The following is a 50,666-nucleotide window of genomic DNA, read 5'->3' as shown; positions in this document are numbered from 1 at the left end:
TCTGCCCACGTACAAAGCGAGTCAGATCGACCAGCTCCTGCCGCACAACTGGCAACCCGCTACGGCCTGATCAACAACGCCTGCATCAGCAGGAGTCAAGGTGTGTTCGCCGGAACCTTACGTTGTACAGACAAACAGTGTTCGCCAGATGAAGGGATTCTCGGGCACGCGCAGCAAACAAAGGCGAGCGTAGTATTAAATTATTGATTTTGGCAGAACGCCTTGATCTCTTCGTAGAGCCTGCGATTTACAAGCACACCGCGCACCTTGCTTTCTGCACGTGCTCGCCAACGCCCCTCGCCTGGCAATCGTGCTCGCGGCTCCCTTCGCACTTGGTCACACACCTCGTCTATGCGATGACTGAACCCAGGCAGAAACGCATCGGGATGAATTGCGATAATCGTTTGCCCAATGCCGGGAGGGTCGCCCTCATCGTCAATCACTGAGCTTGCACGATGTGACGGATTGGCGCCCGTCAGCGCAGATGAAAGGGCCTCCACGATCCACGCGAGGTTTACGCCTTTGGGACCCGCCATGGGTAACATGGTTCCAGCGAGTGCGGCTTGTGGCTCCCGGGTAGGAATGCCGCGATCGTCCAACGCCCAACCCTCAGGCAGCAATTCGCCTGCCAAAGATTTGCGTACCACTTCGCCTCGCGCGGCCACTGTGCATGCCTGATCGATAACCAATGCCGGCCCATTTGGACCGGGAGCGGAAAACGCGATCGGATTTGTTCCAAATACTGGTTTTATCCCTCCCCAAGGCGCCACTGCAGCGGGCGCATTGGCAACGGCAATCCCTAACATCCCTTGTTCCGCAAGCCGCTCGACGTGATAACCCATGGCGCCCGCGTTATAAGAGTTGGTTACCCCCAGCATCGCAATCCCTAGCTTTCTGGCTGCGGCGATCAGACTTGGCAAACCAAGATCGATCGCCGGGTGAGCGAAGCCATGCGCCGCATCAACGAGCACGGCCCCTGGCATCGCCTGTTGCAGAACAGGTAGCGCGCACCCATTGACCTTGCCCGACAATACGTGACGGCAATATGCCGGCAAACGCATGAGGCCATGGCTGTGCATATCATCGGCTTCGGCGGCCCTGATAGATTCCGCGACGGATTTCGCGTTATCTTCCAGCACGCCACAGCCAAGCAGGGCGACCAAAGCCAACTGATAGACCTCATCAACGCTGAGCAGCGTAGCGTCGGACGTGTTCTGCATAGCAGTACTCCACATGCAAGGGGTTGCCTCAGCGCCTTGCCAGCGCGCCAGCGCTAGTGCACATCAAGGGCGCGACTGAGGCGGGCCAGATTGTCGGCTTGATCCAGATCGCTAATGGCATCGATAACTTCATCGGCTTGCGTAGTGGTCATAAAGTCTTCTACGCAGAATCGAAACTTTCCTTCGAGCTCTTCAAGCGTGAAAGGGTTGCGCGGATCGCCTTTTTGATAATCCACGCGTTTGGTCAACACCCGGCCGTCTTTCATGTTCATCGTCAGTATCGAAGGCATCGACATCGGACGAAGAGGAACCTTGTCGAGTTCTGGGTCCGCAAACGCGTCGACCTTATCGGCGATAGCATGGAGCTTCGGATCGTCGTAGGTTTGGGGGTCGAAATGATCGACCTTTAGCTTTCCCTGGTTCAGCACGCCAACAGCAATGCAGAACGGCAGACTCATTTGTGCATCCAGCTCATTTGCTGGCCGAAACTTGCGGGATCGATCGCCATGGTAGTCAATGCAATAGGGAATCAAGAACGACTTGATTCGATAATGCAGGGATTCAACATCCTCCATATCGATACGGTGTTCGCGCATCAATGCCAGCGTGGCTTCAAGTGGCGCTGCATTGCCGTCGCAAAAGGGATAATTCTTGAACGACGTTTCGAGAATGTCGTAGCGATCGCCAAGGTCGGCGAGCAAACGCTCTGGATGAGATTGCTCTGAATACACATTGAAGATGCCATACGCACCTTCAAACACGGTTCTGGGCCCGTTCACACCGGCCAATGCCAACCGTGCGCTCAATACCCCGCCTTGCGCGGCCTTGGCAACGTGAAAACGCTTGGTGTCCTTACCTTCTTTGAGAAACTCGATGGTGCCGCCCGCATAGCTGGCGGCAATTCCGAACGCATCGGCCAATTGACCCGACGTGAGTTTCAAGAGCCGTCCCGCCACCGCAGTCGCCGCGAACACACCGCAAACGGCGGTAGGCTGAAATCCTCTCATATAAAGTTGCTGGGCATTGATGGCATCGGCTACCCGCACCGCCACATCGTAGCCCAAGGCAATGGCGGCCAGCACTTCGCGTCCGGTAGCTCCCACGGACTCACCCACAGCCGCCGCGGTGGGAGGAATCAGACTGCCAACCTGAATGCCTGCATGATCATCGTTATAGTCCATGCTATGCGCGAACATGCCATTGACCAATGCAGCCGATGTATCGGGTACCCGATCACCGTAAAGCCAAATGCTCGCCTCCTCCACCCCTCCCTGCCTTCTGACTTCGCTCAAGACTGCTTGCGCCCAGACTTTGGCGCTGCCGGCAATCGCCACGCCAATCGAATCCATCAGACAACGCTTTGCCTGCTGGAGTACCTCAATTGGCATCCGTTGGCTGTCCTGCTCTACGACATACTGAGCCAATAGTTCTCCCATGGCTTTGCTCATTCCGTGATCTCCTGATTCTGCAATATTGATGGTGGGATGGCATACGAGCAGCATAATCATCTGCGGAACGTACAGATATACAGGTGCCGTCGCATTTGCAACCAGTGTTTCTAAACGTTCTTGCCTAATCTGGCCTGGCTATCGGTTTACCCCCTATTCCCCACTCGCTGCGTGGCACCTCGTTGATGACCACCCAGGTTGAATCGGGCTTGGAGCCGAGCGTATTGACGAGTGCAAGGGTGACAGCTTCTATCACCTTCTCTTTCTCTTCGTATGTACGACCTTTTCCGAGATATATGTGTGCAAGTGGCATAGTTCTTCCTCTTTCAGATTTAATTCTTTTCCAGCCCGATACTGGCGATGATTGATTGATACTTGGCAACTTCTGACTGAATAAACGCCTGAAACTCAGGTGGTGAAAGCGGGTTGATACTTCCCCCCTCCGTGCCAAGACGCTGCTTGACATCGTCCGTGGATACCGCAGCCCGAATCTCCTTGTACAGCCTGTCGATAATGGACTGAGGGGTGCCGGCAGGCGCGAATATTCCGAACCAGTTCGTAATATCAAATCCGTCGTAGCCCTGTTCGGCGACAGTGGGCACGTCCGGGATTGCTGGGGAGCGACTACTGGTTGAAATGGCGATTGCTTGCAACCTGCCCTCTCGAACATGCGGCATGGCGAGCGGCATGCCAGAGAAAACCATCGAAATACGGTTCCCTATGACCTCCGGGACTGCCTGAGACGCACTCTTGAACGGCACATGCAAGGCGCTGGTCGATGTCATGTGATTCAGCAATTCGGACGCCAGGTGGAGCGTGCTGCCAACGCCAGCAGATGCATAGGACAACGCTTTCGGATTTGCCTTTGCGAGGGCAACCAGGTCCTTTAAGTTGCTCACGCCCAGCTCAGGATTGACGACAAGGAGCATGGGCGTAGTACCCACAATGGTGATCGGTTCCAGGTCCCGTATCGCGTCATACCGCATGGTGCTGAACAGGCTCTGGTTGATCGCAATTTCGGCGTTGTAAGCCATTAATAATGTATAGCCATCCGGGGCGGCTTTGGCGACCGTTTCTGCGCCAATCATGCCGCTTGCGCCAGGCCTGTTTTCAACGATGACAGGCTGACCGAGCGACTGACTCAACTTCTCCGATACCATTCTTGCCAGGATATCGGCGGTTCCTCCGGGGGCAAGCGTTACGACCAGACGTATTGGTTTGACAGGGTACTTGGCATTAACACTACCCATCATAAATACTGTCAGCACTACTAAAAGAAAAGCTCTCGTGATGGCCATGATTCGTCCTTCTCCATTCTGGTTGGCATCGTCACCTGTAGTGAGCCGGCCAGCCGATGATTAGCTCGATTCAGCGCGGTGGTTGATACCAGAGTTGTGTTGTCTCCATTTTTTTTGACGCGTATGGCAGCTCATCAAACGAGCAAGTACTACTGCAGCAAACCGTAGGGTGTAAGCCCGACCATGTTGAAGTCACCTCGTTCAATATGGGGTGTCTTTTTGTGCTCGCTCATATGCTGTGAAAGAAGTCTATCGTATTTTATTACCGTCAACAAGTAATTAAATACACCAGCCCCAAACAGCTCTTGTTATGATTTCGACTTATGCATGCGCTACATACGCGATCTCATTCCACGCGAGATATCCGCCGCGACAACCGAAGCCTGGTCCTGACGCTTTTGCGCCGGCATACCCTGATGTCGAGGGTAGAGCTTGCGCGGCAGGCGGGGCTGACCGAAGCCGCCATTTCCCGCATCACCCGCGAGCTTGTCGACGCGGGCCTGATCGAGGAAAAACCCGTATTTCCTGATGGGCGTCGAGGCCGGCCGATGGTCAACCTCGCGCTGGCAGGCAATGGCCTCTATGCTTTGGGTGTCGACATCGGGGCCAACTCGCAGTCGCTTTGCCTGACCAACCTCACGGGCGAAACCATCATACGTGAGGATCTGGACTTACTTTCTTTCAAAACCGCAGACGCGGCACTAAAGTATTGCTGTAAAAAAGCGCTGAAGATGGTTCAATCTGCAAAGGTGCCGCCCCAGCGTCTGGTCGGCGTGGGCGTAGGCATCGGCATTCCTGGCGCAGCGGATCATCTCAATCGAAATCTACTACAGTCACCAACGCTGGGATGGGAAAACTTGCCCGTCGCAGACATATTTGAGGCGGCGCTATCGGTGCCTGCACGGGTAGAGGGCAGGCCCAGGGCAATTCTGTTTGCTGAGCACACCAGCGGTGTCGCGCAGCAAAAGGATAATGTTTTACTGATACATTTAGGTCTGGGCATTGGTGTAGCCGTCATGATCGACGGGCATGTTCTGCGCGGATCCAGAAACTCCGCAGGGCAGATAGGGCACCTGCACGTAGACCCCGCCGGAGTTGAATGCGTCTGCGGACAGCGTGGGTGCCTGGATACTATGGCGTCTGGCTACGCTATCGTGTCCAATTTGGGCATGACAGTCGCCCACGCGCCTGCCGACACGGCCCGAATTGAGAACGTGCGGTTGCTGAAGCATGCGGAAAAAATGGCTCACGCCCAGGATCCCGCGACAATCACGATATTTCGTTCGGCGGGTCAGTCTTTAGGCAAAGCCCTGACTCAGCTGGCACCGGTTTTTGACCCGCAGTTGGTCATTCTTGCCGGTGGCTTGACTCAGATACCAGGCTATATTGAGGGTGTCCGAGACACGCTGGCCTTACCCCCACACATTTCCTGGGAATGTTCGACCATGACGCTTGAACACGCAGCAGTCTGCCTGGCCTTGGATACTTTTGTGTTCGGCCCGCGCCTGGACCTGGCCAGGTTCGCATAACATGCTGGAGAGCAGACCCGTTTGGGGATCTCAGCGGTTATCGCGCCACTTTCCATCTTCAAGCTGAACAAGAGCAAAATTTCGAGTAGAATGACGCCTTCGCCGGTTTAGCTCAGTTGGTAGAGCAGCGCACTTGTAATGCGAAGGTCAGGAGTTCGACTCTTCTAACCGGCACCAGTATTTATGCGGGTTTCCGCAGAAAAGGGTCACTAGAAATAGTGGCCCTTTTTGTTGCCAGGACGACAGCAGGACAAAACTGGCACGGATTGTGCAAAAAAACAGAAATAATGACGCATATCTGCAACAGCGCTGCCCACTCATATAAGTAAGTGGCAGTATCAGATCCGCGACTGCCGTACTCAGCAGAGCGGATGCTATTGATCAGTCGACGTGCCGGAAGCGGCTGAGCGTGACGATAGTGATCCTTGGAAGTAGTTAGCAGTCAAACTACGGATAAAAAATCTCCTGCTACTTCTTAGCCAACCCGACGGCCTCATCGCCTATGCGTTACTGCTGCGTCCTCCATAATTCGTTGCGACCTGTCCTCAGACTCGTCGCACCGGCATTACCTTGTAAACAATAGCCGTCGGCAAGCACATCAGAACGTATATAAATGAATAAAAACATCTAAGACTGCGCCCCACTCTCATTATTTTAAGCATCGGAACACTAGTTGGATGCGCCACAACCTCTGTCAAACCAGCACGAGCAATGGACGATCGCTCTTCTTTGCTTAGTACTCAGCAACCTCGTCTTCAAATTATTGCGATACAAGAACGAGATAGTCACCGCGTTTTTTGGACTCCTCTCAATCCATAGCATGACATTCTCGGCACAAGTGCTGGTAGCTTTCTTAACCCTCGTATACGTGCGTAAAACCATTTAGACGCTCGAGTTGACCGACAAAGGTGCAATGCTTCTCGCCTAGTCCAGCACAAGCACAGACTACCCAGCCTGTAATAGTATGCATCATGCCGGCGCGACTGTTTCTTCTGGACGGATGTTGGCCGCGGCCGACTATTGCGCTTAACAGGACATTTCAGGAAAAAAGGACTGCGAAGTACGAATCAGATTATCGATTAACGACTCAGCGACTCGACTGAGATATCCTGGATGTCGATGGACGATACCAACAATACGACGAGACATCCAATCCTTAGGTTTGGCCATTTCAACATACCGTTTGTGGTCTAGGTCGCGCAAGAGTGAAGATGGCAGTAATGAGATTCCATCGATTTTTGAGGCAAACTCCAGTGCAGGGTAATAGCCACTCAGACTAACAATACATGATGGCGGAGCCAGTCGTCGACTTAGAAATTGTTTATCGAACCAGATGCGAGTTTCGGTGCCAACACATGGGACCAGCCAATTTTGATGCGCTAATTGAGTCCATTCAATGGACGAAGCGTTTGCGAGGGGATGATCGCGCGTAACAACGGGGATCATGGGGTCTCGAAAGAGCGGAATAAATTTCAGCGCTGGGCTTAGGGATGAAAGTCTGTTAGTTATCGCAAAATCTGTAGTTCCCAAAAGAACCTCTTTTGGAAGTGTGTTAGACATTCCTGTTGAAATCTGGATATCTAGTGTCTTCATTGAAAATAAGGGTTGGCACGCAGCAGCAATCAGCTCCTTGGATACGCTAATGCCAACCGCTAAGCGGATACTGCCTGCTTTGCCCTGACGTAAATCGCGAACAGCTGACACAGCGTCCATGATGTGCTGATCTGCACCGCGAGCATACGCATAAAAGGCACGTCCAGCCTCAGTCAGCCTAATGCCTCTTGCTAATCTTTCGATCAAAAGGCTTCCTACGGCTCGTTCCAATCTTGCCATGGATTTGGACAGCGTCGGCTGGCTTATACCCAGTTGTAAAGAAGCGGCCATCAGACTTTGGGCGTTGGCAACCGCTACAAAATTTCTTACGTCTTCGGTTCGCATATATATTCCAAAATGGAAAGTGAGCAATGAACGTCATTATTGCTGCATGTTCGCACCGCGTCTACTATGGGCTCACAAAATTTCAGGCTTAAAACAAGGAGGCAGTTATGGGATGTGATCAAAGAAATAAGCAAAGTCGGTCAGGTCTGCTGATGGTCGTTGGAGGCCTTTTTTTATCAGTCGGATGCATGGCTGGACAGGCCAAAGCAGCTGATGGCTGGCCACGGGATAAGCCTATTATGATAGTCGTTCCGTTTGGGGCCGGCTCGGGATCAGAGGTTAACGCGCGGTTCTACGCTAAGGCGCTCAAAGAAACGCTTAATGCAAATGCTGTAGTTCTCTCCAAGCCAGGTGCTGCCGGGATGATCGGTGCGGGATTTGTGGCGAAAGCGGCTCCCGACGGTTACACCGTACTGATGGGAAGTGGCACCGCTAATGCTGCTAACTACGCGATTTATAAGGACAGCATATCTTATAAGCCTGAGCAGCTATCGCCGGTGGCCATGCTTTACGTATCCCCTGTTGTCTTGTTCACGACCAAAGATCGGGAAGGCAAGTCAGTTAAGCAATTTTTAACTGGCAGCACAGGAAATGTAAATTGTGGCAGCGGAAACACCGTTACCGAAGTTGCCTGCGAAATGATTAAGCTACGCTCGAACGCTGATACTGTGACGGTGCAGTACAAAGGTACGGCCCAATCGCTACTTGATTTGGTAGCTGGACGGCTTTCGGTGTCATTTGCCGATATGGCCGCCGCCATGCCGTTCTTGTCAAATGGTTCGGTGCGTGCCGTGGCTATCTCAGGTAACGAGCATCTTCCCACACTTGAGGGCGTTAAAACTTTTGCTGAGCAAGGAATCCCGGACTTTGATTTCCGCTCTTGGAATGGGCTTTTTGTGCCTGCGGGAACACCGCCAGAAGCGATCAAGAAACTGAACAAAGCTGCCCAAGTCATGTTGGCCAGCCCTGAATGGGAGCAGCAACGAAAACAGAACTCTGGTCTTAAGGTTGATCCGAGTCTGGAATATGCTAGACAGTTTGTAGCTAATGAAATTGCTCTGTGGAACCGCTACGCAGAAGAAACCGGCATCAAGAAATAGTAGGAATGATTATGGACACACAACCCGTTATAACAGTGAGTAGCCACAGTGATAAATTGCCTTTGGAAGGATTGACTGTAGTAGATTGGACTCATGTTTTATCCGGACCTTTCACGTCCTACAACCTTCGGTTGCTGGGTGCTACGGTTATCCGTATCGAGCGCGTAGATGGTAGCGATATCATTCGTACAGGTACGAATGACCTTGTTAGGGCTAAGCTCGAAATGGGAGATGCCTATGTCATGTTATCAGGTGGCAAGGAGTCTTTGGCTATAGACGCACGTGTCCCCACTGGAAAAGCGGCCCTACTCGAACTGATCGGAAAGGCAGATGTGCTGGTCGAGAATTTTCGTCCAGGTAAGCTTCGAGATTTGGGGTTTGATCCCATGTATCTAATAGAGCGATTTCCAAGACTTATTGTGTGCTCTATCAGTGGATTCGGCCAGACCGGTCATATGTCCCAACGTCCCGCCTATGATCACGTTATTCAGGCAGCCAGCGGCATGATGTCGGTCAACGCCGACGAAGATGGTAAACCCCAGAGAGTCGGTGTTCCATTGGTCGATTATGCAACAGGCATGCATGCGGCACTGGGGATTCTGGCAGCGCTACAACGCCGCACTCGTGAGGAGCAGAAGAGCATACCTCAAAAACGTGGGGAGTGGCTTGATGTTTCCCTATTCAACACTGCGCTGACGCTGCTGGCGCCAGCATATTCAACTTATGCCGTAAGCGGACAAGAGCGCAAGGCTACTCGTGCAACCGCGTTTTCGGGAAATCCGCTCTCTGGTACCTTCGCCGGGCAAGACGGGGTGTTTGCCATTGTCTGCAATACAGAGAAGCAATCGAAACGATTCGTTGATGCAGTCCGGACACTCGGGGTTGATCACTCCGAAGTGCAGCGTCTGGGGCAGGCAATAGAAGCAAATGATGTTGAGGCGGTCCATAAACTGCTAAATGTCGTTTTTGAACGCTTTCCACTTACTTTCCTAGAAAATGCCTTCGTTGCTGTTCAAGTCCCGTTCGCCAAAGTGCGCACGCCTTCTGAAGCATATGCATCGGAGAGCAAGAACAATACAGCGTGGCCTGCGTTAACCGTGCCTGGACTTAAGGGGCAGACGATACAGGCGCCTGGCATTGGCTTTGGTTCTACCCGAAACCTTGATGCGGCCCTTACCCCGCCGCCGCTACGCGGCGAGCACTCAAGACAGATTTTGAGCCGGATAGGCATTCCAAGTGAAGTAATCGAACAAATGTGTGCACAGGGCGTACTTTTGGATACGGGCCGTTCTACTTGAAGGAAAAGTTATGACTGTACAGAGCGATAGCGTAGCGCAAGATCAATGTTTAATAAAAAACATTGATGGCGGAACTCTCTGGTTAACAATGAATCGCCCAGATAAGCGAAATGCGCTCTCGGATTTAATGTTGATTGAAATGCGCCAGACATTGACGGAAGCATTCCATGACGATGCAGTCCGCTCCATCGTTATACTGGGCGCAGGAGGGTGCTTCTCAGCCGGCCGGGATTTGAAGGATCTGGGTGGCCCTGGCGCGGTGCCTGTATATCTCCACGATGATTCTTTGGATAAGACGGTCGATATTTTTACCGAAGTTCTTTGCATGTTGCTTGAATCTCCCAAGCCGACAATTGCAGCAGTGCACGGTTTTGCGGTCGGAGGTGGGCAAGCAATAACGCTTGCATGCGACTTTGTTGTTGCCGAAGAAAGTGCAAAATTTGCCAACGTCGAGATTCAATACGGATTTCCAGCAGCGCTCAATACGGTTTTGCTCACCAGGCACTTGGGCAGACGGCAAGCGCTGGAGATTGCAATGAGCGGATCCTTGCGCTCATCCAGTTGCTACCAAGAGCTGGGCCTAGTCAATAGGGTCTGTGCAACTGGAACAATTAAGAAGGCCACTCGGGAATTTGCTAATGAGCTCAATTCACATGCGCCCTGGGCACTTCGACGAACCAAAGCTATTTTGCAAATGGCACAAGATTGCCCCTTGGAGATTGCCATGCAACAAGGCGGCCAGCTCAACCAATTACTTCGATTGGGCTCTACCCTTGAACAAGCTTACGGGGAAAGCGAGCAGAGCAGGCAAAGAGTTCGTTCCTCTGTCAAGAGTGAAATTTCTTGAGTGAAAAAGGATAGGTTTTGGAGATTATTCTTGTCGCGCTCTATTTGGGAATTTCGGCAGTTTGCATAGGTGTAGTGACTGGTGCGACTGGGATCGGCGGTTTTTTGATTATCCCGGCTATGATGGTCATTGCAAGTATCGACGTAAGGACGGCAATTGGCACTGCGTTGGTAATCAGTGCAGCTACGGGTTTACTTGGTGCGAGCCTCTATCACAGCAATGGCAATTTGTCATGGACCTTGGCCCTACCCCTAATAATCGGTGCTTCATTTTTCGCCACAGTAGGTGGCTGGCTAAACCAGTGGCTTCCCGTCAATCTGATCGCTGGGGCATTGGGGTGCACTATGTTGTTTGGTGGGGCATCTGTTTTGAAAAGGGCGCAAAAGGATGGCTCAGCTAAATTGTTGAAAATCACGCCGTTCGATCTTGTGGCACTAGTACTGATTGGTAGCCTGTCAGGTCTGGTTGCAGGTTTGACGGGAGCGGGCGGTCCCTTGGTCTCAGTGCCATTAATGACCGTTTTTTCCTTTCCCGTACTTGGGTCCATCGGAGCCAGTCAACTCATGCAAATAGCAGCCAGCCTTTTTGGTGCGCCTCTGTACTGGCAAACGGACAATATTTCCCTATTTGCCCTGACCATTGTGATTCCTTGTCAGATGCTTGGGACCGTCTTCGGGGTCAAGCTTTCTCACGCGGTTAACGTCAATGTGGCTGCTCGTGGCGTTGCATCATTAGGGATACTGGGTGGGGCGGCCATACTCTGGGTCGCGATCAAACAGCCACTCTTTCTTGATGCACTCTGATCTTGTACTTCGTATAGTAAATCAGTGAAATTTGTCTCTGGGTTGCCCAAGCCGCTGCTTGGTATGGCTTATTCTCGCATAATGCGCTTTTGTTGTAAGCGTTTTGGGAATGCAGGTTGACGAGCGCGCCCTTGGCGTGCCTTGTCATTTATAGGGTACAAGGTTGCCAGTAGTGATGCGGCAGTAGTTCGTCGATCCGGCTGGCCGGCTGCGTCGGCAGGCGTGAGAGCACATCCTTCAAGTAGGCGAACCCCACAGCGCTGAAGCTAGCCTTGAATCACCTCCAAGGCGCCGCTGGCTATCACGCCGGCCGCAAGAGCTCCTGCACAAATTCTATTACCTCACGGAAAAATCAGCCCACGCTACTACGTCAACATTGACTTTTTCATCTAGAATATGAATACGTTACACCCATTTTCAGGAGCGTTCTATGACTGCAAATTCAAACGTCAAACCGCCGTCAGCTACGCCATTGCCCTCGGACGACAAAGCACTGCAAGTGTTGCGCGAACGATTCGACAAACAACTGACGTGCTTGACTGAGCCAGGTGCTAACGAGCGCTTACGCCTCCTCATGGACAAGCCAATTAATCTCGACGGCATTCGTGTTTGACCCTCGGCGCTGGCTGTTATCGACGCTTCCCCGCAGCTACTGAGCATCATTTTGTCGTAGGACAATTTCGGGACAAGGGGGACAGTAACCTGAGGCTCCTTTCAAGTACTCCTCAACGATTGCCTGCTTAAATTCCGCGTCATATTGCGCCATAAAAAATACCCCGAAGGTTGGATGAGTGTCCAACTTTTGGGGTGCAGTTCATATCGGGGGATTCGGACATTCGTCAAACCCGGTTAATTACACCATTCCAACCGCATTGAGCCAAGACCCGCATGCGGTAATTCTCAAAATTCCGGAAACCATCAGGTAGCCGCTACTTCCTCCAGCCTGATAACGGCACGGTTGCCGGTAGCTTCGGCATAACGTGAAAGCGTGCGTAAGGAGGGCATCGTGCGACCACTTTCCAGCCGGGCTACGGTCGATTGTGTTGTATGCATCCGTTTAGCCACCTCGCCTTGGGTCAGTCCAGCACGTACTCGCGCGCCTATCAACTCACGGGCAATGGAAAATTCCGGTGCTTGTGCATCATAGGCTGCTCGCGTTTCAGGGTCCGCCAGCAAGCGGGCCTTCAGGTTGGTTAGATCACTCACCGTTCAGGCTCCGTAATATCGGCGGGATAGCCATCAGCTCGTCTTCCGCTATGGGCAATAGCCTTACATACCATGCCATAAGTATATCTCTTTTTTGCTATATACGATCGTGATCGAGTGGCATCCCCGCCTTCCAGTTTTCGGGCCGTGCCTGCGGCTGCTCGATAGCGGCGGAGTCGCTCATGTCGCAACGTTCATGTGTTGCACAAAACCGGTAACGCGCGCCGCCCCCCATTCAGCTTTCGCGGTTGCCTGCCTTGAGGCGGGCATGCGGCAGCCATTTCCAGAAGATGGCCGCTGAGGCGAAGCCAAACATTCCGGTGAGCGCGATGCCGGAGCCCAGCGACACCAGCGCGGTCATGCCCGACAGAATGAAAGGGCCGGCGCTGGTGCCCACATCGCTGATCAGGCGCCAGATGCCGAGAAACTCAGTGCGGCCGTGGTTGGGAGACGCGTCAGCGCCCAGGGTCATATTGATTCCCGAGCCAAAACCATTGCCCAGACCCATGAGCATGGCCGCGCAGACAAAGCTGGCCAGCGTCGTGGTCAGCGGCATCACAAGCAGCGAAAAACCCATGATCAGCGTGCAGGGCAGGGCTACCCACAACCGCCCCCAATAATCCATGATTCTGCCGGCGGGATAGAACACCAGCATATCCACGGCGGAGGACACACCAAAAATGACGGACGTCGCGGCCGGGCTCAGCCCAATATGGTCAGCCCATAAGGGAATAACAATCTGTCGGGCGGCCCGCATGGCACTGATCAGCAGAATCCCGGTTCCCAGCGTCAGGAACACACGCGCATGATCCCTGGCAATATGGCCCATGCGGGGCCGGGCGAGATCGATGTCCTCTTGCGTGCTGGCCTTGACGACAAGGTCTGGCAAGGCAAAGGCCAGGCCGCCGGCAACCAGCATGGCCGCAATGCCCACCCAATAAGCACCGCTCAGCCCCATGAAATGCATCATGCCGGCCCCAGCGAATGGGCCGGCAAACATGCCGATACGGCTTACGCCGCCCAGGGTGGACAGCGCGCGTGCACGCATCGAGAACGGCACCGCTTCAATCAAGTAGGTTTGGCGCGCCAGGTAAAAGACAGACGTGGACACACCTATCATCAACGCCCCAAGGGCCAGAAGAACAGGATGTGGCGCAGCGATGCAAAGGATTAATGCGATAACGGTGAGCACCGATGCGCCGATAAGCGCTTTGCGCTCACCGATACGGGCAGTCAGGAGGGCGGCGGGTAGATTGGCCGATAGCGAACCCAATCCAATCAGGGCGACAATCAAGCCGGCGACCGCAAATGAGGCGCCCAGGCTGCGGGCACTGAGCGCAATCACGGGCAATATTGCGCCATTTGCAAGCCCGAACAACAAAGTTGGGCCAAAGGCGGGAATGGCTATCTTTTTTAAACTGAAACTGGCTTCACCCATGCAAATATAGCCTTGAAATAATTCGACCTTTTTTCCCGGCCTCCATTTTACCCCTTCGACGAACAGCCTCTGCGATTCGCGACTCTTCTGGTTATCTTGCCGCCCTCCTCGACATGGTTTTGCGCTTTCTGATGTCTATTTCCACCGGCTTTCCCCTGATGATGGCCACGGCACCGGCCGCCGCCCAACCCGCGCCAGAGCCTCCCATCAGCGCCGCCCACATGCAAAACGGCTGAGTGCGCCGGGCGCGGTACAAACGACGGAGCTGTCGCGGGACGTCGGATTGCGCGGCATCAAGGTTTATCTCTCCATACCCTGCTGGCCATTGCAGATAGCATTGCCAAGGCTGAAAACTTGGCGGCGCAGGCCCCGAAGGCACGCCTGACCCGCAACGCGCCCAGCGTCGCAAGGGCGGCGCCGATGCCTTGCTGGCCTTGATCAGGCACCGCATCATGCCCTGGGTACATGCGGCAGCGCCCGTCAACAGTCAACTACAGTATCTATATGGGCATTCGTATGGCGGGCTGTTCACCCTCTATGCACTGGCCACGCAGCCGCCCGCACGTCAACGCCCCACGAGCGCCGCCAGCGCGGCGACACAGGCAACAATGGCCACGGCCAGACTGCCATAGGCCATACGGCGCAGCGCCTTGATTTCAGCCTGCAACCGCGCCGCCGCGCTGTCCACCCCTTCCATGGTCTCTTTCATCTGCAGCGCCAGACCCTTCACGGATTCGGCATTATGCGTAACCGCTGTCTGCAGTTCCTGTATTTGCTTGGGCACAATCTCGTCGGCCCTGCCACCGGGCGGCTTGGACGTAAACATGGGAACAGCTGCGGTGACGATCTGCGTGATATAGGGTAGCGCTATCTTGAGCGCCGGCAAAAATACAGCCATATGCAGCACCTCATTTCCAGGGAATTAAGTTGCAGTCTAGCACCGGCTGGCGTGCTACCCTTGCTTCCAGAGCCCGCGCCCGATCCACATGTGTCTTTCGAAAGCGCCCCTATCCCCCAGCCCCGACACGCGCGGGTGTTTGCGATGTATTGTGCCCTTCGCCGGAGTACGCCGCCATGACTTCCGCCATTCGGTCTCGCCACCTCTCGCCACTCGGCCACGGCCTTGCGCCGGTATGGCTTGCCATTAGCGCTACCGCCCTGCTGGCAAGCCCAGCCCGGGCTGAGCCCTCTTCGCCCAACGCGATCACTGCGCCCGCCAACGCCACGGTCGCCGCGTCGGCTACAACGGATCCGGAGGTTGCATCGCTCAAGCCTATCGTGGTCACCAGCACGCAGATCGAACGTCCTGTGTTCGACATACCCGCCTCCGTCGATCTACTGCAGGGCGAATTGATGCGCCGCAACCAGATGCAGGTGAATTTGTCCGAAAGCCTGGCGGCGATACCTGGCATTCTTGTGCAGAATCGCGAGAACTATGCCCAGGACCTGCGGATTTCCCTGCGAGGATTCGGATCGCGTTCCACGTTCGGCGTACGCGGGATACGGCTGTATGTCGATGGGATTCCCGCCACCATGCCGGATGGGCAGGGGCAGACATCCAATATCGATATCGCCTCCATTGATCGTATCGAGGTGCTGCGCGGGCCCTTCTCTGCGCTGTATGGCAATTCGTCGGGCGGTGTCATACAGATTTTTACCCAAGAAGGAGAAGGCCCCCCGAGCATCGGGAGCAGCCTGGCGACGGGCAGCAACGGGCAGGTTCGCTACGGCCTGCAGGCCAGTGGTTCACGGGGCGCTGGGCTGGGAGACCTGGACTACCTGATCAGTACCAGCCGCTACGTCACTGAAGGCTATCGGGACCATAGCGGTGCGCGCAAGAATCTGGCCAATATCAAGCTGGGGCTGGCGCCGGACGATGACAGCAAATTAACGCTGATACTCAACAGCGTCGACGTAAAAGCGGATGATCCGCAAGGGCTGACTCGGGATGAGTTCATGGAGGACCCGCGTCAGGCCGCTCCCAATGCCGTCACCTACAACACACGCAAGACCGTCTCGCAGACGCAGGGCGGACTCACTTACGAACGCACGCTCAATGTCGACAATACGCTGCGCCTGATGGCCTATTACGGCCAGCGCACGACCCGCCAGTATCTGGCCATTCCGCCGGCGTCCCAGCAAGCACCCAGCCATGCGGGTGGCGTGATCGATCTGCAGCGCGACTACGGCGGGTTCGATGCCCGCTGGGAATCAAAACTTTCTCTGGCGGGACAGCCACTTACCCTCATCGGCGGCATCGCTTACGACACGGTCACCGAAGACCGCCGCGGCTACAACAATTATGCGGGCCCCGCGACCAACCCCGTGCTCGGCGTCAAAGGCGACCTGCGCCGCAAGGAAACCAACACCATCTGGAACCTTGATCCTTATCTACAGGCCTCGTGGCAGTTTGCTCCGCAGTGGACGCTGGATGCCGGCCTGCGCTATAGCAGCGTGCATTTCGACGCCGACGACCATTACATCACGGCGGGCAACCCGGACGACAGTGGCGCGGCGACATACCGCAAGGCCTTGCCCATGGCTGCGCTCGGCTATCAGCCCAATGACAACGTTCACCTGTATGCCACGATAGGGCGCGGCTTCGAAACGCCCGCGTTCAGCGAACTGTCCTACCGCAATGACAATCTGCCGGGCCTGAATCTTGATCTGCAGCCTTCGGTGAATACCAGCGTAGAAATCGGCGCCAAGATCAAGTTGGGGCGTGGCCTGCTCACGGCGGCCTTGTTCCAGACTCGAACCGACGACGAAATTGTGACGGCAAGCTCTTTGGGCGGCCGCACCACCTATCGCAACGCGGGTCGCACACGGCGCGATGGCTTCGAGCTGGGCTGGTCGGGCGAGCTTGCGCGGCATCTGCGCGGTACGCTGGCCTACACCTGGCTCAACGCACGCTACCGGGATGGTTTCAACACCCCCGACGGCGTGATCCCTTCCGGCAACCAGATCCCCGGAGTCGCCCGGCAATCGGCGTTCGCCTCGCTGGACTGGGCGCCGCCAAGCGGCTGGCAGGCCGGCGTAGAAGGCCGTTATCTCGGAAAAATGTATGTCAACGACAGCAACGATGAAGCGACGCCTTCTTACTTCACGGCAGCCCTGCACGCCGGCTATGTCTGGTCTCTGGAGAATTGGCGCCTGAATGCCTTTGCCCGCGTCGACAATGTACTCGACAAGCGCTACGCCGGATCCGCCATCATCAACGCCGGTTTCGGCCGATACTACGAGCCGGCTCCCGGCCGCAACTGGACCGCCGGCCTGAACGCGTCCTTTCAGTTCTAGCCGACGGCAGGCGGCTGCCGGTGAATGCTGTCCAGGCCGCGCGCGCTCAGCAGGCGCAGCGGCTCATCTGGACGCCTCATCCAGCCCGAGCCGCTCATGCCACTGGGCAATGGACTCCTCGGGAAACTCCTTGAACACCTGATCTCCCGGCCGTGCATTGATTTCTACCCACGAGGCACGCGAATCGGCAAATAAGTGCGTGCGCTCGGGCGGAACGGGCAGATTGGTATCAATCGCGCTGGCAAAAGGGTGGATGAGATCCGGCCATTCGGGGCTGAACAGCCAGAGCGCGCTGCCACATTGACTGCAAAAATGGCGCTCGGCGGAGCTCTCGCGCGGATCCTCCCCTCCGTTTCGATTGATGACCGCGTGATACACCGATACATGCTCGCCGCCCTTGAGCTTGAGTGTTCGGGCATCTCCGGACAAGTTGATCGCATAGCCGCCACCTCCCTGTGTCTTGCGGCAGATCGAGCAATAGCAGCGTTGATAGGGATAAGGATTGATGCTGGTCAGCGAGAACGCCACAGCACCACAATGACAGGAACCTTCGAGTTGCATGTTGCACCTCCTGTTGCCTCTGTTAAGACGGCGACTGAGCCGCGACAACAGAGCAGGTAGCAAGTGCGATGCCCGGGATCGTTGCACTACCCTGGCCGGTTATATCGCGGAGCCTGTTATGCCGATAAAGGCATGCGTGCGAGCACGTTGTAGCAGGAGCCATGCTCAGCGGGCCGCGACGCCACCAGCACGCACTCGGCCGGTGTCCAGGCAAACGGCGGCTGCCGCAGCTCGGCGATGTTGCAGGGCCCGGCGCGCCGCAGCAACGAAACATGAGGCCTGAACGTCGAGGGCGTCTGCTCCCAGCCCAAGGCGCACAGCTGCGACCAGACCGATTGATGCAGCGCATCCAGCCATCCGACACGCTGGCCATCCTGGCCTCCCGGGCCTGCCCATACGATGCGGGGACCTTCAAATTTTCCGAAGCGATCCAGCACCAGCGTACCCACCCGGGCAGTCCACGAGGGTGCCGCGGCGACCAATGCCTGCGCCTTGTCAGCGGGCGTTTCCCCCAAAAAGGCCAAGGTGAGATGCAGGGTTTCCTGGCGCATGATCCTGCCGCCGCACAACTGGTGGGCATACCGGGCCCATACCATCATGCGTGCGGCATCCTCCTGGGACGGCCACAGAGCGAAAAACAGGCGAAGCGCGTCTGGATGTGAGTTCATGATGGGTAGGATAACGCGCCTGCCGACATCACGACGAAGTTTTGCGACGCCGGACCCTGGCCGGCGTTCATCGGGGATTACCCACCTGTTCAAGTGCGCGCAAGCTCACTACACTTCCCCGCTGTAGCGGTTGCCTGAGTGTGCACAACTGTCGCGCTGCGGCATAATGTGCAGGCTCGACCGGCGTCCGCAAACAAGCCGAACACCCGCCCACCAGGCTGGTGCCAAGCAGTCGCGGCTCCTACCGTACCGCGCGTCGTCGGCCATTGATCCAGATACCCAGGAGAGTCGCAGTCGTGAAGCAGCAAACCCTCGAGATGATCACCAAACTGGTCGGGTTCGACACGGTTTCACGCAACTCCAACCTGCAGCTCATACATTTCGTACGGGACTATCTGGCCGAGCATGGCGTCCAAAGCCACCTCGTCTCCAATCCTGAAGGCACCAAAGCCAATCTGTTCGCCACCGTCGGCCCCCAGGTGGAGGGTGGCGTCGTGCTCTCGGGCCATACCGACGTCGTGCCAGTCGATGGCCAGCCCTGGGATACCGACCCCTTCACGATTGTGCAGAAAGACGGCCGCCTGTACGGCCGCGGCACCTGCGACATGAAGTCTTTTTCCGCGATAGGCCTTGCCATGGTGCCGGATCTGCTGCGCCGCGGCCTGAAGCGGCCTATTCATTTTGCGCTCAGCTACGATGAAGAAATCGGCTGCTTTGGCGCGCCATCGATGATAGACAGGCTGACAACGGATATTGCGCGCCCCAGTGCGGTCATCGTAGGCGAGCCTACCAGCATGCGGCCCATCGTGGCGCACAAGGGCATCGCGGCGCTGCGCACCACGGTCACCGGGTACGAGGCGCACTCCAGCCAGGTACAGCGCGGCGTGAGCGCCGTCACCACGGCAGCACGGCTCATCACCTTCATCGACGACATGATGGCCGAGAACAAAGCCCGCGCAGCGGCGGACTGCCCATTTGTCCCGCCTTATACAACGCTGCATGTCGGTGTCGTGCACGGCGGCACGGCGCTGAACATCATTTCGCGCGAATGCGCTTTTGTCTGGGATATCCGCGCCCTGCCCGGCGACGACTGGCGGCAGTATCTGGAACGGTTTCAGGCCTACGCCGACAGTCTGCTGCCCGCCATGCGCGCCATTGCGCCGCAGGCGTCCATCGACACCGAAATTCTCGCCGATGCGCCGCCGTTGCGCGATCAGGGTGGCGCAGCGCAGCAATTGGTTTTCGGGCTGTGCGGGCATCATCACACCGGTGTCGTTCCTTACGCCGCCGAAGCGGGTCAATTCCAGGAGCGCGGCTTCGAAGTCGTCCTGTGCGGGCCCGGATCCATCGATCAAGCACACCAGCCCAACGAATATATCGATATAGACCAGGTGAGCGCCTGTGAGCGCTTCCTGGAACAACTGGCTGGCCAGTTAGCGACCTGACAACGGCAAACTGCGCAACGGCTACTGCGCAACCTTTGCCGAAGTACCCAACCAAAAACCAAGACAGGCAGGAGACAAACCATGAAACTCAAGCAGATCATCAAACAGACTGCGGTGGCCGCCACGCTGGCGCTGGCACTCGGTTTGGGCCAATCGGCGGAGGCCAAGACCTTCCGCTGGGCTTATCAGGGCGACATGATGTCGCTGGATCCGATGTCCCTGAACGAAACTTTTACGCTGGGGCTCCAAGGCTGGTTCTACGAAACCTTGGCTGCCTACGACAAAGACCTGAAACTGGTCCCGCAATTGGCCACCAAATGGGAGAACCCCGAGCCCACCAAATGGGTATTTCATCTGCGCGAGGGCGTAACCTTTCACGATGGCAGCCCGTTCACTGCGGATGATGTGATCTTTTCCTGGCAACGCAGCCTGACCCAGGGCTCGGACATGAAGGGCTATGGCGCCAAGGCCAGCGACGTCAAGAAAATCGACGACCATACTGTCGAAGTGACCACGCCCGAGCCCAATCCCATTTTGCCGCGTGACTGGACCTTCATGTACATCATGAGCAAGGCCTGGGCTGAAAAAAATGGCACCACCGAAGCCTCGAACGTGAAGGGCGGCGAAAACAACTACGCCGCCATGCATGAAAACGGCACGGGACCCTTCGTCATTGTGGATCGCCAGCCAGACGTCAAAACCACGCTCAAACGCTACGACGGCTACTGGGGCAAAGACATCCCCACCAATGTCACCGAAGTGATCTTCCAGCCCATCACCCAGGAGTCCACACGCGTCGCGGCCTTGATCTCGGGTGAAATGGATCTGGTCATGCCTGTGCCGGTCCAGGATTGGCCACGACTGGAAAGCGAGCCCAATGTCGAGGTGCTCAATGAGCCCGAGGCGCGCGCCATCTTTATCGGCATGGACCAGCATCGCGACGAGCTGCTGTTCTCCAATATCAAGGGCAAGAATCCATTCAAGGACAAGCGCGTGCGCGAAGCGATCGACCTGACAGTGGACACCCGTGTCATCAACAAGAAAATCATGCGCGATGCCGCCAAACCCTTGGGCACGCTGATCGCCGACAAGATCAACGGCTATGACGAGTCTTTTGGCAAGCCTTATGATACCGATGTCGAGAAAGCCAAGAAGCTGCTGGCCGATGCCGGCTATCCGGACGGCTTCACCGTGCAGCTCGATTGCCCGAACGACCGCTATGTCAACGACGAAAAGGTCTGCCAGGCCGTAGCCAGCATGCTGGCGCGCATCGGCATCAAGATCGACCTGCTCGCGCAGACCAAGTCCAAATACTTTGCCAAGATCCTGCTGCAGGCCGGCAACAACACCAGCATGTACATGCTGGGCTGGACACCGAGCTCGGGCGATGCCGCCAACTCGCTCAAGAACCTTGTGGGCTGCCGCGACGACAAGACTGCCTCGGGCCAGTTCAACCTGGGCGGTTACTGCAACAAGGAAATCGACGCGCTCATCGGCAAGATTGAAGTCGAAACAGACCAGGCCCTGCGCAACAATATGATCAAGGAAGCCTTCACCATCCTGCGCAATGACTATGGTTATGTGCCGCTGCACCAGCAGCCTATGTCCTGGGGCGTACGCAAAGGCATCAAGGTCGCGCAGCGGGCGGACGATGTCCTGGATATCCGAAGTGTCGTGATGCCTTGATGCCATGATCGGCTTCATCACGCGGCGGCTTGTCCAGTCGGTCTTCGTCATGCTGACCGTGGGGCTGATTGCCTTCGGTATGTTCCGGTATGTGGGAGACCCGATCAATAACATGGTCGGGCAGGACACCACGCTGGAACAGCGGGCCCAGCTGCGCAAGAGCCTGGGCCTGGACGATCCCTTTCTGGTGCAGTACGGGCGCTTCATGGTCAACGCGGCACAGGGTGACTTTGGCGTGTCCTACCGCCAGCGCCGGCCGGTCAGCGAGCTCATCGAGAGCAGGCTGCCGGCCACGCTGGAGCTGTCGCTGGTCTCCGCGCTCATCGCGTTGTTCCTGGGTATCCCGATGGGCATCTACACCGCCCTCAGGCGCAATGGTTTTCTCTCGCGCGCGTTCATGACGCTGTCGCTGATCGGCATCTCGCTGCCGACATTTCTCATCGGCATTCTGATGATTCTCTTCTTTGGCGTGATCCTGCGCTGGCTGCCCAGCTTCGGGCGCGGAGACGTCGTCGATCTTGGCTGGTGGACAACGGGATTCCTGACCAAGAGCGGCTGGCAGTCCCTGATCATGCCTGCATTCACGCTTGCACTCTTCCAGATGACATTGATCATGCGGCTGGTGCGCGCCGAAATGCTAGAAGTGATGCAGACGGATTTCATCAAGTTTGCGCGCGCCAGGGGGCTGCCGGACCGCATGATTCATTTCAGGCATGCGCTCAAGAACACGCTGGTGCCCGTGATTACCATCACCGGCTTGCAGCTGGGCGCCATCATTGCCTTTTCCATTATCACTGAAACCGTCTTTCAGTGGCCGGGCATGGGGCTGCTGTTCATCCAGTCCATAGGCTCGGTAGACATCCCGGTGATGGCAGCCTATCTGCTGCTGATCGCTTTTTTCTTTGTCATCATCAATCTCGTGGTCGACCTGCTGTATTTTGCGGTCGACCCGCGCTTGCGCATCAGCAAGAACTAGCAATCAAAACCGGCAAAAGGACATGGCCCAGAACGCAATATCACGCGCTTACAACAGCGATATCTTCTACAGCTTCAGCCATTCGCCTACCGCGATCATTTCCGCGCTGGTTGCGCTGGCAATCTTCATCGGCGCCGTCTTCGCGCCGCTGATCGCGCCCCATAATCCTTTCGACCTGGCCTCCGTGGATTTGCTGGACGCCAATATGCCGCCAGTATGGAATCCGGATGGCGATGTGCGGTTCCTGCTGGGCACCGACGACCAAGGGCGCGATTTGCTGTCCGCGATTTTGTACGGTTCGCGCATTTCACTGCTGGTGGGTTTCGCATCAGTGCTGTTCTCGCTGGTGATCGGGGTCTCGCTCGGCCTGATCAGCGGTTATGTGGGCGGCCGCGTCGACAGTGTCATTATGCGTATCGCTGACGTACAACTTTCCTTTCCCGCCATTCTGATTGCGCTGCTCATTGATGGCATTGCCCGTGGCCTGCTGCCGCGCGATATGCACGACAGCCTGGCGCTCTACGTGCTGATCTTCGCCATCGGTGTGTCCGGATGGGTGCAGTATGCGCGCACCGTGCGCGGCGCCACCATGGTCGAACGCAACAAAGAATATGTGCAGGCGGCGCGCCTGATCGGCATGCGTCCGTTTACGATTCTGCGCCGCCATATTCTGCCCAATGTCATGGGGCCTGTTCTGGTCATCGCCACCATTCACCTGGCCATCGCCATCATTACCGAAGCCACGCTTTCCTTTCTGGGCGTAGGCATTCCCCCCACCACGCCCTCGCTGGGCACGTTGATACGCATCGGCAACAGTTATCTGTTCTCGGGCGAGTGGTGGATCTCCATCTTTCCCGGCGTCGCCTTAGTGCTGCTGGCCCTGTCCGTCAACCTGCTGGGCGACTGGCTGCGCGATGCGCTCAATCCCAAGCTACGCTGAAAGTCCCGCTATGGCCCTGCTAGACATCCAAGATCTGCACATCGAGTTTTCCAGCCGCCGCGGCAACGTGGTCGCCATACAGAATGTCACCCTATCGCTGGAAAAAGGCGAAATACTGGGCGTGGTGGGCGAATCAGGCGCGGGCAAGTCCACCATCGGCAACGCCGTGATCGGCCTGCTGGAGCCACCCGGAAAAATGACGGCTGGCCAGGTGTTGCTGGATGGCAAGCGCATCGACCAACTCCCGCCGCAGGCATTTCGAAAGGTACGCGGCCGCCGCATCGGCATGATTTTCCAGGATCCGCTCACCTCGCTGGATCCACTGCAGACCATCGCGCAGCAACTGGTCGAGACCATGCAGGTCCATTTGCACCTGAATGCACAGCAGGCGCATGCCCGCGCGGTAGCATTGCTTCACAGCGTGGGGATAGAACACCCGGAGCTGCGCCTGAAGCAGTACCCGCATCAGTTCTCCGGCGGCATGCGCCAGCGCGTCGTCATTGCCCTGGCGCTGTGCTGCGAGCCCGAAGTGATCATCGCCGACGAGCCCACCACCGCCCTGGATGTATCCATACAGGCGCAGATACTCGATCTGCTGCGCGCACTGTGCAAAGAGAAGCAGGTGGGGATGATCATCATCACCCACGACATGGGCGTGATTGCGGAAGTCACAGACCGCGTCGCCGTGCTGTATCGCGGCAGGCTGGTCGAAGAAGGGCCTACCCGCCGCATTCTGGGCCAGCCCGAGCACCTCTATACCAAAAGCCTGATTTCAGCCGTACCCCGGTCGGACATCAAGCTGCGGCGCTTCCCCATGGTCACGTACATCGAAGACGTCCAGGCGCCGACCCGGCACGACAGCCTGGACGCCGCCAAAAGCTGGCTGCGCGAGCGGCGCGACTTCGGAGAGCAATCGGACCAGCCGCTGGTTCAGGTAGACGATCTGGGCATGCGCTTTGTACTGCGCAACTCGATTTTCCCCAGCAAGCGCATCGCGCTGGACGCTGTCAAGCACGTCAGTTTTGCGCTGCGCCCCGGCGAAGTCTTCGGCCTGGTCGGCGAATCGGGCTCAGGAAAATCCACCATCGCGCGACTGATCGCTGGCCTGTATGTACCCAGCGCCGGCACCGTGCGTTTTGATGGCGTCAACATCGCGGACGTTGGCGACCGGAAAACGCTCAACGCCTATCGCCGCCAGATCCAGATGGTGTTCCAGGATCCGTTTTCCTCACTGAATCCGCGCATGCGTATCCTGGACATTGTGGCCGAACCCATCCGGTTTCATCATCTGGCGCGCACAGAAGCCGAGGTGCGCAACATTGTGTCGGGCCTGCTGGACTATGTCGGCCTGGGGGATCAGGCGCTGTTGCGTTTCCCCCACGAATTTTCCGGCGGACAGCGCCAGCGCATCTGCATCGCCCGTGCCCTGGCCACCCGCCCCCGCTTTCTGATCTGCGATGAACCCACCTCGGCCCTGGACGTGTCCATACAGGCCCAGATTCTCAACCTGCTCAAAGACTTGCAGGAAACGCTCGGACTGACAATGTTGTTCATAAGCCACGACCTGCCGGTCATCCGACAGATGTGTGACCGAGTGGGCGTCATGCGGCATGGCGAACTGCTCGAAGTTGCCGACACCGAAACGCTGTTTTCCCAGCCGCAGCACGCCTATACACAGCACTTGCTCTCATTGATGCCCACAATGGATTACCTGTCTCGAGAAGGTTTGGAGGTCGAGAAAGAAACGATTTGACACAAAATCCAGCGTTGCGACACGCCGGCTGCTCACCCGCCCACCTATGATGGTTGCAGGCAGGGAGGTGGCAATACTCAACCGTACCAGCCGTCATTCTTCGCAACTGAAAAGGAAAAGGCGCTATGGGTATTATCAGCATGATCGTCGTTGGCTTTATCGTGGGCCTGCTGGCTCGGGCAATCATGCCCGGCGAACAGAAGCTCGGCATTATCATGACCATCATCCTCGGTATCGTGGGTTCGTTGGTGGCCGGCTATCTGGGCGGCGCACTGGGCTGGTACGCACCTGGCGAAGGCGCGGGCTGGATAGGTTCTATTGTGGGCGCAATCATCGTGCTGTTCATATACGGCCTCATTGCCAAAAAACGCTAGGATGGCGGCCGCGATGGCGGCTGCCTCTGCATCAGGCGGCCGCCGCGTGCGGCTGCTTTTTTTTGCCGGCGCCAAACCGATACAATAGGCATCACGCTTACCTCTTCCGGAGGCCATATGATCGACACCCGCTACAAAAAAGCCTATTCACCGGCTCGCTTCTGGCAAAAGCTGGGGCCCAGGGCAAAGGGCATCAGCCGGTTCGCCCTCGAAAAAGCGCTCTACCTGTACTATGCCGTGCAGGATCCGAACACGCCAAAATGGGCGCGGCGCGTCATGTATGGCGCGCTGGGCTACTTTATTTTTCCCCTTGATGCCATCCCCGACCTGGCCCCCTTCATCGGCTACACCGACGACATCAGTGTCATGATTGCCGCGCTGGCCACGGTTTCCTTCTACATTACGCCCGACATCAAGGCGCGGGCGCAGCAAAAAATCGAACATTGGTTCGGCCGCCCGCACGCGGGCGCCAGTGCGGATGCCTGACACCACCCCTTCACCCAACACACATACGCAGCACCAAGCCCCCGGAAAGGGGGGCTTCCGTAGCTGCTGGCTGGCCGAGACGCTGCGTTTGCGCGAGAATCTCTGGGGCCCTCTGGAAGATGCCAGCGAAGTGCGGCGCGCCCGTGCGGAAGGCGGCAGCTTTACCGAAAAACTGCTTCGACGCGCACACTATCTGGGCCAGCGCGAACACCTTGACCAAGTGCTGTCCAGGTGGTCGGGCATGGCCAAGCTATCGCTGCTCATCATGGCCGTGGCTGCGCTGCTGGCTGGCCTCGTCGCGGCGCTCGGCGCCCTGGGCGATGGCGGCCGTTCTGTCAATATCATGCTGGCGCTGGTCGCCTTGCTAGGGCTGAACACACTCACATTCCTTTTCTGGCTGCTCAGTTTTGTGGTGGTATCCGGCCAGGGCGGTTCCTGGCTGGGCGAATGCTGGCTATGGCTCACCCGCCGACTGGCGCGCGGGCCCGACGCAGCGCTCGCGCCACGCGCCCTGGTCGAGTTGCTGAGCCGCCACAATGCGCTGCGCTGGACGCTGGGCGGTATCAGCCATGCCTTGTGGACGCTTGCCCTTGCTTGTGCCGTGATGTCCATGCTTGCCGTGCTCTCGACACGCCGCTACAGCTTCAACTGGGAAACCACGCTACTCTCGCCTGACACCTTTGTTGCCGTCACCACCGCGCTTGGCTGGCTACCTTCAACGCTCGGCTTCTCCATTCCCTCGCCCGAACTCATCCTCGCCAGCGACGGCCTGCAGAGGCTGCCTGAGCCTGCGCAGGCCCTCTGGTCCAGCTGGCTGATCGGATGCGTAGTGGTATATGCCCTGCTGCCACGCCTTATCGCCCTGATGCTTAGCCTGTTCATGGCGCGCAAAAGGCTGGCCAACCTGCAACTTGACAGCCGCCTGCCAGGCTATGCAGAGCTGCAGGACCGCCTCTCCCCGGCAAGCGAACGCGCAGGCATCGATCAACCCGACGGGGCAGACACCCTGGCCATCAGGGATGCCGTTGAGCTGGTGGCCGTGCGGCCCGGCCAGCCCTTGCTCGTCGGCATAGAACTGGCGCCGGATGTTCCCTGGCCGCCCCCTGGCCTGTCACCCGCTGTGGCCAATTTCGGCGTCATCGACAGCAGCAATCAGCGCAAGGCCTTGCTGGACCGGCTGCAGCAAAGCCGCCCCACGCGCCTGCTGCTGATATGCGATGCGCGGCAAACACCTGATCGGGGCACGATCGCCCTGCTCACAGAGCTTGCCAGCTTTGCGCAGGATACCCGCATCGCCTTGCTGCGCGCGCCTGCCTCAAGCCAGTCCGAAACCCGAACCGAGACTTGGCGTGAACGGCTCCAGGCTGCAGGATTCCCGCCACAAAACCTGACCCAGGCCAAACCCGCCGCCCTCCTCTGGCTGGCGGGCGAACCAGACCCGCCCCCCGCCGCCGCCACGGGAGAACAAGCATGACCACGGCACGCCCGCTGCGACTGGCCGTGGTCGGCCATACCAATACCGGCAAAACATCGCTGCTGCGCACGCTCACCCGCGACCCGGGCTTCGGCAAAGTGCAGGACAGCCCCGGCACAACGCGCCGCGTGGAGGGCGCACGCCTCTTGATCGACGGCGCCACAGCGGTGGAACTGTATGACACGCCCGGCATGGAAGACGGCATTGCGCTGCTGGACTACATGGACAGGCTGACCACGCCCGGCGAACGTGTCGACGGGCCAGAGCGCATTCGCCGTTTTCTGCAAAGCCCTGAAAGCCAACGACGTTTCGAACAGGAAGCGCGCGTGCTGCGCAGGCTGCTGGACTGCGATGCCGGCCTGTACGTGGTCGATGTGCGCGACCCGGTGCTAGGCAAGCATAAAGACGAGCTCGCCATTCTGGCTGCCTGCGGCCATCCCTTGCTGCCAGTGCTCAATTTCACACATCGGCCTGAACAACGCCTTGGCGCCTGGCGCGAAGCCCTGGCCCGACTCGGGCTGCACGCCATGGTGGAGTTCGATACCGTTGCGCCCGCGCTGGATGGCGAAGCCCAGCTTTATGACAAGCTGGCCCTATTGATGGATGAACACGCCGGTGTTCTCAGCGAACTCAAGCGCGATGTCATCAGCCAGCGCGGCATCCGGCGCGACGATGCGTTGCGGCTGATTGCCGAACTCCTGATCGACGTCGCCGCGTGGCGTGTACTGAGCGAACCGGACGAGCCCAGCGTGCAAGCCGCCACGCAATCACTACGTCGCCAGGTGCGCGACCGCGAAGCCGCCTGTGTCCGCGCGCTGCTCAAGCGCTATAACTTTGACATGCATGATTTCCCCTCGCATTCCCTGCCCTTGGAGGGCGAACGCTGGGGCATGGATTTGTTTCACCCCCAGGCCCTGAAAGATTTTGGCATTCATGTGGGCAAAGGGTTGGCGGCCGGCGCCATGGCTGGCGCCACGCTGGATGTGTTCACCGCAGGCCTTAGCCTGGGTGCCGCCACCGTATTGGGCGCAGCGGTGGGAGGGCTCTGGCAAGGCGCGGATCGCTTGGGCAAGCGTGTCGTGGGACGGCTGCAAGGCTATCGCGAAATCACCGTCAACGATGCAGTGTTACGCCTGCTCGCCATGCGCCAGCTCGCCCTGGTCGATGCGCTTGAACACCGGGGGCACGCCGCGCAAGGACAGATTGTGCTGGACAGCGCGACCGATGCGCCTGCCCTGTCCAAGGGCTACGACACACCCAGCGCCGGCAGCGCCACCGATACCCTGGAAGCCAGCATGCAACATTGGCGCACGCGGCAGCTGCCGGATGCCCTGCTGGAGGCCCGCAGCCAACCGCAATGGTCTGCATTGTCGGACGCTTTTGACAACCAGCCCCGCCGCAAGCAAGCCGTCAAGACGCTGGCCAGCGCCTTGGCCAGCCGTTAAGACAGGCGGGCGCGGGCGTTACAACAAGACCGGCCGATCGGGCAAGTCGTTGGTATTGTGCTGGCCCTCGGACGCTTCGGGGCAAGCATGCGCCAGAATCGCCTCGATATCGTCGATCGCCGACAGCAGCCCTGATTCGAATTCCTTGCGGCGCAGGCGCTCACGCAAACGGTCGCACACTTGCTCCCACTGTGCGTCAGTGGCCTTGACCCCTCTGTCGGCAATGATATGCATGGCATGTTTGTCCAAGGCCAGATAGAGCAACACACCCGTATTAAGCGGCGTGTCCCAGGTGCCGAGCCGCCCGAATACCTCGAGCGCACGCAGGTGGCTGTCGGGCTCATGGACCGGGCTGGCCGCTTCGATAGCCACCATGAGCTCCCCGGTATGGCCCAACTCGCCCTGGCGTATGCGCTCGGCAATGCGGGCCAAGGCATGCTCGCTGAAATGCTTGCGGCGCAGCCACTGACCCTCTACCGTGGCCCAGCCAGTGAGTGCCTTCCATTTACTGCCTTGTTGCATGCAATATCCTTTGACCTTGGGCCGCGTGCGCTGTCGCCCCGAATTGCCGAACCGCACGGAAAAGAAAACCCGGGATCGCCCCGACCGCCGCAAATTACCAGCTGCCGGAAGCACCGCCACCGCCGCTGCTTCCACCGCCTCCGCCGCCGAAACCGCCGCCACCCCCACCAAATCCGCCTCCGCCACCGCCGCCAAAGCCACCTCCAAAACCGCCACCGAGGCCGCCAATGACGCCGCCACGCCGTGCAGCCCGAGAGCCCAGACGGCGATTTTTGACACCCAGTGCCCGGCCCACGCTGCCCACGATGAAACCTATGCCTGCCGCGATAACAGCGGCACCCACGCTGCCGAACATCAGGAAGGCAAAGAAACCAAGCGCCAGCGCGGCAAAAAGAGGCGGCATGAAGAACCCGATGATGGCCAGCGGCGCGACCATGGCCAACGGCCCTTCGTCTGCGCTGCCGGACGATGTGCTCTCAAGCGGCGGAGGGAGATCTTCGCCGTTGACAAGGCTTACAAGGCTGTCGACACCTGCCGTGATGCCGCCAGCGTAATCCCCCTGCTTGAAATGAGGGGTGACCTGCTCCCGAATGATGCGCCCGGCAAGCAGATCCGGCACGGCGCCTTCCAGCCCGTAGCCTACTTCGATGCGCAGATGGCGGTCTTCTTTGGCCACGACGAACAGAATCCCGTCGTCTACTTTGGCACGACCTATGCGCCATTTGTCGAAGACCCTGCGCGCGTAGCTTTCTATCGTGTCTTCGCCCGTGGTAGGCACGATAAGCACGGCCAACTGGGCGCCCTTGGTCTTGTCGAGCTCGGCGAGTTGCTGTTCCAGATGGGAGAGCGTGTTCGAATCGAGCGTGCCGGTTTGGTCGGTGACCCAGCGCTTGAGTTCAGGTACGGCGACCTGTTCTGCGCGGGCGGATTGGAAAACCGCCAGCAGGGCTGCCAGGGCCAACAGGCCTGCAAACAGCAGTCGCAGACCAATCCGGACGCCACGCCCAGCGTTTTTGGCAGCTTGCGGGGCAGGCGCCTGCGCGGACGGACGCACGAACGGCAACGTATGCATCACTGTTTTGCCGGCTCGGGTAAGGTGAATTTGACTTCGGGGTCTTGCGTAATCTGATCCTGCTTGTCGACACCATAATTGTCGATAGTGCGATAGCCGAAGATCTTGGCGGTGATCAGCGTGGGGAACTGCCGCACGATCAGGTTGTATTGCTGCACCGCCTGCACATAGCGGCCGCGTTCGGTGGCAATCCTGTTTTCAGTGCCTTCAAGCTGGGTCATGAGATCGCGAAAAAGCCCATCGCTCTTGAGCTGGGGGTAGTTTTCGGACACCGCGATAAGCCGTGACAGCGCCGACGACAATTCGCCCTGGGCCTGATTGAAGCGCGCCATCACCGCTGGGTCCTGGATGTCGTCGACGCTGATCTGGATGCTGCCCACTTTGGCGCGCGCTTCGGTGACCTGCGTCAGCACCGCGCGCTCGTTGACCATGTAAGCATTGACCGAATTGACGAGCTTGGGCACGAGATCCGCTCGCCGCTCATACTGATTCAGCACCTGGGACCAGGCCGCCTTGACCTGCTCGTCCAGCCGCTGGATATCGTTGTAGCCGCAACCAGTCAGCAGTATTGACAGGAAGGGAGCAAGAAGCACGAGCGCAATGCGTTTCATTGAAGCAGCCTGAAAGAATAAGGTGTTCAGATTACACCAGCCCGCCCATCTAAAATCAATGCTGCTTGCGTGGCTGGTTTCACAATGCTGCAATCCCGGGCCACTGGTAGCATTTAGTGTGCATTGCTGCGTTCGGTTGCGTAAACGGCGCCGCTGCCGGGCATGCGGTACTGGACGCCCGTCCCACTGCCCGGCGCCGTGGCCGCTTGACTGACGGATACAGGCGCCGACGGTTCACCATGCTTGACAATGCTGTTCGCCTCGGGCCTGCCCCCGCCAAAGAGGGCGGAGGCATCCTGCCGCAGGAGCGCCTCCATCATGGGGTTTTGTGTAATCGTGATCAGCAGCGCGGCAATGATCACCAGAAGGATATCGATAAGACCAACCACCGAGCGCCTGGGAGCACCCGGCGCTGTTGAGCTGAAAAATTTCATGCTGCCTTCCATGTGGCGTAGTGAATGACTTGTGCCGCGATCCGGCTGAGCCACCGCAAGCATGCAGACCCGGCCGCGTGCTGCGACGGCACTGCTTGCGTGATCGGGCAAGCATCCATTGTAGCTGAATAATAATCACTCTTACTATCGTTTACATTTTGAGGCGAGTACGCGGCAACCGCCGCCGGCGCGCATGCGCACGTGATCGCATGTCCCCGTGCGTGGCGCAATGTGTGGCGTATCCGCCCAATCGCAGGGAATATGCCGTCCGGATGACATCCGGCCCGGTTTGCTGAGGTATACTGCGGGTTGCGCGTCCTACCAGTCAACGCGCGTCACCAGGGCTTCGCCCCTTCCCCTAGCTTCTTCAATCGTCCGCCTGGATTGGTATCCCTCGACTCGAGCGATAGGCTGTCGCTGGAGTAATACTTGTCTACCCACACTACATTTGCCGACCTTGGCCTGGCAGAACCCCTTTTGCGTGCTGTCGCCGATACCGGTTATGAACACCCCACGCCTATCCAGGCGCAAGCCATACCCCAAGTCATCAAAGGCGGCGACCTGCTCGCCGCTGCGCAGACCGGCACTGGCAAGACGGCCGGCTTTACCCTGCCCATTCTGCACCGCCTGCTGCAAGACCCGGCCCGTGCCCGCAAACCCGGCCAGCCCCGGGTGCTGATCCTGACCCCAACGCGCGAACTCACCGCGCAGGTGGAGGAGTCCGTGCGCACCTACAGCAAACATACTTCCGTGCGCTCCATGGTCATGTTCGGCGGCGTCAATATCAATCCACAGATCGCCGCGCTGCGCAAACCATTGGACATCCTGGTGGCCACGCCCGGCCGGCTCCTGGATCACGCCCAACAGAAAACCGTGGACCTGTCCGCCGTCGAGATTCTCGTCCTCGACGAAGCCGACCGCATGCTGGACATGGGCTTCATCCGCGACATTCGTCGCGTGCTGGCGCTGCTGCCCAAGAAACGCCAGAACCTGCTGTTCTCCGCGACATTCTCCGAAGAGATTCGCGAGCTGTCCAAAGGCGTGCTCAACGATCCCATCGAGATCTCCGTTGCCCGCCGCAATACCGCTTCGGAGCTCGTTGCGCAAAGCGTCGTGCTCACCGAACAATCCCACAAGCGCGATCTGCTCAGCTATATCATTCGCGAAAGCGGCTGGCATCAAGTGCTCGTCTTTACCCGCACCAAGCATGGCGCCAACCGCCTGGCCGAAAAACTGGTCAAGGACGGCCTGGCGGCGGCTGCCATCCATGGCAACAAGAGCCAGGCAGCCCGCACGCGCGCCCTGGCAGGCTTCAAGGAAGGCAAAGTCGCCGTCCTGGTCGCCACGGATATTGCCGCGCGCGGCATCGATATCGACCAGTTGCCCAATGTGGTCAACTTCGAGCTGCCCAATGTGCCGGAAGACTACGTGCACCGCATCGGCCGCACGGGCCGCGCAGGCAGCGTAGGCTCGGCCATGTCGTTGGTGGATCGCAGCGAAATCAAACTGCTCACCGCCATCGAAAAACTCATCAAGCGGCCCATCGAACGCACGACCATCGAAGGCTGGTCGGCCGACATGGTGCGCGCCGAACCGCCGCGCGCCGCGTCCGGCGAGCGCCAGGGGCAAGACGCCCGCCGTCACGACAGCGACAGCCGTCGACCCCGTGCCGGCACATCGCGCCGCACCCCGGCATCGCCTGGCGGCGCACGGCACGGGGCGGCGCGCTCCGCAGAGGCCCGCACCGGTGAACCGCGCAATCCGACCGGACGGCGCGACGGGAACGGCGGCCGCAATGGCGGCGCCGCACGCCCTGCGCAAGGCCGGCCGGGCGCCAACGCGCGCAGTGCTGGTAACCGCGGCGCCAATGGTGCGCGATCCGGCAGTGAGCGGCGCGCCGTTTTGCTCGATAAATAGGCACGCTACCTGCCCGCGGACGCCGGCCTTGCCAGCGTCTTTGCGGGGCCGGGATAGTTTTCTGATTTGCGCCCGACCCGGACACGCCCCCACCCACCAACCACGCCTGCATCATGTCTTTCTCCACCTGGCTTGCTTTCTTTGCCGCCTCCTGGGCAATTTCGTTCTCGCCTGGCCCTGGCGCCATCAGCGCCATGTCCTCGGGGCTGAAATACGGTTTCAAACGGGGTTACTGGACAACATGCGGCCTGCAGATCGGCCTGCTTGCGCAGTTCGTGATTGTGGCGGTCGGCCTGGGGGCGCTGCTGGCCACCTCGGAAACCGCCTTCGCCATCGTCAAGTGGATAGGCGTCGGCTATCTGATTTACCTGGGCTACCGGCAATTCACGACAGACGCGGCGCCGGTTGCCGTGCAGGCCAGCCACCCGCAGGCATTCCATGCCCGCGACCTGGTGTTGCGGGGTTTTCTGATCAATATCACCAACCCCAAGGGAACCGTGTTCCTGCTGGCCGTCGTGCCGCAGTTTCTCGATCTGTCCCGGCCCCTGGCCCTGCAATACCTCACCATCGCAGGCACGCTGTGCTTTACCGACCTGATCGCCATGGGTTTCTATACGACGCTGGCATCGCGGGTGCTGAAACTGCTGCGCAACCCCCGGCATATACGCTGGCTGAACCGCGGCTTTGGCGCGCTGTTCGTTCTGGCAGGCACCGTGCTGGCCACCTTCAGTCATCATGTTGACGACTAGCCACCTGCACGTGCCCCAGCGCCCCGGCGGTAAGCAACGCGCCGCAGCGCGCACCCGCGCAACCTCTGCCATGCTTCTTTCTGCGCCCGGCCCTCGAACCCGCGCTGCCATCCACGCTAAAATCCGTCCATGAGCATCACACAAGAAGTCGCCCGACGACGCACCTTTGCGATCATCTCCCACCCCGACGCGGGCAAAACCACGCTGACCGAAAAGCTATTGCTGTTCGCAGGCGCTATTCAAATCGCCGGCAGCGTCAAGGCGCGCAAGGCCAGTCGCCACGCTTCGTCGGACTGGATGGAAATCGAAAAGCAGCGCGGAATTTCGGTTGCCTCGTCGGTGATGCAAATGGAATACCGCGACTGTGTGATCAATCTGCTCGACACGCCGGGACACCAGGATTTTTCCGAGGACACCTACCGCGTGCTCACCGCTGTAGATGCCGCACTCATGGTGATTGACGCCGCCAACGGCGTGGAACCTCAAACCATACGCCTGCTGCAAGTGTGCCGGGCGCGCAACACACCGATCATTACGTTTATCAACAAGCTGGACCGCGAAGTCCAGGAGCCGCTGGACCTGCTGTCCGAGATCGAATCCCACCTGGGCATGGACGCCGTGCCGTTTTCCTGGCCAGTCGGCATGGGGCGCCACTTTGGCGGCGTATTCGACATCCGCAACGACCGCATGCGCGTGTTTCGCGCTGGCCAGGAACGCCGCGACCAGCATGACGAGCTGATCAGCGGCCTGGACAATCCCGTGATTGCGGAGCGCTTTGGCGAGGCCTTTGCCAAGGCGCACGAAGAAATCGAGCTCATCCAGGCTGCCGCGCCCGAATTCGATCATGCAACCTTTCTCGCCGGCAAGCAAACGCCCATTTTCTTTGGATCCGCCATCAACAACTTTGGCGTGCAGGAAGTGCTGGACGCTCTGGTGGACCTGGCGCCAACGCCTGGCCCCCGGACGGCGCTGCAACGCGAAGTCCAGCCCGATGAAACCAAATTCAGTGGTGTGGTGTTCAAAGTGCAAGCCAATATGGACCCTGCGCACCGCGACCGCGTCGCATTTGTCCGGGTCAGCTCGGGCCGCTTCGAACGCGGAATGCGCCTGAAGGTGTCGCGCAATGGCAAGGAGATCCGGCCCAACAACGTCGTATCCTTCTTGTCGCAACGGCGAGAACTGCTCGACGAAGCCTATGCCGGAGACGTCATCGGCATTCCCAATCACGGTGTGCTGCAATTGGGCGACGTCCTGACCGAGGGCGAAGCCCTGCAGTTCACCGGCCTGCCATTTTTTGCGCCGGAACTGTTCCAGGCGGTCGAAGTCAAAGACCCTTTACGGACCAAGCAGCTACGCGTGGGCCTGACTCAACTGGGCGAAGAAGGCGCTATTCAGGTTTTCCGCCCCGAGGCCGCCGGCGGCTCGCTATTGCTGGGCGCTGTGGGGCAATTGCAGTTCGAAGTCGTGGCCCATCGCCTCAAAACCGAATACGGGGTCGAAGCTCGCCTCATGCCTTCGCGTTACAACATGGCACGTTGGTTTACAGCGGAAGACCCCAAGGTCTTGCGAAAATTCATGAATGCGAACGCTGCTAACATTGCCTATGATGTCGTGGACGCGCCTGCCTTCCTGGCGTCCTCCCCCGCGCAGTTGCGGGTGGCGCAAGAACTCTATCCTGGCGTCGAGTTTCACGCAATGCGGGAACATGGCGGCAAGGTTTTCGGGCAGAATGCGTAAGCCTGCGTGCCAGTCAGCTCGTACCAGCCTGCACGTGGCTGGCGAGCAGGCAAAGCGCATAGGCGTTTAAACTAGGCTATTCCCAGCGAACAGAGAACAATGATGTCCTGGCGTTTCATTTTTGCAATATTGCTGGTTGCCGCAGGCGCTTCTGCCTGGGGTGGCCTGAAGCTTGGCGACTGGCTGGTGGCCCATGGCCCCGTTGCCCCCGCCCCTCCAGCCCACCCGGAACTGTCCAACGTACCCGTGCTCGATGCCAACGGCCTGCCGTATACGGCACGCCCGCCGCAGCCCCTGGTAAATGGCACCCTGGGCGTGCCGGCGCAGGCAAGCCAGACCAAATGGCAACTGCCCGATACGTCCATCGACGACATGACCTCCAATCCCGCCATTCACGTAGCCACCACCAAGATCACCATGGATGAGGCCCGCATGCTGGCTGAAGGAGGGCAAGGCGGCCTGAGCGGGATCGCCGACGTCGGGGCGCTGGGTATGCCAGGCGACAGCGGCGCAAACCAACCGCTGCAGCCCGTTGAAATGGCCCCTCCTCCGCCACCGCCCGCCCCCACGGCCAACAGCCAGGCGTGGCAGGCCAGCCTGCGACAAGATCTGCAGGCCTGCAGTGCCAAGAGTTTCTTTGATCGCCCCAGTTGCGCCTGGTCTGCCCGCAACAAATACTGCGAGCCCAACAAAGCCTGGGGCCGTGTGCCGGACTGTCCGGCCAAGTCGTTCTGATCTGTTCGCAAGCAAGGCCGGCGGGCCTTGCACAGCGCGTCCAGTGCCCGGTGATGCGCACACCAGCGCCCACCAGCACGTACAGGCTCGCTTACTCTCCCATTTGCGACTGCAGATAGTTCTGCAGGCCGACGCGGTCTACCAGTTCCATTTGGGTTTCCAGCCAGTCGATATGTTCCTCGGTGTCATTGAGGATATCCTGGAACAGGTCGCGCGAGACATAGTCGCGCACTGACTCACAGTGCGCCATGGCTTCCTTGACCGTGGCCTGGGCGCCAGATTCCAGTTTGTGATCACAGGACAGTATCTCCGGCACAGTTTCCCCGATCAGCAATTTATGCAGATCCTGTAGATTGGGCAGGCCATCCAGCATGAAAATGCGCTCGATAAGCCGATCCGCGTGTTTCATTTCGCCGATGGACTCGTCGTATTCATGCTTGCCCAGTTTGTTCAGGCCCCAGTGATTCAACATCCGGGCATGGAGGAAATACTGATTGATGGCAGTCAACTCGTTCTTGAGTTGTGCATTCAGATATTTGATGACGGTGGTATCGCCTTTCATGGCCGTGCTCCTGCTTATGGGTGAAATCCAGTGTTCCAAGATGGGCCAACGCCCATTTCAATCATAAGGCTAACACGACGGCAGGGTTTTTTGGCCAGTTTTCAACGTTTAAAATCAATGACTTAGAAACTCAAGCGCAAGGCACTTTGAGAATAAGAATGAATTGATTTTCGCGACCCTGACACGCAAAATGGCGGCATGATTGACTGTGAGCCAAGCCGCGGCAGAAGAAAGGGAGAAAATTCAAAAGAAAACGCACAAGCTCACGCCAGAAAAGCTTAGGGGCGTGAGCAGAATCAGGCGGCGTTAAGTTGTTATTGAGTGTAACTAAAGCCTGATTTCGGGGAACTGCGATATTAGGCGCGCTGGACTGCCACCACCACCATGGCACCGGCTTCGACCTGCATCGGGTCGTTCGCAGCATCGGCCACCAGGGTGCCCAGCTCGGCACGCGCGGGCGCCGTGGCGGCGTACTGGCCTCCGGGCAGATACTCGGCCGCGGTGTCCGCACAGCATCCGCAGCACGACGCAACACCCAGCTCGCCCTGGAGCTGAGACATCGTGACCGCGCCGTTGGCAACCGCTGCCTGAACCTGGCGTTCGGTAATCGCATTACAGATACAAATAAACATGAGAACAATTATCAACCAGCTTCCTGCAAAAAGCAACCAGTTCCTGCGTTGCCAAAGCCCGCCTAGCCCTGCTCCAGGGCCGCCCTGGCCTTGCGTAGAATAGCCGGCTCTATGCCCGCCGCTTCACGATACTTGGCGACAGTGCGTCGCGCGATCACAACACCCTGCTCGGCCAGCCTGATCGCAATTTGGTTATCGGAGAGGGGCTTGCGGGCGGGCTCTTCCTGAACCAGCTTGAGAATGAGCGACCTGACCGCCGTGGCGGACGTCGAAGCGCCGTCATCCGTGGGCAGCGCCATGCCAAAGAAGCGCTTGAGTTCAAACACACCCCAGGGCGTCTGGGCGTACTTGTGCCGTGTTGCCCGCGACACGGTGGACTCGTGCAGCTCGAGCGCCTGGGCAATGTCGCGCAGCAGCAAGGGTTTCATGGCGCCGACGCCTTCCTCGAAAAAACCCGCTTGCCGATCCACAATGGCCTGGGCCACCCTTAAAATCGTCACGTAGCGCTGGTTCATGCTCTTGATAAAACCATGCGCCTGCTGCAACTGCGCATGCATGGCGGCAGACTCAGGGGCCTTGTCCAGCAGCGCCTCATACACGGTATTGACACGCAAGCGCGGCAGGACCATCGGATTGATGCTCGCGCGCCACTGCTTACCCACCCGGCGGACGACCACGTCGGGCGTGACGTAATCCGCCGTCGATGTCGCCCAGTTCCGTGCGGGCCGAGGCTCCAGCTGAAGCAGCAGCCCGTGCGCGGCACGCAGGGTGTCCTGGCTGCAGCCCAGCGCCTCGCGCAGGCGCGTCAGGTTGCCGCTGGCCAGGATATCGAGGTGTTTGTCCGCAATGGCATAGGCGCAATCAAGCACGCTGCGGTCAGGCTGTGCGCTGGTGGCCGGGCTGCCGGCTTCCCGCAGCCTGAGCTGCAATACCAGGCACTCTCCAAGCGACGTCGCGCCCACGCCAGGCGGATCAAACGACTGCAGCAGGCGCAAAGCAGCTTGCAGCTCTTCTGTCGCCACGCTCAGTTCTGGCGGAAAATATCCCAGGATATCCGCGAGCGGCGTTGCCAGGTAACCGTTTTCGTCCAATTCGTCGATGAGCAAGGAAACAAGCGCGCAGTCTCGCGGTTGGGCCCGGGTAAGCCTCAACTGGCGCAACAGATGGTCCTGCAATGTTTCTGTCACCGCCGCCTCCGGCCGCACCGGCTCCTCATCGCTGCGGTTGTTGCCGGCCCGGTTGGATAAACCCAACACCATCCAGCGATCTTCCTGCTCGCGCTCCGTGCTCGCTACCGCATCAGCGGTATCAGTGTCATACTCTTCCTCACGTTCGAGCAATGGATTCTCGACCAATGCCTGGGCGATCTCCACATCCAGTTCCAGCGCCGACAGCTGCAGGAATCTGATCGATTGCTGCAGCTGAGGTGTCAGCGCCAGTTGCTGATGCTGACGAAGTTCTAGAGATTGCCGCGATTGCATAGATAAAATACTTTGTATGAAACCAACCACATCGCTACAACAGCCAACCCGCCAGGATCAAAGCCTGCTGCGCAATACACTGCTCAAGCTGACCGCCACCCAAAAAATCATCAGCGTGGTCGTCGTCGCTGTCGTGGCGCTGGTCTGGTACAACCTTCTTAATCGCCTGATCGCGTTCGGGCAGGGCATCGACTATAGCGGACTGAGCGCCCTCGGTGTAGAAGCCGTTGCGCTGCTTCAGCAGTACAACCCCTTCTTTTGGTGGGGCGTCGTACTGCTCTGCACGCTTATTATTGCCTATTTTCTATACAGCTTCGTGCAGAGCACCCGGCAGAGCGTTCGGAGCAAGCTGGTGGATGAACCCACCATTGCCATGTTGGCCGACGAGCTGTCCGAATCAGCGCTCGAGGTATTGCGCTGGGCCTGGAACGATCAGCGCCAGCCAATCAGCGTGGGCGACCTACAGCTTGCCGCCGCCGAGCTGCGCAACGGCCGCGCCGGAAAGATCGAATTGGCGCGCAGCCATGCCGCGCTGCTGAGTGTTGCGCCGGCGTCAGCGCCCGTGGATGAACGCTTGCCAAGCCCTCAAAATTATGGTTGACTATAGGGTATGAGCCCCGCACACGCCATTTTCACCCATGCCATGCCGCGCACTACCGCTGCGCTGGCTGCGTCGTGCGCTCAGTGCAAGTCTTTGCACACTTCTCTTTCCGCGCTAGCCCTATCCCTGCTGCTACCGATCGGTTGCCGGGCCTAGCGTCGCGTGGCAGTTCGGCAGCCGTCTCACGCCACACCTCTATCTCACCGTTGAACAGTTGTTCCGAGCGTGCATCGCAACGCTCCGGTGATGCGCTATAAAACCATATCCAAAACACAGGTGTACCATGATCTCCCACCCCTCCGACAAATACCGCCCATTTGTCCCGTTCTCGCGTGATTTTTCCGAACGTACCTGGCCCAGCAAGCGTATTACGCACCCGCCCATCTGGATGAGTACCGATCTGCGCGACGGCAACCAATCACTGATCGAGCCCATGAGCGTGGAGCGCAAACTGCGTTTTTTTGAGCAGCTGCTGAAAATCGGCTTCAAAGAAATCGAAGTCGGTTTCCCCTCTGCCTCCCAGACCGACTTCGACTTTGTTCGCAAGCTGATCGACGAAAACCGCATCCCCGATGATGTCACCATCATTGTCCTGACGCAGTCCCGCGAAGACCTGATACGCCGTACCGTTGAGTCGGCCGCTGGCGCCAAGCGCGCTATCGTTCACCTGTACAACGCCTGCGCGCCTGCGTTCCGCAAGATTGTTTTCAACATGAGCAAGGACGAGATCAAGGACATCGCCTTGTCGGGCACACGCATGGTCAAACAGTTCACGGCCGAGCATCCTGAAACCGCCTGGCGCTATGAGTACTCACCCGAGGTCTTCAGCACCACCGAACCCGAGTTCGCACTGGAAGTCTGCAACGCCGTTACCGACGTGTGGCAACCCACGCCGGAATCAAAAATCATCTTCAATCTTCCGGCAACCATAGAGGCGACCACGCCCAATATGTATGCCGACCAGATCGAGTGGATGCACAACAACCTGAACCAGCGCGACTGTATCGTGCTCAGCCTGCATCCCCACAACGACCGCGGCACGGCGGTGGCCGCCGCCGAGCTGGGTGTCATGGCTGGCGCGGATCGCATCGAAGGCTGCCTGTTCGGCAATGGCGAGCGCACCGGCAATGTGGATCTGGTCACGCTGGCGCTCAATCTGTACACGCAAGGCATTCATCCCGGCCTGGACTTCTCCGATATCGATGAAGTGCGTCGCTGCGTGGAATATTGCAATCAATTGCCTGTGCATCCTCGGCATCCCTATGCGGGGGATCTGGTCTTTACCGCCTTTTCGGGCTCGCACCAGGACGCCATCAAGAAAGGCTTTGCCCGCCAGGAAGCCGATGCGGTGTGGGAAGTCCCCTACCTGCCGATCGACCCCGCCGACCTGGGCCGCAGCTACGATGCCGTCATCCGAGTCAACAGCCAGTCCGGCAAGGGTGGGGTTTCGTACCTGCTCGAACAAGAGCATGGCCTTGTGCTGCCGCGCCGCCTGCAGATCGAATTCAGCCGTGCCATACAGCGCGTCACGGACGAAACCGGGGCGGAAGTCACTGCCTCCAAGGTCTATGACATCTTCGCGCAGGAATACCTGGAACGTGGCGAGCCCTGGAAATTGGTTCGTCATCGTGTCACCGGCGACCCCAAGGCAGGCAAGGGCCAGCAGTTCGAGATCGAAGTCGAGCTTGAGGAAAACGGCGAAGTGCGCAACTTGATCGGCCGTGGCGATGGCGCCATTTCGGCCTTCGTCAATGCCCTGGATGCAGAGGTGAAAATCATGGACTACACCGAGCATGCCATTGGCACCGGCACGGACACGCGTGCCGCCTGCTACGTCGAAGTACGTGTGGGCAATTCTCCCACCGGGTTTGGCGTCGGCATACACGAAGACATCGTCACCGCTTCCTTCCTGGCTATCCTGAGTGCCGTCAATCGCCATACGACGACACAAAAGGCTGAAGCCCTGGCTGCCTGACCGGCACCCGGAGCCGCTGCATCCCGGGGCGCCGCCACAAGCGACGCAAGGGCCGCTCCGCCTTGATCAGGCCAGCGCAATGCATCAACACCTACGGGCCCAACCCTGCCACACGCGGGGTTCGGCCCGATTTGCATGGGCGTCGCAGCGCGCCGACCCTTCGCGTTTTCCTGTGCTTGCGGTGCGCTTCTACGGGTAATCCCCGTCATCACGCTGTCATATTCGTTGTCTAATATGAAAACGTTTTCACTCTGCTCAACCTGGCTGGAGCAACGTCTTGGACAGCAAACGGCGCAAGCCTCCCGTTTCGATACTTGAAATCGCGCGAGCCGCCGGCGTATCGCCGGCAACAGTGTCGCGCGCATTCAATCGGCCCGAGCTGCTTAACCCCGCCACACGGCAGCATGTGATGGATGTTGCCGGCCAGCATGATTTCCGCCCTGACAGGCTGGGCAGCAGCCTGCGCTCAGGCAACACGCGCACTTTGGGGCTGGTGCTGCCTACCCTGTCCAATCCGGTATTCGCCGACTGTTTCGAAGGCGCAGAAGCGCGCGCCAGCCAGTCTGGCTACAGCGTGATGATGACAGTCACCCATTACGACCCCGCGCTTGAAGCCGCCGCCGTCCACAGGCTGGTGGGACACAGACTGGAAGGGCTGATCCTGACCGTTGCCAACCCACGCAACAGCACAATACTCAAGGCCCTCAGTCACAGAGGCATGGCTTACGTGCTGGCCTACAACGAATCGGCCGCCCATACCTGCGCAGCCGTCGACAATCGCGCCGCGGCGCAGGACATGGTTGCGCACCTGGCGCAGCTGGGTCATCGGCGCATCGCCTTTCTGAGCGGGCCTCTGGCGCTGTCGGACCGGGCGCGCTCGCGGTTGACGGGCGCGCGCCGTACCGCCCGGCAGCTGACGCTGGCGCCCATCACCCATTACGAAATGCCCACGCATACGACCGCCGACAAAGCATTGGTTGCCGATCTCATGCGCACCCCAGACCGGCCCAGCGCGCTGTTCTGTTCAAATGATTTGCTGGCCATGGATGTCATCTCAACCCTCAAGGCGCTGGGACACGCCGTGCCCGAAGATATATCGGTCGCCGGCTTCGACGGCATTCGCTACGGCGCCTGTATGTCACCCAGCCTCGCCAGCATCGAAGCGCCCGGCTTTGAGATCGGGAGAACCGCCTGCCATCTGTTGCTGCAGCAGATCGAACACGGCGGCACCCGTAGCGAGCAAGTACCGCATCGGCTTATCGCGGGCGCGAGCGCGGGGACGATCACCGCAGGGCCTGCGCGACGCCTTTCCCGGAAAACATCATGCTGATCGCGCAAATCACCGACCTGCACATACAGCACGGCGGCAAGCACGCCGAGCGGATCCAGGCGCAAGCCCACCTGGCTGCCTGCGTGCACACGCTCAATGCCCTGGATCCCCGCCCCGATCTGGTCGCCATCACAGGCGACCTGACCGAACACGGCCGACCTGACGAGTATGAAACGCTCAAGCGATTGCTGGAGGGTCTGGATATTCCGTTTGTCATGATTCCGGGCAATCATGACCATCCCCAGACACTGCGCGACTGTTTTCCTGAGCATCAGTATTTGCAGTCAGACTCGCCTTTTGTGCAGTATGTACTGGAGGACTGGCCGCTACGCATTATCGGGCTGGACACCACGATTCCGCGGTCCGGCCAGGGCCGGCTCTGCCCGGATCGGCTTGCCTGGCTGGCCGAAACCCTGGCGCAGGCGCCGGACCGTCCCACCTTGCTGATAATGCATCATCCCCCCTTCGATACAGGCATCCGCGAGATGGATAAGCTGGGCCTGATAGAGGGACGCGACGCATTTGTGCAGGTGATCGAGCCCTATCGAAACATCGAGCGCATCCTTTGCGGGCACCTGCACCGCACCATTATCTGCAGAGTGGGCAATACCCTTGCCTCAACCTGTCCGGGCACCGCGCACCAGATCGCGCTGGATCTGCGCCACGAGGCCACACTGTCTTTCAATTTTGAACCGCCTGGCTATCAGTTGCACTGGCAGGGCAGGCACGGCCTGGTCTCGCACCATGCGCTGATCGGCGAATTCCCCGGACCCTATCCGTTCTAGCCTATGTCAGAAATCATTCTCGATAACATCGTCAAGCAATATGGAGATGCGCGGCACAGCACGTCGCCATCCCTGGGCGCGGCGGGCCGGCCGGGCAACCCGCCGCCTGCTGTCAACCATATCAGCTTTACGCTCGAAGCCGGCACATTCAATGTACTGCTGGGTCCGTCCGGCTGCGGCAAGTCCACCACCCTGCGCATCATAGCGGGCCTGGACAATCCCACGACAGGCAGGGTGTACATCGGCGGACGGGATGTCACCGATCTGCCGCCCGCCCAGCGCAAAATATCCATGGTGTTCCAGTCGTACGCGCTCTTTCCTCATCTAACCGTGAAAGAAAACATTCTGTTCGGACTGAGGGTGCGCAAAGCGCCGGCTGCGGAACTCAAGCCGCGACTCAAAAGCGTGGCGCAGTTGCTGGGCCTTGAGCCATTGCTCGACCGCAAGCCCTCGCAGCTATCGGGTGGACAGCAGCAAAGAGTGGCGCTTGGCCGCGCCGTGATTTCCCAGGCGCCGGTATGCCTGATGGATGAACCGCTGTCCAACCTGGACGCTCAACTGCGCCAGGAGATGCGTCGGGAAATACGCGCCCTGCAGCAAAAGCTCGGCATCACCATGGTGTATGTCACCCACGATCAAACGGAAGCCATGAGCATGGCTGACCGCGTGGTACTGCTCAATGCCGGATCCATAGAGCAGAACGATACGCCCGACAGGCTGTACGGTCAGCCGTGTTCAGAGTTTGCCGCGCGCTTTATCGGCACGCCACCCATGAACTTGTTGACCCTGAACGACGAAACCGCCGCCGAGCTTCGGGACAACATGCTTTCTTCCGGCGCGCCCCCGCAGGCGCGCAAACTGGGGATACGGCCCGAACATATTCACATCGTGTCCGATTCCCTGCGCGGCAAGGGAACGGCGGATGCACCCACAGACTCCCGCCCGGACGGCGCGGTGGCGACGATAGAAACGGTGGAGTATTTTGGCGCCGATTCCATTGTCTTCTGCCGCCTGGGCAGTAATTCCGGCATCGCGGTACGCATTGCCGGCCATGCGCCCACCTCGCCGGGCGAACGCATCATGCTCCGTTGGAGCGCCACACAACAGCACTTTTTCGACGCCTCGGGCCAGGCGCTGCATCAGGCGCCCGCCTTCACTTCATAGGACATTCATCATGCGACGCACTCTTCTGAAAACCCTGGTCATTGGCCTTGCAGGCGCTTTCTGCGCCGCGCCTGCGTGGTCCCAGAGCTCGCCTGTCGAGCTGGAGTTCTATTATCCGGTCGCCGTGGGCGGCCCCATCACCAAGATCGTCGACGGCATGGTCGATGAGTTCGAGAAAGACCACCCGGATATCAAGATCAAGTCCATTTATGCCGGCTCTTATCAGGACTCGGTGGCCAAGGCGCTGACCGCCTACAAGGGCGGCAACGCGCCGCAGCTGGCCGTGCTGCTGTCCACCGATATGTTTACCCTGATCGACGAGGGCGCCATTGTGCCGTTCGATCCGTTGATCAAAACGGATGACGACAAGCAATGGCTCAATGGTTTCTACAAGGCGTTCATGGCCAACAGCCAGACCGGCGGCAAGACCTGGGGTATTCCATTCCAGCGCTCGACCATTGTCATGTACTACAACAAGGATCTCTTCAAGGAAGCCGGTTTGAATCCGGATGCACCGCCCTCCACCTGGGACGAGCTGGTGAGCCAGGCCAAGAAACTCACCAAGACCGACAGCGCGGGCCAGGTTACGCAATGGGGCCTGGAGATTCCATCGGGCGGCAGCTTCGCTTATTGGCTGTTCCAGGCGCTGACGACGCCCAATGACGCCATCCTGATGAATCAGGACGGCAATGAAGTCTTTCTGGACAAGCCTGCGGTGATCGAAGCGCTGCAGTTCTGGCACGACCTGGCCTACAAGGACAAGGTCATGCCTACCGGCACCATAGACTGGGGCACGACACCCAAGGATTTCCTGGTCGGCAAAACAGCCATCATGTGGACCACCACCGGCAACCTCACCAATGTGCGCAAGAATGCCAAGTTTGATTTCGGTGTGGCGCCCATGCCCAAGGCCAAGCAGGGAGGAAGCCCGACCGGCGGCGGTAATTTCTATCTGTTCGAATCGGCGACGCCCGAGCAGCGCGAGGCGGCGTATAAATTCGTGAAGTGGATGACCAGTCCGGAAAAGGCAGCGGCCTGGAGCATTGACACGGGTTATGTGGCGGTTTCCTCCGCCGCCTGGGAAACCGACACCATGAAAAAGTATGTGGAAGAAGTACCCACCGCGACCGTGGCCCGCGATCAGCTGGAAGTCAGCGTTGCAGAATTTTCCACGCACGACAACCAGCGCATCACCAAGCTGCTGAACGACAACCTGCAGGCCGTCCTCACCAATTCGAAGACACCTGAGCAGGCCATGAAAGATGCGCAGCGCGAGGCCGACCGCCTGCTGCGCGGCTACAAGTAAGCACAGGCATGAAGTCATCGCTCAACGCGGTGTATGGCTGGCTGCTTTTGCTGCCAGCCATGGTGCTGCTTGCCGCTTTTACCCATTATCCGGCGCTGGCGACGCTGTGGAACAGTTTCTTTTCCACCCCGAAAGCCAACCGGCCCGCCGTCTTCGTGGGCGCGGACAATTACGTCGCCATGTCTCACGATCCCGTGTTCTGGCAGGCGCTTTGGAACAATCTGTTCTATGCGCTGGTCACGATACCCGTGTCGGTCGCGGTGGCGCTGATCATGGCGCTGTGGGTCAATCGCAATCTGGCCGGGCGGGGCTTTTTGCGCCTGGCCTATTTCACGCCCACCGTGTTGCCCATGGTGGCGGTGGCCAACATCTGGCTGTTTTTCTACACGCCCCAGTACGGCCTGCTCGACCAGATCGCACATCTGTTCGGGTTCACCAGCACCAACTGGCTGGGCAGCCGCTCAACCGCCCTGCCCGCGCTCATGTTGGTGACGATCTGGAAGGAAGCCGGGTTTTTCATGATTTTTTATCTGGCCGCCCTGCAGCAGGTGTCACCGTCGTTGCGCGAAGCCGCGATTCTTGAAGGCGCATCCCGATGGCAGTATTTTCGGCGCATTCTTCTGCCCTTGCTGATGCCGACCACGCTGTTTGTGCTGGTCAACGCGCTGATCAATGCATTCAGGCTGGTAGATCACGTGCTGGTAATGACCAAGGGAGGGCCGGACAATGCCAGTACCTTGCTGCTGTTCTATATCTACGAAGTGGGCTTCAGCTACTGGGACACGTCCTATGCCGCGACGCTGTCGGTCATTCTGCTGCTGATCCTGTCGATCACCGCCCTCATCAAGTTCCGCTGGCTTGACCGCCGGACGCATTACCAATGACGAATAAACTCGACACCCTGGGCGCCTGGCTGCTGGGCATCATCTGGTTCCTGCCCCTGGCCTATGCGGTATGGGCGGCTTTCCACCCCGGCGCCTACGCGACGCACTTCGACCTGACCGCGCCACTGACGCTGCAAAACTTTGTGACGGCCTGGCATGCCGCGCCTTTTGCGCGCTACTTTCTGAACACGTTTATTCTGGTGACCATGGTGCTGGTGGCGCAGTTCATCCTGTCCACGCTGGCCGCCTATGCGTTCGCGCGCTTCGAATTCCGCGGCCGGGATTTTGTCTTCATGCTGGTTCTGCTGCAGCTCATGATCATGCCCGATGTGCTGATCGTGGAAAACTACCGGCTGATGTCGTGGCTGGGTGTGCGCGACACGATTTTTGCGGTGGGGCTGCCATATTTTGCGTCGGCCTTTGGCATCTTCCTGCTGCGTCAAACATTCAAGACGGTTCCGCGCGAGCTTGAAGAAGCGGCGCGCATGGAAGGCGCCAACCGCTGGCAGATACTGATGAAAGTGTATGTGCCGCTGGCGCGTCCGATTTACGTCGCCTACGGGCTGGTGTCAGTGAGCTACCACTGGAACAACTTTTTGTGGCCATTGATCATCACCAATTCGGTGGAGTCCCGGCCGCTTACGGTTGGGCTGCAAGTATTTGCGTCGACGGACCAGGGCATAGACTGGTCTGTTATCACGGCCGCAACACTGTTGAGCGCGGCGCCGCTGCTGGTGGCATTTTTGCTGTTCCAGCGCCAGTTTGTGCAATCGTTCATGCGGGCTGGGATACGCTAAGGGTGATCACCATTGGGGCCAGCAGGACGCGTACGGCGTGTTGCTCAACACCGTGCCAGCGCCCGGCCACGTTGCCCGGCTCAGAAGCCCACGGCACTCCCCGGCAGGTCGACCGTGATGCGGGGTTTTTCGAGTGCCAGGGCAACCTGGGTGGCGAGCTCCGCCGCACTGGCCTCGTCTTGCGACAGGCTGGCATAGCCCAGTGCGTCGGCCACGCCCAAAATCTTGTCGAGCAGTAATACCTTGCCGCTGGGACGCAGCGGCTCGCAGCCCAGCCGCGTCCAGGTGGCGTCGAACCAGTCGCGCGCCGCCTGCGAGGCCTGATCATCGGGCTGAACATCGACACTGCGTTCGATGGATTGCCGGCTGTTGAAAACAATTGTCACGGTGCTACGCATGGGGTCCCCTGGTCGAATAGCAAGAAAGACAAAGCACAAAACGGTTGATGTTGGCGCGGGCCGGCCGCAAGGCCTGAGATATACCGGGTAAGGCCCTGATGCGAGCCACTGCGGCTGCAGGCGTCCACCCGCCTTGCCGCAACGGGTTGCGCTCCCCGCAGCCTGTTACCAGGAGGGCGCAGGCTCCCAGACGACATCGGCATCGTGCTCCAGAGACAGGCGCAACATGGCCAGCAACGGGAATGCGCGCCGGCGAAAACTGACCGGCTGGGAGATGGGATGGGTTTTGGAGTCGCTGTCGTCGGCGGCATCGACATCGTCGGATTCGTCGTCGATCGACATGGCCTGCTCGATGCCCTTGATGGCGTCAGGCAACTGCTCGCGGGTAATCACACCGCGTTCGGGCAGCGTGTCTGTGTATGGTTTTCCGGCAGCCTTGAGGATGGGTAGCGCGTGCTGGGAGAACATCAGCACTTCGGCGGCCGCTTTGGAGTGAAAGACAACTAGCATAGGTGGCCCTTTTTCGATAGACACAGTTGTACACTACCCTAAGTTCCGAACACTGCCAAGCAGGGACATTTCGGTATATTCGCCGTGTCCAGAGCATGTAATAAACGGGTATTCAGGCTGTCGACAGCCGCCCGGGAGCGACAGGCGCCAGGCAGATGAAAATAGCGGCGGTCATCGGCGCCACAACGTCGTGAAATACAAACCCGTTTCGCCCAGATGGCCGCACCGACGCCAGCGCGCCAGATCGCAGTATCGCACGGCCGCAGACGACGGCAAGGAAATCACGCTATCATTTAGGCCTTCCGGTCAGCGGTATCGGGCAGCCTCAAGCGATTGAACCGATCCGCCCAGGCGGGGTACGCAGCCCGGCAGCGGGTTCGCCGCGTCCGAGCCTGGCGGGGCCTGGCCCGGGCGAGTCCATGCCCAGGTTGGCCAATTACTCTTACGTTTATCCATTTTCCATATGCTCCCAGGGCAACAACAACAGCTAATTTCACTCATCCGGGCTGCCGTCGACGCCATCGTCCCCAATACCCAGGCCAATGTCCTGCTCGAACGCCCCAAGGTGGCCTCGCATGGCGACATCGCCACGAATGTTGCCATGCAACTGGCCAAGCCGGCCCGCCGCAACCCTCGGGAATTGGCGCAACAGATTGTCGATACCCTGCTTGCCCAGCCCGCGTTGCGCGCGTTGATTGACACCGCCGAGGTCGCCGGACCTGGGTTCATCAATTTTCGCCTCACCGCCGCAGCCCGGCAAGCCGTGCTGCATGCGATCCAGCAAGAAGGCAGCCAGTATGGCATTCGCCCCAAGGGCAGCGAAAAAGTATTGGTGGAGTTCGTATCCGCCAACCCCACAGGCCCCTTGCATGTGGGCCATGCCCGCCAGGCCGCGCTGGGCGATGCGCTGTGCCGCCTGTTTGCCGCCCAGGGCTACGACGTGACCCGCGAGTTCTATTACAACGACGCCGGCAACCAGATCGACAACCTGGCCATCAGCGTGCAGGCGCGTGCACGGGGCATCGCGCCAGAAGCCGCCGAGTTTCCGGCAGACGGCTACAAAGGCGACTACATCGTCGATATCGCCAATGATTTTCGCGCGCAAAAAACCGTGCAGGCGGCCGATGGCGCGTCGGTCACTGCCAGCGGCGACATCGACAGCCTTGAGGATATCCGCCGCTTCGCGGTGGCGTACCTGCGTCGCGAACAGGATCTGGACCTGCAGGCCTTCGGC

Annotated in this window: 49 protein-coding genes, 1 tRNA gene and 2 pseudogenes (1 of these 52 cut by a window edge); 32 read left to right on the top strand and 20 right to left on the bottom strand. The window is 58.9% G+C overall.

Going from position 1 to position 50,666, the window contains the following annotated elements:
- Positions 1-207 (top strand): hypothetical protein (locus ERE07_RS21850; RefSeq protein ID WP_209021173.1); only part of this gene is annotated, 207 nt, incomplete at its 5' end.
- On the opposite strand, the gene ERE07_RS17300 is transcribed toward ERE07_RS21850, so the two are convergent.
- The 4 genes from ERE07_RS17300 to ERE07_RS17285 all read right to left on the bottom strand — a co-directional run bounded on the left by ERE07_RS17300 (position 201) and on the right by ERE07_RS17285 (position 3,966).
- A complete protein-coding gene (locus ERE07_RS17300) occupies positions 201-1,220 on the bottom strand; it encodes an Ldh family oxidoreductase (protein ID WP_167670967.1) in 1,020 nt (339 codons plus the stop codon). The genes ERE07_RS21850 and ERE07_RS17300 overlap by 7 nt on opposite strands.
- 53 nt (positions 1,221-1,273) lie before the next feature.
- Positions 1,274-2,668, bottom strand: a complete 1,395-nt coding sequence (locus tag ERE07_RS17295) for an MmgE/PrpD family protein (protein WP_167670965.1) — start codon at positions 2,666-2,668, stop codon at positions 1,274-1,276.
- A 124-nt stretch (positions 2,669-2,792) separates the two neighbouring features.
- Positions 2,793-3,050: a tautomerase family protein gene (locus tag ERE07_RS17290; protein WP_280634380.1), complete on the bottom strand. Its 258-nt coding sequence runs from the start codon at positions 3,048-3,050 to the stop codon at positions 2,793-2,795.
- Positions 3,001-3,966 (bottom strand): Bug family tripartite tricarboxylate transporter substrate binding protein, encoded by a 966-nt coding sequence (locus tag ERE07_RS17285; RefSeq protein WP_130010288.1) that lies wholly within the window; start codon positions 3,964-3,966, stop codon positions 3,001-3,003. Before ERE07_RS17285 ends, ERE07_RS17290 begins: the two co-directional genes overlap by 50 nt.
- A gap of 323 nt (positions 3,967-4,289) precedes the next feature.
- On the opposite strand from ERE07_RS17285, the gene ERE07_RS17280 reads away from it, so the two are divergent.
- Together ERE07_RS17280 and ERE07_RS17275 are read left to right on the top strand one after the other, a co-directional pair.
- On the top strand, positions 4,290-5,495 hold the full coding sequence (locus tag ERE07_RS17280) for an ROK family transcriptional regulator (protein ID WP_130010287.1): 1,206 nt from the start codon (positions 4,290-4,292) through the stop codon (positions 5,493-5,495).
- 101 nt (positions 5,496-5,596) lie between these two features.
- Positions 5,597-5,672, top strand: a tRNA-Thr gene (locus ERE07_RS17275).
- Positions 5,673-6,521: 849 nt separating this feature from the next.
- Here ERE07_RS17275 and ERE07_RS17270 read toward each other — a convergent pair.
- Positions 6,522-7,433 (bottom strand): LysR family transcriptional regulator, encoded by a 912-nt coding sequence (locus tag ERE07_RS17270; RefSeq protein WP_130010286.1) that lies wholly within the window; start codon positions 7,431-7,433, stop codon positions 6,522-6,524.
- Positions 7,434-7,621: 188 nt separating this feature from the next.
- Here ERE07_RS17270 and ERE07_RS17265 point away from each other — a divergent pair, with 188 nt between their 5' ends.
- Genes ERE07_RS17265 through ERE07_RS17250 form a run of 4 tightly spaced genes read left to right on the top strand, consistent with a single transcriptional unit; the run spans position 7,622 to position 11,481 of the window.
- On the top strand, positions 7,622-8,533 hold the full coding sequence (locus tag ERE07_RS17265; protein WP_167670963.1) for a Bug family tripartite tricarboxylate transporter substrate binding protein: 912 nt from the start codon (positions 7,622-7,624) through the stop codon (positions 8,531-8,533).
- Positions 8,534-8,544: 11 nt separating this feature from the next.
- Positions 8,545-9,831, top strand: coding sequence for a CaiB/BaiF CoA transferase family protein (locus tag ERE07_RS17260; protein WP_167670962.1), 1,287 nt, complete (start codon positions 8,545-8,547; stop codon positions 9,829-9,831).
- A gap of 10 nt (positions 9,832-9,841) precedes the next feature.
- Entirely contained in the window at positions 9,842-10,678 is an 837-nt protein-coding gene (locus ERE07_RS17255) for an enoyl-CoA hydratase/isomerase family protein (protein ID WP_130010283.1), read from the top strand.
- A 17-nt stretch (positions 10,679-10,695) separates the two neighbouring features.
- Positions 10,696-11,481 carry a sulfite exporter TauE/SafE family protein gene (locus tag ERE07_RS17250; protein ID WP_130010282.1) on the top strand — a complete coding sequence of 262 codons (786 nt, stop codon included), beginning with the start codon at positions 10,696-10,698 and terminating at the stop codon, positions 11,479-11,481.
- A 148-nt stretch (positions 11,482-11,629) separates the two neighbouring features.
- Here ERE07_RS17250 and ERE07_RS17245 read toward each other — a convergent pair.
- Positions 11,630-11,731, bottom strand: a pseudogene (locus tag ERE07_RS17245) (transposase domain-containing protein); the annotation flags it as partial.
- Between the two features lie 180 nt (positions 11,732-11,911).
- On the opposite strand from ERE07_RS17245, the gene ERE07_RS17240 reads away from it, so the two are divergent.
- Positions 11,912-12,094 carry a hypothetical protein gene (locus ERE07_RS17240; RefSeq protein ID WP_130010281.1) on the top strand — a complete coding sequence of 61 codons (183 nt, stop codon included), beginning with the start codon at positions 11,912-11,914 and terminating at the stop codon, positions 12,092-12,094.
- Between the two features lie 305 nt (positions 12,095-12,399).
- Here ERE07_RS17240 and ERE07_RS17235 read toward each other — a convergent pair whose 3' ends face one another.
- Positions 12,400-12,687: a helix-turn-helix domain-containing protein gene (locus ERE07_RS17235; protein ID WP_130010280.1), complete on the bottom strand. Its 288-nt coding sequence runs from the start codon at positions 12,685-12,687 to the stop codon at positions 12,400-12,402.
- A 235-nt stretch (positions 12,688-12,922) separates the two neighbouring features.
- A complete protein-coding gene (locus tag ERE07_RS17230) occupies positions 12,923-14,125 on the bottom strand; it encodes an MFS transporter (protein WP_130010279.1) in 1,203 nt (400 codons plus the stop codon).
- Positions 14,126-14,535: 410 nt separating this feature from the next.
- Between ERE07_RS17230 and ERE07_RS22380 the strand changes: the two are divergent.
- Positions 14,536-14,757, top strand: a pseudogene (locus ERE07_RS22380) (alpha/beta hydrolase-fold protein); the annotation flags it as partial.
- On the opposite strand, the gene ERE07_RS17220 reads toward ERE07_RS22380, so the two are convergent.
- Complete coding sequence (locus tag ERE07_RS17220; RefSeq protein WP_130010277.1) at positions 14,691-15,023, bottom strand: hypothetical protein; 333 nt, start codon at positions 15,021-15,023, stop codon at positions 14,691-14,693. The pseudogene ERE07_RS22380 and the gene ERE07_RS17220 overlap by 67 nt on opposite strands.
- Before the next feature lie 176 nt (positions 15,024-15,199).
- On the opposite strand from ERE07_RS17220, the gene ERE07_RS17215 reads away from it, so the two are divergent.
- Positions 15,200-17,422 carry a TonB-dependent receptor gene (locus ERE07_RS17215; RefSeq protein WP_130010276.1) on the top strand — a complete coding sequence of 741 codons (2,223 nt, stop codon included), beginning with the start codon at positions 15,200-15,202 and terminating at the stop codon, positions 17,420-17,422.
- A gap of 63 nt (positions 17,423-17,485) precedes the next feature.
- On the opposite strand, the gene ERE07_RS17210 is transcribed toward ERE07_RS17215, so the two are convergent.
- The gene (locus ERE07_RS17210) at positions 17,486-17,983 is read right to left on the bottom strand and encodes a GFA family protein (RefSeq protein ID WP_130010275.1); all 498 of its coding nucleotides are present in this window, start codon (positions 17,981-17,983) and stop codon (positions 17,486-17,488) included.
- A 116-nt stretch (positions 17,984-18,099) separates the two neighbouring features.
- The gene (gene thpR / locus ERE07_RS17205) at positions 18,100-18,651 is read right to left on the bottom strand and encodes an RNA 2',3'-cyclic phosphodiesterase (protein WP_130010274.1); all 552 of its coding nucleotides are present in this window, start codon (positions 18,649-18,651) and stop codon (positions 18,100-18,102) included.
- A gap of 296 nt (positions 18,652-18,947) precedes the next feature.
- Here thpR and argE point away from each other — a divergent pair, with 296 nt between their 5' ends.
- The 9 genes from argE to ERE07_RS17160 all read left to right on the top strand — a co-directional run bounded on the left by argE (position 18,948) and on the right by ERE07_RS17160 (position 29,230).
- Positions 18,948-20,096, top strand: coding sequence for an acetylornithine deacetylase (gene argE, locus ERE07_RS17200; protein ID WP_130010273.1), 1,149 nt, complete (start codon positions 18,948-18,950; stop codon positions 20,094-20,096).
- 81 nt (positions 20,097-20,177) lie between these two features.
- Positions 20,178-21,782 carry an ABC transporter substrate-binding protein gene (locus tag ERE07_RS17195; protein WP_130010272.1) on the top strand — a complete coding sequence of 535 codons (1,605 nt, stop codon included), beginning with the start codon at positions 20,178-20,180 and terminating at the stop codon, positions 21,780-21,782.
- A gap of 4 nt (positions 21,783-21,786) precedes the next feature.
- Positions 21,787-22,758, top strand: a complete 972-nt coding sequence (locus ERE07_RS17190) for an ABC transporter permease (protein ID WP_130010271.1) — start codon at positions 21,787-21,789, stop codon at positions 22,756-22,758.
- 22 nt (positions 22,759-22,780) lie between these two features.
- A complete protein-coding gene (locus ERE07_RS17185; protein WP_130010270.1) occupies positions 22,781-23,698 on the top strand; it encodes an ABC transporter permease in 918 nt (305 codons plus the stop codon).
- 10 nt (positions 23,699-23,708) lie between these two features.
- Entirely contained in the window at positions 23,709-25,451 is a 1,743-nt protein-coding gene (locus tag ERE07_RS17180; RefSeq protein ID WP_130010269.1) for a dipeptide ABC transporter ATP-binding protein, read from the top strand.
- Positions 25,452-25,576: 125 nt separating this feature from the next.
- Entirely contained in the window at positions 25,577-25,825 is a 249-nt protein-coding gene (locus tag ERE07_RS17175) for a GlsB/YeaQ/YmgE family stress response membrane protein (protein ID WP_130010268.1), read from the top strand.
- 117 nt (positions 25,826-25,942) lie between these two features.
- A complete protein-coding gene (locus ERE07_RS17170) occupies positions 25,943-26,311 on the top strand; it encodes a YkvA family protein (RefSeq protein ID WP_130010267.1) in 369 nt (122 codons plus the stop codon).
- Positions 26,304-27,785, top strand: a complete 1,482-nt coding sequence (locus ERE07_RS17165; RefSeq protein WP_130010266.1) for a DUF2868 domain-containing protein — start codon at positions 26,304-26,306, stop codon at positions 27,783-27,785. The genes ERE07_RS17170 and ERE07_RS17165 overlap by 8 nt, the downstream gene beginning before the upstream one ends.
- Positions 27,782-29,230 (top strand): DUF3482 domain-containing protein, encoded by a 1,449-nt coding sequence (locus tag ERE07_RS17160; protein ID WP_130010265.1) that lies wholly within the window; start codon positions 27,782-27,784, stop codon positions 29,228-29,230. Before ERE07_RS17165 ends, ERE07_RS17160 begins: the two co-directional genes overlap by 4 nt.
- 18 nt (positions 29,231-29,248) lie before the next feature.
- Here the strand turns inward: ERE07_RS17160 and ERE07_RS17155 are convergent, their stop codons facing one another.
- The 4 genes from ERE07_RS17155 to ERE07_RS17140 all read right to left on the bottom strand — a co-directional run bounded on the left by ERE07_RS17155 (position 29,249) and on the right by ERE07_RS17140 (position 31,869).
- Positions 29,249-29,752, bottom strand: coding sequence for a TPM domain-containing protein (locus ERE07_RS17155; protein WP_130010264.1), 504 nt, complete (start codon positions 29,750-29,752; stop codon positions 29,249-29,251).
- A 94-nt stretch (positions 29,753-29,846) separates the two neighbouring features.
- The gene (locus tag ERE07_RS17150) at positions 29,847-30,815 is read right to left on the bottom strand and encodes a TPM domain-containing protein (RefSeq protein WP_425330991.1); all 969 of its coding nucleotides are present in this window, start codon (positions 30,813-30,815) and stop codon (positions 29,847-29,849) included.
- 8 nt (positions 30,816-30,823) lie between these two features.
- On the bottom strand, positions 30,824-31,435 hold the full coding sequence (locus ERE07_RS17145) for a LemA family protein (RefSeq protein WP_130010262.1): 612 nt from the start codon (positions 31,433-31,435) through the stop codon (positions 30,824-30,826).
- Between the two features lie 113 nt (positions 31,436-31,548).
- On the bottom strand, positions 31,549-31,869 hold the full coding sequence (locus ERE07_RS17140; protein WP_167670960.1) for a DUF2149 domain-containing protein: 321 nt from the start codon (positions 31,867-31,869) through the stop codon (positions 31,549-31,551).
- A gap of 429 nt (positions 31,870-32,298) precedes the next feature.
- Here ERE07_RS17140 and ERE07_RS17135 point away from each other — a divergent pair, with 429 nt between their 5' ends.
- The 4 genes from ERE07_RS17135 to ERE07_RS17120 all read left to right on the top strand — a co-directional run bounded on the left by ERE07_RS17135 (position 32,299) and on the right by ERE07_RS17120 (position 37,007).
- Positions 32,299-33,786: a DEAD/DEAH box helicase gene (locus tag ERE07_RS17135; protein WP_167670959.1), complete on the top strand. Its 1,488-nt coding sequence runs from the start codon at positions 32,299-32,301 to the stop codon at positions 33,784-33,786.
- Between the two features lie 113 nt (positions 33,787-33,899).
- Positions 33,900-34,535: a LysE family transporter gene (locus tag ERE07_RS17130; protein WP_130010260.1), complete on the top strand. Its 636-nt coding sequence runs from the start codon at positions 33,900-33,902 to the stop codon at positions 34,533-34,535.
- Between the two features lie 129 nt (positions 34,536-34,664).
- Entirely contained in the window at positions 34,665-36,272 is a 1,608-nt protein-coding gene (locus tag ERE07_RS17125; RefSeq protein ID WP_130010259.1) for a peptide chain release factor 3, read from the top strand.
- Positions 36,273-36,371: 99 nt separating this feature from the next.
- Positions 36,372-37,007 carry a hypothetical protein gene (locus ERE07_RS17120; RefSeq protein ID WP_342366250.1) on the top strand — a complete coding sequence of 212 codons (636 nt, stop codon included), beginning with the start codon at positions 36,372-36,374 and terminating at the stop codon, positions 37,005-37,007.
- 91 nt (positions 37,008-37,098) lie between these two features.
- On the opposite strand, the gene bfr is transcribed toward ERE07_RS17120, so the two are convergent.
- From bfr to rpoN, 3 genes are all read right to left on the bottom strand, one after another.
- On the bottom strand, positions 37,099-37,569 hold the full coding sequence (bfr, locus tag ERE07_RS17115) for a bacterioferritin (RefSeq protein ID WP_130010258.1): 471 nt from the start codon (positions 37,567-37,569) through the stop codon (positions 37,099-37,101).
- A 356-nt stretch (positions 37,570-37,925) separates the two neighbouring features.
- Positions 37,926-38,201: a (2Fe-2S)-binding protein gene (locus ERE07_RS17110; protein WP_130010305.1), complete on the bottom strand. Its 276-nt coding sequence runs from the start codon at positions 38,199-38,201 to the stop codon at positions 37,926-37,928.
- Between the two features lie 62 nt (positions 38,202-38,263).
- Positions 38,264-39,682 (bottom strand): RNA polymerase factor sigma-54, encoded by a 1,419-nt coding sequence (gene rpoN, locus ERE07_RS17105; protein ID WP_130010257.1) that lies wholly within the window; start codon positions 39,680-39,682, stop codon positions 38,264-38,266.
- 16 nt (positions 39,683-39,698) lie between these two features.
- On the opposite strand from rpoN, the gene ERE07_RS17100 reads away from it, so the two are divergent.
- From ERE07_RS17100 to ERE07_RS17065, 8 genes are all read left to right on the top strand, one after another.
- Positions 39,699-40,283 carry a hypothetical protein gene (locus ERE07_RS17100; RefSeq protein ID WP_130010256.1) on the top strand — a complete coding sequence of 195 codons (585 nt, stop codon included), beginning with the start codon at positions 39,699-39,701 and terminating at the stop codon, positions 40,281-40,283.
- A 283-nt stretch (positions 40,284-40,566) separates the two neighbouring features.
- Positions 40,567-42,258, top strand: coding sequence for a 2-isopropylmalate synthase (leuA, locus tag ERE07_RS17095; RefSeq protein ID WP_130010255.1), 1,692 nt, complete (start codon positions 40,567-40,569; stop codon positions 42,256-42,258).
- 277 nt (positions 42,259-42,535) lie between these two features.
- Positions 42,536-43,588 carry a LacI family DNA-binding transcriptional regulator gene (locus tag ERE07_RS17090; protein WP_130010254.1) on the top strand — a complete coding sequence of 351 codons (1,053 nt, stop codon included), beginning with the start codon at positions 42,536-42,538 and terminating at the stop codon, positions 43,586-43,588.
- Positions 43,582-44,373 carry a phosphodiesterase gene (locus tag ERE07_RS17085; RefSeq protein WP_130010253.1) on the top strand — a complete coding sequence of 264 codons (792 nt, stop codon included), beginning with the start codon at positions 43,582-43,584 and terminating at the stop codon, positions 44,371-44,373. Before ERE07_RS17090 ends, ERE07_RS17085 begins: the two co-directional genes overlap by 7 nt.
- Before the next feature lie 3 nt (positions 44,374-44,376).
- Positions 44,377-45,537, top strand: coding sequence for an ABC transporter ATP-binding protein (locus ERE07_RS17080; RefSeq protein ID WP_130010252.1), 1,161 nt, complete (start codon positions 44,377-44,379; stop codon positions 45,535-45,537).
- A 10-nt stretch (positions 45,538-45,547) separates the two neighbouring features.
- Positions 45,548-46,843, top strand: a complete 1,296-nt coding sequence (locus ERE07_RS17075; RefSeq protein WP_130010251.1) for an ABC transporter substrate-binding protein — start codon at positions 45,548-45,550, stop codon at positions 46,841-46,843.
- 8 nt (positions 46,844-46,851) lie between these two features.
- On the top strand, positions 46,852-47,727 hold the full coding sequence (locus tag ERE07_RS17070) for a carbohydrate ABC transporter permease (protein ID WP_130010250.1): 876 nt from the start codon (positions 46,852-46,854) through the stop codon (positions 47,725-47,727).
- A complete protein-coding gene (locus ERE07_RS17065) occupies positions 47,724-48,524 on the top strand; it encodes a carbohydrate ABC transporter permease (RefSeq protein WP_130010249.1) in 801 nt (266 codons plus the stop codon). Before ERE07_RS17070 ends, ERE07_RS17065 begins: the two co-directional genes overlap by 4 nt.
- A gap of 80 nt (positions 48,525-48,604) precedes the next feature.
- Here the strand turns inward: ERE07_RS17065 and ERE07_RS17060 are convergent, their stop codons facing one another.
- Together ERE07_RS17060 and ERE07_RS17055 are read right to left on the bottom strand one after the other, a co-directional pair.
- Positions 48,605-48,922: a hypothetical protein gene (locus tag ERE07_RS17060; RefSeq protein ID WP_130010248.1), complete on the bottom strand. Its 318-nt coding sequence runs from the start codon at positions 48,920-48,922 to the stop codon at positions 48,605-48,607.
- 165 nt (positions 48,923-49,087) lie between these two features.
- Positions 49,088-49,432 (bottom strand): DUF1840 domain-containing protein, encoded by a 345-nt coding sequence (locus ERE07_RS17055; protein ID WP_130010247.1) that lies wholly within the window; start codon positions 49,430-49,432, stop codon positions 49,088-49,090.
- 463 nt (positions 49,433-49,895) lie between these two features.
- On the opposite strand from ERE07_RS17055, the gene argS reads away from it, so the two are divergent.
- Positions 49,896-50,666, top strand: partial view of an arginine--tRNA ligase gene (gene argS / locus ERE07_RS17050; RefSeq protein ID WP_130010246.1) — the start only. Its footprint extends 915 nt past the window's final position; only the first 771 of its 1,686 coding nucleotides appear in the window; it begins with the start codon at positions 49,896-49,898; the stop codon falls past the right edge of the window.

The sequence above is a fragment of the Allopusillimonas ginsengisoli genome, assembly GCF_004153455.1.
GTDB lineage: Bacteria > Pseudomonadota > Gammaproteobacteria > Burkholderiales > Burkholderiaceae_B > Allopusillimonas > Allopusillimonas ginsengisoli.
This window is presented reverse-complemented; position numbering and strand designations above follow the sequence as displayed.

Coding starts and splice junctions, on each gene's coding strand:
- ERE07_RS17195 (WP_130010272.1), top strand. CDS start 20,178: ATGAAACTCAAGCAGATCATCAAACAGACTGCGGTGGCCGCCACGCTG.
- ERE07_RS17060 (WP_130010248.1), bottom strand. CDS start 48,922: ATGCGTAGCACCGTGACAATTGTTTTCAACAGCCGGCAATCCATCGAA.
- ERE07_RS17145 (WP_130010262.1), bottom strand. CDS start 31,435: ATGAAACGCATTGCGCTCGTGCTTCTTGCTCCCTTCCTGTCAATACTG.
- ERE07_RS17185 (WP_130010270.1), top strand. CDS start 22,781: ATGGCCCAGAACGCAATATCACGCGCTTACAACAGCGATATCTTCTAC.
- ERE07_RS17180 (WP_130010269.1), top strand. CDS start 23,709: ATGGCCCTGCTAGACATCCAAGATCTGCACATCGAGTTTTCCAGCCGC.
- ERE07_RS17055 (WP_130010247.1), bottom strand. CDS start 49,432: ATGCTAGTTGTCTTTCACTCCAAAGCGGCCGCCGAAGTGCTGATGTTC.
- ERE07_RS17265 (WP_167670963.1), top strand. CDS start 7,622: ATGGCTGGACAGGCCAAAGCAGCTGATGGCTGGCCACGGGATAAGCCT.
- ERE07_RS17085 (WP_130010253.1), top strand. CDS start 43,582: ATGCTGATCGCGCAAATCACCGACCTGCACATACAGCACGGCGGCAAG.
- ERE07_RS17120 (WP_342366250.1), top strand. CDS start 36,372: ATGATGTCCTGGCGTTTCATTTTTGCAATATTGCTGGTTGCCGCAGGC.
- ERE07_RS17295 (WP_167670965.1), bottom strand. CDS start 2,668: ATGAGCAAAGCCATGGGAGAACTATTGGCTCAGTATGTCGTAGAGCAG.
- ERE07_RS17165 (WP_130010266.1), top strand. CDS start 26,304: ATGCCTGACACCACCCCTTCACCCAACACACATACGCAGCACCAAGCC.
- bfr (WP_130010258.1), bottom strand. CDS start 37,569: ATGAAAGGCGATACCACCGTCATCAAATATCTGAATGCACAACTCAAG.
- ERE07_RS17125 (WP_130010259.1), top strand. CDS start 34,665: ATGAGCATCACACAAGAAGTCGCCCGACGACGCACCTTTGCGATCATC.
- ERE07_RS17280 (WP_130010287.1), top strand. CDS start 4,290: ATGCATGCGCTACATACGCGATCTCATTCCACGCGAGATATCCGCCGC.
- ERE07_RS17210 (WP_130010275.1), bottom strand. CDS start 17,983: ATGCAACTCGAAGGTTCCTGTCATTGTGGTGCTGTGGCGTTCTCGCTG.
- ERE07_RS17215 (WP_130010276.1), top strand. CDS start 15,200: ATGACTTCCGCCATTCGGTCTCGCCACCTCTCGCCACTCGGCCACGGC.
- ERE07_RS17080 (WP_130010252.1), top strand. CDS start 44,377: ATGTCAGAAATCATTCTCGATAACATCGTCAAGCAATATGGAGATGCG.
- ERE07_RS17155 (WP_130010264.1), bottom strand. CDS start 29,752: ATGCAACAAGGCAGTAAATGGAAGGCACTCACTGGCTGGGCCACGGTA.
- ERE07_RS17160 (WP_130010265.1), top strand. CDS start 27,782: ATGACCACGGCACGCCCGCTGCGACTGGCCGTGGTCGGCCATACCAAT.
- ERE07_RS17110 (WP_130010305.1), bottom strand. CDS start 38,201: ATGTTTATTTGTATCTGTAATGCGATTACCGAACGCCAGGTTCAGGCA.
- rpoN (WP_130010257.1), bottom strand. CDS start 39,682: ATGCAATCGCGGCAATCTCTAGAACTTCGTCAGCATCAGCAACTGGCG.
- ERE07_RS17240 (WP_130010281.1), top strand. CDS start 11,912: ATGACTGCAAATTCAAACGTCAAACCGCCGTCAGCTACGCCATTGCCC.
- ERE07_RS17300 (WP_167670967.1), bottom strand. CDS start 1,220: ATGCAGAACACGTCCGACGCTACGCTGCTCAGCGTTGATGAGGTCTAT.
- ERE07_RS17170 (WP_130010267.1), top strand. CDS start 25,943: ATGATCGACACCCGCTACAAAAAAGCCTATTCACCGGCTCGCTTCTGG.
- ERE07_RS17260 (WP_167670962.1), top strand. CDS start 8,545: ATGGACACACAACCCGTTATAACAGTGAGTAGCCACAGTGATAAATTG.
- ERE07_RS17270 (WP_130010286.1), bottom strand. CDS start 7,433: ATGCGAACCGAAGACGTAAGAAATTTTGTAGCGGTTGCCAACGCCCAA.
- ERE07_RS17220 (WP_130010277.1), bottom strand. CDS start 15,023: ATGGCTGTATTTTTGCCGGCGCTCAAGATAGCGCTACCCTATATCACG.
- ERE07_RS17100 (WP_130010256.1), top strand. CDS start 39,699: ATGAAACCAACCACATCGCTACAACAGCCAACCCGCCAGGATCAAAGC.
- ERE07_RS17065 (WP_130010249.1), top strand. CDS start 47,724: ATGACGAATAAACTCGACACCCTGGGCGCCTGGCTGCTGGGCATCATC.
- leuA (WP_130010255.1), top strand. CDS start 40,567: ATGATCTCCCACCCCTCCGACAAATACCGCCCATTTGTCCCGTTCTCG.
- ERE07_RS17285 (WP_130010288.1), bottom strand. CDS start 3,966: ATGGCCATCACGAGAGCTTTTCTTTTAGTAGTGCTGACAGTATTTATG.
- ERE07_RS17230 (WP_130010279.1), bottom strand. CDS start 14,125: ATGGGTGAAGCCAGTTTCAGTTTAAAAAAGATAGCCATTCCCGCCTTT.
- ERE07_RS17070 (WP_130010250.1), top strand. CDS start 46,852: ATGAAGTCATCGCTCAACGCGGTGTATGGCTGGCTGCTTTTGCTGCCA.
- ERE07_RS17075 (WP_130010251.1), top strand. CDS start 45,548: ATGCGACGCACTCTTCTGAAAACCCTGGTCATTGGCCTTGCAGGCGCT.
- ERE07_RS17175 (WP_130010268.1), top strand. CDS start 25,577: ATGGGTATTATCAGCATGATCGTCGTTGGCTTTATCGTGGGCCTGCTG.
- ERE07_RS17190 (WP_130010271.1), top strand. CDS start 21,787: ATGATCGGCTTCATCACGCGGCGGCTTGTCCAGTCGGTCTTCGTCATG.
- ERE07_RS17140 (WP_167670960.1), bottom strand. CDS start 31,869: ATGAAATTTTTCAGCTCAACAGCGCCGGGTGCTCCCAGGCGCTCGGTG.
- thpR (WP_130010274.1), bottom strand. CDS start 18,651: ATGAACTCACATCCAGACGCGCTTCGCCTGTTTTTCGCTCTGTGGCCG.
- ERE07_RS17130 (WP_130010260.1), top strand. CDS start 33,900: ATGTCTTTCTCCACCTGGCTTGCTTTCTTTGCCGCCTCCTGGGCAATT.
- ERE07_RS17255 (WP_130010283.1), top strand. CDS start 9,842: ATGACTGTACAGAGCGATAGCGTAGCGCAAGATCAATGTTTAATAAAA.